The sequence below is a fragment of the Halorussus salinisoli genome, assembly GCA_005239435.1.
GTDB lineage: Archaea > Halobacteriota > Halobacteria > Halobacteriales > Haladaptataceae > Halorussus > Halorussus salinisoli.
Genome location: SZNP01000004.1, coordinates 634385 through 692055 on the forward strand (window position 1 = coordinate 634385; position 57671 = coordinate 692055).

Annotated in this window: 48 protein-coding genes and 4 pseudogenes (1 of these 52 cut by a window edge); 28 read left to right on the forward strand and 24 right to left on the reverse strand. The window is 58.6% G+C overall.

The window, feature by feature from the left end; all coding sequences use genetic code 11:
• Positions 1-11: 11 nt before the first annotated feature.
• Positions 12-257 (forward strand): annotated as a pseudogene (locus E2484_RS14240) (zinc ribbon domain-containing protein); the annotation flags it as partial.
• A 13-nt stretch (positions 258-270) separates the two neighbouring features.
• On the opposite strand, the gene E2484_RS14245 reads toward E2484_RS14240, so the two are convergent.
• The gene (locus tag E2484_RS14245) at positions 271-3054 is read right to left on the reverse strand and encodes a M14 family metallopeptidase (protein WP_137285854.1); all 2784 of its coding nucleotides are present in this window, start codon (positions 3052-3054) and stop codon (positions 271-273) included.
• A 515-nt stretch (positions 3055-3569) separates the two neighbouring features.
• Positions 3570-4307 (reverse strand): sulfite exporter TauE/SafE family protein, encoded by a 738-nt coding sequence (locus tag E2484_RS14250; protein WP_321112632.1) that lies wholly within the window; start codon positions 4305-4307, stop codon positions 3570-3572.
• Between the two features lie 392 nt (positions 4308-4699).
• On the opposite strand from E2484_RS14250, the gene E2484_RS14255 reads away from it, so the two are divergent.
• The 3 genes from E2484_RS14255 (at position 4700) to E2484_RS14265 (ending at position 8532) form a co-directional block, all read left to right on the forward strand.
• Positions 4700-6487: a bifunctional metallophosphatase/5'-nucleotidase gene (locus tag E2484_RS14255; protein ID WP_137285856.1), complete on the forward strand. Its 1788-nt coding sequence runs from the start codon at positions 4700-4702 to the stop codon at positions 6485-6487.
• A gap of 186 nt (positions 6488-6673) precedes the next feature.
• Positions 6674-7057 (forward strand): DUF302 domain-containing protein, encoded by a 384-nt coding sequence (locus E2484_RS14260; RefSeq protein WP_137285857.1) that lies wholly within the window; start codon positions 6674-6676, stop codon positions 7055-7057.
• 86 nt (positions 7058-7143) lie between these two features.
• The gene (locus E2484_RS14265; RefSeq protein ID WP_321112633.1) at positions 7144-8532 is read left to right on the forward strand and encodes a multicopper oxidase family protein; all 1389 of its coding nucleotides are present in this window, start codon (positions 7144-7146) and stop codon (positions 8530-8532) included.
• 25 nt (positions 8533-8557) lie between these two features.
• Here E2484_RS14265 and E2484_RS14270 read toward each other — a convergent pair whose 3' ends face one another.
• Positions 8558-10573: a copper-translocating P-type ATPase gene (locus E2484_RS14270; RefSeq protein WP_137285956.1), complete on the reverse strand. Its 2016-nt coding sequence runs from the start codon at positions 10571-10573 to the stop codon at positions 8558-8560.
• A 393-nt stretch (positions 10574-10966) separates the two neighbouring features.
• Complete coding sequence (locus tag E2484_RS14275; RefSeq protein WP_137285859.1) at positions 10967-11968, reverse strand: ion channel; 1002 nt, start codon at positions 11966-11968, stop codon at positions 10967-10969.
• Positions 11969-12211: 243 nt separating this feature from the next.
• Between E2484_RS14275 and E2484_RS14280 the strand changes: the two genes are divergently transcribed.
• Both E2484_RS14280 and E2484_RS14285 read left to right on the forward strand, forming a co-directional pair.
• Positions 12212-12502 carry a hypothetical protein gene (locus E2484_RS14280; protein WP_137285860.1) on the forward strand — a complete coding sequence of 97 codons (291 nt, stop codon included), beginning with the start codon at positions 12212-12214 and terminating at the stop codon, positions 12500-12502.
• A 486-nt stretch (positions 12503-12988) separates the two neighbouring features.
• Positions 12989-13447 carry an SHOCT domain-containing protein gene (locus E2484_RS14285; protein WP_137285861.1) on the forward strand — a complete coding sequence of 153 codons (459 nt, stop codon included), beginning with the start codon at positions 12989-12991 and terminating at the stop codon, positions 13445-13447.
• A 56-nt stretch (positions 13448-13503) separates the two neighbouring features.
• Here E2484_RS14285 and E2484_RS14290 read toward each other — a convergent pair whose 3' ends face one another.
• From E2484_RS14290 to E2484_RS14320, 7 genes are all read right to left on the reverse strand, one after another.
• Positions 13504-14394 (reverse strand): FRG domain-containing protein, encoded by an 891-nt coding sequence (locus E2484_RS14290; protein ID WP_137285862.1) that lies wholly within the window; start codon positions 14392-14394, stop codon positions 13504-13506.
• A gap of 341 nt (positions 14395-14735) precedes the next feature.
• Positions 14736-15194 (reverse strand): plastocyanin/azurin family copper-binding protein, encoded by a 459-nt coding sequence (locus tag E2484_RS14295; protein ID WP_321112635.1) that lies wholly within the window; start codon positions 15192-15194, stop codon positions 14736-14738.
• 257 nt (positions 15195-15451) lie between these two features.
• Entirely contained in the window at positions 15452-16501 is a 1050-nt protein-coding gene (locus tag E2484_RS14300; protein WP_137285864.1) for an NAD(P)/FAD-dependent oxidoreductase, read from the reverse strand.
• Positions 16489-16854: a cupredoxin domain-containing protein gene (locus E2484_RS14305; RefSeq protein WP_137285865.1), complete on the reverse strand. Its 366-nt coding sequence runs from the start codon at positions 16852-16854 to the stop codon at positions 16489-16491. Before E2484_RS14305 ends, E2484_RS14300 begins: the two co-directional genes overlap by 13 nt.
• 43 nt (positions 16855-16897) lie before the next feature.
• Complete coding sequence (locus E2484_RS14310) at positions 16898-17632, reverse strand: hypothetical protein (protein WP_137285866.1); 735 nt, start codon at positions 17630-17632, stop codon at positions 16898-16900.
• Positions 17632-18378, reverse strand: a complete 747-nt coding sequence (locus E2484_RS14315; RefSeq protein ID WP_137285867.1) for a hypothetical protein — start codon at positions 18376-18378, stop codon at positions 17632-17634. The genes E2484_RS14310 and E2484_RS14315 overlap by 1 nt, the downstream gene beginning before the upstream one ends.
• A complete protein-coding gene (locus E2484_RS14320; protein WP_137285868.1) occupies positions 18379-19197 on the reverse strand; it encodes an ABC transporter ATP-binding protein in 819 nt (272 codons plus the stop codon).
• Between the two features lie 391 nt (positions 19198-19588).
• Here E2484_RS14320 and E2484_RS14325 point away from each other — a divergent pair, with 391 nt between their 5' ends.
• The 3 genes and pseudogenes from E2484_RS14325 to E2484_RS14330 all read left to right on the forward strand — a co-directional run bounded on the left by E2484_RS14325 (position 19589) and on the right by E2484_RS14330 (position 21411).
• The gene (locus E2484_RS14325; RefSeq protein WP_137285869.1) at positions 19589-19861 is read left to right on the forward strand and encodes a hypothetical protein; all 273 of its coding nucleotides are present in this window, start codon (positions 19589-19591) and stop codon (positions 19859-19861) included.
• Positions 19862-20427: 566 nt separating this feature from the next.
• A pseudogene (locus E2484_RS26310) lies at positions 20428-20766 on the forward strand (DUF7282 domain-containing protein); the annotation flags it as partial.
• Between the two features lie 66 nt (positions 20767-20832).
• Positions 20833-21411, forward strand: a complete 579-nt coding sequence (locus tag E2484_RS14330) for a DUF7282 domain-containing protein (protein ID WP_137285870.1) — start codon at positions 20833-20835, stop codon at positions 21409-21411.
• Between the two features lie 141 nt (positions 21412-21552).
• Here the strand turns inward: E2484_RS14330 and E2484_RS14335 are convergent, their stop codons facing one another.
• Positions 21553-22494, reverse strand: coding sequence for a hypothetical protein (locus E2484_RS14335; RefSeq protein WP_137285871.1), 942 nt, complete (start codon positions 22492-22494; stop codon positions 21553-21555).
• Between the two features lie 266 nt (positions 22495-22760).
• On the opposite strand from E2484_RS14335, the gene E2484_RS14340 reads away from it, so the two are divergent.
• Positions 22761-24182 carry a DUF7282 domain-containing protein gene (locus E2484_RS14340; protein WP_137285872.1) on the forward strand — a complete coding sequence of 474 codons (1422 nt, stop codon included), beginning with the start codon at positions 22761-22763 and terminating at the stop codon, positions 24180-24182.
• A 2-nt stretch (positions 24183-24184) separates the two neighbouring features.
• On the opposite strand, the gene E2484_RS14345 is transcribed toward E2484_RS14340, so the two are convergent.
• The 3 genes and pseudogenes from E2484_RS14345 to E2484_RS14355 all read right to left on the reverse strand — a co-directional run.
• Positions 24185-24820 (reverse strand): hypothetical protein, encoded by a 636-nt coding sequence (locus tag E2484_RS14345; protein ID WP_137285873.1) that lies wholly within the window; start codon positions 24818-24820, stop codon positions 24185-24187.
• 342 nt (positions 24821-25162) lie between these two features.
• Positions 25163-26500: a PQQ-binding-like beta-propeller repeat protein gene (locus E2484_RS14350; RefSeq protein ID WP_137285874.1), complete on the reverse strand. Its 1338-nt coding sequence runs from the start codon at positions 26498-26500 to the stop codon at positions 25163-25165.
• Positions 26501-26588: 88 nt separating this feature from the next.
• A pseudogene (locus E2484_RS14355) lies at positions 26589-26810 on the reverse strand (heavy metal translocating P-type ATPase); the annotation flags it as partial.
• Between the two features lie 199 nt (positions 26811-27009).
• Between E2484_RS14355 and E2484_RS14360 the strand changes: the two are divergent.
• The 6 genes and pseudogenes from E2484_RS14360 to E2484_RS25675 form a co-directional block, all read left to right on the forward strand.
• Positions 27010-27375: an SHOCT domain-containing protein gene (locus E2484_RS14360; RefSeq protein WP_137285875.1), complete on the forward strand. Its 366-nt coding sequence runs from the start codon at positions 27010-27012 to the stop codon at positions 27373-27375.
• A gap of 18 nt (positions 27376-27393) precedes the next feature.
• The gene (locus E2484_RS14365) at positions 27394-28797 is read left to right on the forward strand and encodes a permease (RefSeq protein ID WP_137285876.1); all 1404 of its coding nucleotides are present in this window, start codon (positions 27394-27396) and stop codon (positions 28795-28797) included.
• A gap of 129 nt (positions 28798-28926) precedes the next feature.
• The gene (locus E2484_RS14370) at positions 28927-29520 is read left to right on the forward strand and encodes a helix-turn-helix transcriptional regulator (RefSeq protein WP_137285877.1); all 594 of its coding nucleotides are present in this window, start codon (positions 28927-28929) and stop codon (positions 29518-29520) included.
• A gap of 266 nt (positions 29521-29786) precedes the next feature.
• Positions 29787-30083 carry a hypothetical protein gene (locus tag E2484_RS14375; RefSeq protein ID WP_137285878.1) on the forward strand — a complete coding sequence of 99 codons (297 nt, stop codon included), beginning with the start codon at positions 29787-29789 and terminating at the stop codon, positions 30081-30083.
• A 58-nt stretch (positions 30084-30141) separates the two neighbouring features.
• Entirely contained in the window at positions 30142-30495 is a 354-nt protein-coding gene (locus E2484_RS14380; protein ID WP_137285879.1) for an SHOCT domain-containing protein, read from the forward strand.
• A 507-nt stretch (positions 30496-31002) separates the two neighbouring features.
• Positions 31003-31555 (forward strand): annotated as a pseudogene (locus E2484_RS25675) (IS5/IS1182 family transposase); the annotation flags it as partial.
• 46 nt (positions 31556-31601) lie between these two features.
• Here E2484_RS25675 and E2484_RS14385 read toward each other — a convergent pair.
• The gene (locus E2484_RS14385; RefSeq protein WP_137285880.1) at positions 31602-31829 is read right to left on the reverse strand and encodes a hypothetical protein; all 228 of its coding nucleotides are present in this window, start codon (positions 31827-31829) and stop codon (positions 31602-31604) included.
• 294 nt (positions 31830-32123) lie between these two features.
• Between E2484_RS14385 and E2484_RS26125 the strand changes: the two genes are divergently transcribed.
• The 9 genes from E2484_RS26125 to E2484_RS14425 all read left to right on the forward strand — a co-directional run bounded on the left by E2484_RS26125 (position 32124) and on the right by E2484_RS14425 (position 42156).
• On the forward strand, positions 32124-32321 hold the full coding sequence (locus E2484_RS26125) for a phage NrS-1 polymerase family protein (protein ID WP_394347920.1): 198 nt from the start codon (positions 32124-32126) through the stop codon (positions 32319-32321).
• Positions 32322-32399: 78 nt separating this feature from the next.
• Positions 32400-33098 (forward strand): FkbM family methyltransferase, encoded by a 699-nt coding sequence (locus tag E2484_RS14390; RefSeq protein WP_137285881.1) that lies wholly within the window; start codon positions 32400-32402, stop codon positions 33096-33098.
• A 521-nt stretch (positions 33099-33619) separates the two neighbouring features.
• Positions 33620-34012: a transcriptional regulator FilR1 domain-containing protein gene (locus tag E2484_RS14395; RefSeq protein WP_449272303.1), complete on the forward strand. Its 393-nt coding sequence runs from the start codon at positions 33620-33622 to the stop codon at positions 34010-34012.
• 209 nt (positions 34013-34221) lie between these two features.
• Positions 34222-34917, forward strand: a complete 696-nt coding sequence (locus E2484_RS14400) for a hypothetical protein (RefSeq protein WP_137285883.1) — start codon at positions 34222-34224, stop codon at positions 34915-34917.
• A gap of 519 nt (positions 34918-35436) precedes the next feature.
• Entirely contained in the window at positions 35437-37329 is a 1893-nt protein-coding gene (locus tag E2484_RS14405; RefSeq protein ID WP_137285884.1) for an ABC transporter substrate-binding protein, read from the forward strand.
• 12 nt (positions 37330-37341) lie between these two features.
• Complete coding sequence (locus tag E2484_RS14410; RefSeq protein ID WP_137285885.1) at positions 37342-38334, forward strand: ABC transporter permease; 993 nt, start codon at positions 37342-37344, stop codon at positions 38332-38334.
• Positions 38335-39252, forward strand: coding sequence for an ABC transporter permease (locus E2484_RS14415; protein WP_137285886.1), 918 nt, complete (start codon positions 38335-38337; stop codon positions 39250-39252). It begins immediately after the preceding gene.
• A gap of 1 nt (position 39253) precedes the next feature.
• Complete coding sequence (locus tag E2484_RS14420) at positions 39254-41305, forward strand: dipeptide ABC transporter ATP-binding protein (protein ID WP_137285887.1); 2052 nt, start codon at positions 39254-39256, stop codon at positions 41303-41305.
• Positions 41305-42156: an HpcH/HpaI aldolase/citrate lyase family protein gene (locus E2484_RS14425; RefSeq protein WP_137285888.1), complete on the forward strand. Its 852-nt coding sequence runs from the start codon at positions 41305-41307 to the stop codon at positions 42154-42156. Before E2484_RS14420 ends, E2484_RS14425 begins: the two co-directional genes overlap by 1 nt.
• 1 nt (position 42157) lies before the next feature.
• Here E2484_RS14425 and E2484_RS14430 read toward each other — a convergent pair whose 3' ends face one another.
• The 7 genes from E2484_RS14430 to E2484_RS14460 form a co-directional block, all read right to left on the reverse strand.
• Complete coding sequence (locus E2484_RS14430; RefSeq protein WP_137285889.1) at positions 42158-44278, reverse strand: acetate--CoA ligase family protein; 2121 nt, start codon at positions 44276-44278, stop codon at positions 42158-42160.
• A 1687-nt stretch (positions 44279-45965) separates the two neighbouring features.
• Positions 45966-46733, reverse strand: a complete 768-nt coding sequence (locus E2484_RS14435) for an IclR family transcriptional regulator (protein ID WP_137285890.1) — start codon at positions 46731-46733, stop codon at positions 45966-45968.
• Between the two features lie 870 nt (positions 46734-47603).
• Positions 47604-48578 (reverse strand): NADPH:quinone reductase, encoded by a 975-nt coding sequence (locus E2484_RS14440; protein WP_137285891.1) that lies wholly within the window; start codon positions 48576-48578, stop codon positions 47604-47606.
• A gap of 6 nt (positions 48579-48584) precedes the next feature.
• Positions 48585-49316, reverse strand: coding sequence for an aspartate/glutamate racemase family protein (locus E2484_RS14445; RefSeq protein WP_137285892.1), 732 nt, complete (start codon positions 49314-49316; stop codon positions 48585-48587).
• 114 nt (positions 49317-49430) lie between these two features.
• Positions 49431-50534 carry a mandelate racemase/muconate lactonizing enzyme family protein gene (locus E2484_RS14450; RefSeq protein ID WP_137285893.1) on the reverse strand — a complete coding sequence of 368 codons (1104 nt, stop codon included), beginning with the start codon at positions 50532-50534 and terminating at the stop codon, positions 49431-49433.
• Between the two features lie 35 nt (positions 50535-50569).
• Positions 50570-52042 (reverse strand): hypothetical protein, encoded by a 1473-nt coding sequence (locus E2484_RS14455; RefSeq protein ID WP_137285894.1) that lies wholly within the window; start codon positions 52040-52042, stop codon positions 50570-50572.
• Between the two features lie 636 nt (positions 52043-52678).
• On the reverse strand, positions 52679-53038 hold the full coding sequence (locus E2484_RS14460) for a nuclear transport factor 2 family protein (protein ID WP_137285895.1): 360 nt from the start codon (positions 53036-53038) through the stop codon (positions 52679-52681).
• A gap of 292 nt (positions 53039-53330) precedes the next feature.
• Between E2484_RS14460 and E2484_RS14465 the strand changes: the two genes are divergently transcribed.
• From E2484_RS14465 to E2484_RS14475, 3 genes are all read left to right on the forward strand, one after another.
• Positions 53331-54554, forward strand: a complete 1224-nt coding sequence (locus tag E2484_RS14465; RefSeq protein WP_137285896.1) for an MFS transporter — start codon at positions 53331-53333, stop codon at positions 54552-54554.
• 162 nt (positions 54555-54716) lie between these two features.
• Complete coding sequence (locus tag E2484_RS14470) at positions 54717-55919, forward strand: M24 family metallopeptidase (RefSeq protein ID WP_137285897.1); 1203 nt, start codon at positions 54717-54719, stop codon at positions 55917-55919.
• Positions 55920-55973: 54 nt separating this feature from the next.
• Entirely contained in the window at positions 55974-56606 is a 633-nt protein-coding gene (locus tag E2484_RS14475) for a cyclase family protein (protein ID WP_137285898.1), read from the forward strand.
• Positions 56607-56894: 288 nt separating this feature from the next.
• Here the strand turns inward: E2484_RS14475 and E2484_RS14480 are convergent, their stop codons facing one another.
• A protein-coding gene (locus tag E2484_RS14480; protein WP_170977365.1) for an ABC transporter permease crosses the window boundary here: on the reverse strand, positions 56895-57671 show its 3' portion. 114 nt of this gene lie beyond the right edge of the window; 777 of the gene's 891 nt are visible here — the last part of the coding sequence; its start codon lies beyond the right edge, outside the window — the gene reads right to left on this strand; it ends in the stop codon at positions 56895-56897.

Consider the following 57671-nt stretch of genomic DNA (forward strand, 5'->3'; position numbering starts at 1 on the left):
AACAAGGCCAGACAGACAAACCGTTGTGGGTTCGCGAACATTCGTGTCCGTCGTGTGGGTTCGAGGCGGACAGAGATGCGAATGCGTCGTGGAACATTCTGTCTCGCGGTCTCGAACAAGTAGGGACGGGCTGTCCCGAATCAACGCCTGTGGAGACTGCGCTCCCTACGGACACCGAATCGGTGTCTGCAAAGCGCGTCGTGGAAGCAGGAAGCCCCACCCTCACCGAGCGACCCGCGCAAGCGGTGAGCGAGTAGGGTGGGGAGGAAGTCACTCGCCGAACGTGGAGTCGAGTTCCCCGTCTACGTACCGGTTCTGCACGAATCCGAGTGCGTTCGTCAGCATGGTGTGCCCCAGGAACGTCGGGGTGTACTCGAGCAGTCCGAACGGATGGAGATTGGATTGATTACCTGGCGGGAGGAGGCCGCCAATCACGTGAATCCCTCCCCCGTTCGCGTCCGAAAGTGAGCCTGCGCCGACGTACGGCGATCGTTCGGCAAACGGCTGTTCGTACGTGATGCCGGCGATCGTCCCGTTTGCCTGCTCGAACGCATCGACATCGACGACGGTCATCGGCGCCTCGCCGGTGAAGGTGATCGGATAGCCAAGTGGCGCAGGCTTCCAGAGTTCCCGCTGAATTGGCCGGGTGTCCGCGAGCAACGGATGGTCCTCGTTGCGCTCCCCGAGGAACGCACTGAAGAGTGTGACCTCCGTGATATCATCACTACTGATTCTCGCAGCCAGTGCGTTCTCCATCACGCCGAGCAGGGCCACACCGCGGTCGGTGACGATGAGGTTTCCACCGGCCTCGACAAACCGGTCGAGTTCGTCGATATAGGCCTGATTGTCGATTCCCTCTGCGTGAGAGATGACGAGATTCTCGACGCGAAGGTTCTTTGCGCCTTTACGGAGCGCTCCGTTCGCGATGTCCGTAACGCTGACCCCCTGCATGAGGGTGGCGTCGTCGTTTCGGTTCTCGCTGGATCGACCCTGATCGTGGTTCGCCGTCTTGAGGGTCCCCGAGCGTGTCAGGTAGTCGCGGTAGTCCTCGAAGTACGTGAGTGGTGAGACTTCGTACGCCCGCTGCTGGTAGCCGAGTGCGTCAACGGGATCCGGGGTGGGAACCGCCTCGTCACCCTCGGTCAGCAACGTCGTGACGGTCACTGTCGCGGTCGTCGTCCCGCCGCCTTGTGTCTTGACCGTGACCGACCATTCACCGGCTGCCGGGTCTAACACGGTCCATTCAGCGGTCCGCTTGGCTTGATCGTGGATCCCGGCCGACGTTGAATTGAATGTCCGGACGACCTGTCCGCTTGGATTCCGGAGCTGGGCGAGTGCATCCCCCTCGGGGCTCACTGTCACGGAGAGCGATTGCGTGCCGTCCGATACGTCGAACGCGGTCGACTCCCACTGCGGGCCCGCGGTCACCGACTTCGTAACCTGTCGGCGGTCACTGCTAGCTGTCGATAGATCGCTTGACGACCGGGTGAGCGCGTCCGTGGTGACGTAGGCTGCTTTCGCGTCCGCCTCGATTGTTCCCTGGACGGATCGCACGGCGTGACGGGTAGTGGCGCGGATGACCTCCTGATAGCCGACGACCCAGAGGTTCGTGAGCCACGGCTCGTACGGGCGGCGATGGAGCACCCGGTTGTCCCAACCCATCTCATGGGCCATGATCTGCATGCCGAGCCCGCCCTGCTCCTCCGGGTGGCTCATCCACGAGATGAGGGTCCCAGTCGTCGTGTAGCCGATGGTGTCGAGGATTGTACCGTAAGAGTAGGCTACGTCAGGCACGGGGGCATCCGAGAACCCGTACCGCTGATTCAGCGCCGCGAAGTCGTCCTGGTGCTCCTTGAGGAGATCCCCCAGAGCAGCATCGACTCGGGTCTGAGTACGCTGGTTCCACTCGTAGAGGTCGTGGAACTGGTCGTGGCTGTACTGATCGTTGACGATGAGGCCGTTGATGAAGTCGGTCGACATGAACTTGCCGTGGAGGTCCGACCCCACACGCAGGTTTTTATAGTCCCGGAGATGGTCGACAATGGCAAGCGAGTCCGGGACGGTCTCCGTGTATTCGGAGGGCACATCAGCGTCGATACCGGGTTCGTCATCGACGAGATTTTGGCCGTTCGGTTCGGCGGGATGGTAGCCCGGGTTAATCCAGCCGACAGTCGGATATTGGCGGTTCGGGTCGACCCCCGTCGCGGTTTCCCGCTTGAAGGAGTTGTGCCCGAGGTCATCGATCAGGTCGTACTGCGGGTTACGCGAAACCCAGCCGTCCGGATTCGCGTAGAGGAAGACCAGGACCACATCGTCGAGTAACGCCTCGATTTCCGGCTCCCCACCGTCGAGGACCTGTTCGATGAACCGGGTCCCCGCTTCGGCACCGGACCGTTCGTCGCCGTGAATCGACAGGACGAACAGCGCCTTCTCTTTCTCACGGAATGCCTCCTCGTCGGTGATATCGTTCGTAACTTCGGCGACATAGACCTCCTTGGGATCGTCTTCACCGAGGAAGGCGTTGTAGTGGCCTGGACTCTCACCAACGCCGTAGAATCGCAGGCGATCCTCGTGACGGGATTCGAGGTGGTTCATCCCGTCGATCATCTGCTCGTAGTCGATGTAGCTGACTGCGTCGTGGGTGTCGGGGAACACGCCGTTCGGATAGTGGTTGAGCAGCCAGAATGGATTCGAGCCGGGTGAGAACTGAAGTTGGCTCACCTGCTCGTTGTCGGCCACCTCGGCAGTCTGGTCGCGGGTCAGCACGACGTACGCAGCAGGTTGTGGTTTGGTCGTGGTCACCGGATTGAGTCCAAGATCCGTGAGCGCGTCGAACCCACTCTCATCGTCGAGCGTGAGGAGCGTGGGAATCTCGAAATCCTCGTCAACGTGGTTGACGACGTAGCTGTAGACGTCGGTGAACTTGGACGAGGTGATGTCCGCGAGGGCGTTCCCCGGAAGTGTGAGTGCGCCGGCGGTCGCCGCCGACAATCGAACGAACGTTCGACGGGAAATCGGACTCTGCTCGAACTGGGGGTCAGAGGATTTCTGCATGGTCACTTCCCCTCCGTTCGTGTCGGTGCAACCGCGTTGTCATCGCCCCCTACCGTTTGGTCTATCTGATTCGCGATACTTTCGATTTTACTTTCGTTACTCTGTATTTGGAGTAACGACGTTTTCTCTGGTATCATCGAACGATCCGGTTTGTGTATAGTACGCGCATGTCTTGGTTAATTAGGTATTACAATGATTTCTATCCGGTGAAAGAACCGCAGGTATTATTCATTAGAAAATAGTATATGGTCGGTTAATAAACTCAGATGGAACAGTATTAAATAAGGGTCCTATCTAACTAAGGATAGATGGTAGAAGTTGAACAGATTTCATCGTTTTAACCATCGTCGGAATCGACGGGCGCTGCTACTGGCAGGTCGCCCCACCGGGCGTAACCCGCGACTGACGTGCCCGACTCATCGAACGTCACGCGAAAGTGTCCTTGGGGCACGAGGAAATGCATAACTTAGTCTCTTTGGAGAGTTCTACCTAAAGAGGTTGGAGAATGTCAAGCGCTATAGCTTCGGAACTGTTGTGAAGAGCAAGACAAACGCGTTCACCGTCAGAAGAGCAAGTACGAGCCAGCCGAACAGGCGTTCGGAGACGTGATCGAAAATCCAGACGCCAACCCACGCGCCGAGGAACACCATTGGAATCGCGACCGCCGCCTCGATCAGTAGCGGCGTCTCGACCGCGCCAGTGTACGTCAGGCTTCCCAATCGGTAGAGCATGAGCGTCCCGAAGAAGGCGGTGAACACCGCCTTCATTTCCTCGTCGCTCCAGAACCCGCCCGCAGCCATGAACGCGCCGTAGACGATCATCGGCGGCCCCGGCACTGCGACCGCCCCGCCGAAGATGCCAGCGAACAGCCCCGCTGTCGCACCGACGACTTTTCCGGGTCTGTACCCCTTTTCCTCTATCCAGTCGGTAACGACGTCACTCTGCCGCGTCGCACCGACGACAATGACTGCGAGCACTAGTACGACGCCGATGGCGGCGCGCATCTGAGTTTTATCGAACTGTTGGAAGACGTAGATTCCCAATGGCATCCCGACGGCGAGACCTGCCATCGGAACAATCCACTTTCGCCAATCGAAGGCGTCGCGAACACTCCACCACACTCGAGCGTTGCTGACGACCGCAGTTATTGTGAAGACGATCGAAGCGCTCCCTGGCGACCGGAACAGCGGCATCACGCCCATCGACACCTGAGCGAACCCGAAGCCTGCGATGCCGTGGACGACCGACGCCACGAAAATGACGAGTGACGTCAGGCCCGTGATAATCCATTCAATGGCCATCAGCAGTCCCTCGATAATGAAAATTCGATTCGTGGGCTACTCACCGCGTTCCCGTACAGGGAAGACATGGTCATCGATACGAAGGCGACGTTTTTGTGTGTTATTGCCAAAACCGAGATATATTCTGTTCCCCGCCAGTACGGTCTCCTGATAAATACCGCTTCTAAGCTATAACTGAACCACACCCCTCAAAGATCCCCTGCTACTCTTGAGTGAAGTGGGCACAACTGGTGTAAAGGATGCCGTTGATGGGTTATCCATGACGTCCCCTGATGACCGCCAGCTAATACATGGACAAACAGCTGGAAGTTCACCGAGAGTCGAATCCGTCCGTCTCCTTGACTATGAGTCTCAACACTGACTTTCTCGGGAAGTGGAGACGGCTCGATGGATCCACCTCCCCCGACCAGGAGCAGCAATCGGACCTCGTCTTCGCGCACGTCAGCGACCTCCACGGCCAACTCGTCCCGGGCCATCAGGTCTACTACGACAATCTGCACAACTCACCCGACCTCAACTTCGACGGCGACGACAAACGCATCGAACGCGGCGGTGGGGTTCCAGTCCTGACAGCGAAACTCGACCAGCTCCGGAACACCTCCGACGACGTGCTGACGCTGATGAGCGGGGACACCTTCCACGGGACGGCGGTCACGACTTACACCGATGGCCGAGCGATGCTCGACCCCATCAACAACCACCTCCGTCCGGACGTCTACGTTCCCGGTAACTGGGACTACTCGAACGAGGCTGTCGAGGACAGCAACTTCCGCGATTTAATGGCGGAACTCGAAGCGCCAGTCGTGGCTAACAACCTCTACGACTGGGAGACGAACGAGCGCCTCTACGACCCGTATGTCCTTCGAGAGGCAAGCGACCTCACGGTTGGCGTCGTCGGGATGACGAATGTCTACGTCGACCGGATGGCTCCGGCGTTCCACGAGGGGAAGTACCGATTCGGAAAGCACCCGGCGCTCCTCGCGGAATCAGCGGAGGCGGCCCGCAAGGAGGGTGCCGACGTGATCGTCGCCGTGACCGAAATCGGCCTCCCATGGATGGTGCAGGCCGCTAAAGACATCGAGAGTATCGACGTGATGTTCAGCGCTCACACCCACGAGTACACCCACGAACCGATCGTCGTCGAGGACACCGAGACGGTCGTCGTTGAGTCCGGGATGGGCGAGGCACTCGGTCGCGTCGACCTCCGGGTCCGGGACGGTGACGTTGAGTTCCGCCACCACCTCTACTGCCTCGTCGACGGACTCGACTACACGCCCGACCCCGACCCGGACGCCGAGAGGACCGTCGAGGCGATTCGCGAGCCCTTCTTCGGCGAGGACGTCCACCAAGAGCGCGGGGCAGGGACACTCGACCGATCGCTGGACACCGTGGTTGGCGAGACCGAGCAACCGCTCTACCGGCAAGCATTCCTCGAGAGCGCGTGGAACACGCTGTTCAACGATGCGCTCCGTGAGCACTTCGGCGCCGACCTTGCGGTCTCGCACGGGTTCCGATACGGAACCGCCGTCCCGCCAGGGGAGATTACCCTCGAGCAACTCTACACGTTCTTCCCGATGACCGCGCCCGTCGCCCGCGGCGAAGCCTTCGGCCAGCAGATTCGCAGCCACATGGAGGAGTTCCTCGTGGATAACTTCACGCCGTACGTCTACGACCAGGAGGACGGGCGACTCCGGAACTACTCCTCGAACGTCGAGGTGGTCGTCGACCCGACGGCTAAGCGCGGACGCCGACTGGTCGACCTGTGCGTCGACGGCGAGTCGATCAATTCCGAGGAGACGTATTCGGTGGCGACGTTCCGGCGTCCTGGCGACCCCGAGCGCGACCTCGGCGGCTGTGGCTTCCCGTTCCGTGATATCCGGGTCGAGGAGGACACGATTCCGGTCGACGTTATCGTCGATTTCCTCGACGAGCACTCGCCCGTGAGCTATGACGTACAGGGTCTAGTCCGAACCCCTGCGAACGGCGGTGATGTACAGAACACGCCCGCAGACGGACCATATCCATTCATCCAACCCGGCGTCGATTACGCAGACGGTGAGGAGTACACGGAGACGCGTCTCATACCAGCTAAGAACAGATTTCCGTCGGAGGCTTGGAATAGATATCGATAACGGCTCATCCCTTCTCAACACCGCCCCTATATTGTAAATACCATACAATTTTACGGTGGGGTATAGATGACTGTTTCTGAAGTAGTAATTATCGCATTATCGTCCAAATCGCTAGAAAAATGGGGATTTAGTGAGGTCCCTTGGTCGCCCCAAAGAGTAATCAATACAGGGCCGGTTGTGTACTGTATGGAATATACAATGCGGAAACGAATCGACGATGACTTCGAGTCAGTCGTCGAGAAGACGATGAGTGCGCTTGAAGACGAAGGCTTCGGCGTCCTCTGTGACATTGACGTGCAAGCGACGTTCGCGGAGAAACTCAACGAAGAGTTCCGGAAGTATCGCATACTCGGCGCCTGTAATCCCCAACTCGCCTTCGAGGGCCTCGAAGACGAAATCGAACTCGGTGCGCTCCTGCCGTGCAACGTCATCGTCTACGAGACCGACGACGGCGTCACCGTGAGCGCCGTCGATCCCGAACAGCTGGTCGGCATCACGGACAACCCCGAACTCGACTCGATCTCCGAAGAAGTTGCTGACCGGTTCGAGCGGGTACTCGACGAACTGTGAACGGACCGTCAACGTCTCGGCGTCGGTTCCTCCAGTTACTAGGCGGGGGAGGTGCGAGTGCACTTGCGGGATGCTCGGGGAGCGACGTGTTAAACTCTGCCGACGAATCGCAGCCTGCCACACCACGTCCGACCGTCTCAGCCCCTGCGGACACGTTAACCACGGTCACCGCAACGCCCGGCCAAATCCAGCCCGGTCCGAATACATCTGCTCAGAATTGGCTATACAATGGCGAGTTCCCTGGACCGGAACTCCGAGTCAAAGAAGGAGACGTACTCGAGACCACGGTCAGAAACGACGTTTCGGAGGGGACGACGATTCACTGGCACGGAGTTCCGGTGCCCAACGCAATGGATGGCGTCCCCGATGTCACCCAACAGCCGATAGCACCGGGTGAGACGTTTACGTACAAGTTCCGGGCGGAGCCCGCTGGGACGTACTTCTACCACAGTCACGTCGGACTCCAACTTGACCGCGGACTTCTCGCTCCGTTGGTCATCGAGGAACAGGACCCCCACGTCGAGTACGACCGGGAGTACACGGTCGTTGTTGACGACTACTTGGACCAGGAGCCACGACCGCTTTCGGAAGTCGACTCCGGGCAGGGTCCGATGGGCGGCGGACGGGGAGGTCGAGGCGGTCGCGGCGGCATGGGTAGTAACGGTCCCGGCGGCATGGGAAACATGGGCCAGATGGGCGACAGACGACCACCGTACGCTGGACTCCTCATCAACGGACGCTTGCCGGCCGACCCGCAGACGTTCACCGTCCGAGAGGGCGAGCGAGTGCGTCTCCGATTCGTGAACGCCGGGAGTGCGACGGCGTTCCGAGTTCGGACTGCCGGTCACGAAATGGCGGTCACCCACGCCGACGGACGGCCGGTCGAACCGGTGACGGTGGACTCGTTCGTCTTCGGGGCCGGCGAACGGTACGACGCAATCGTCGAAGCCGACAACCCCGGTACGTGGGAGATACGCGCCGACGCCGTCAACGGTGGAGAACCACCGGCACGCGCCCTTCTTCAATACCAAGGGAGTAATGGTTCTCCGTCTGGGCCGTCCTCGGGAGGACGCCGACTTGCATATGGGGACCTCCGTGCGCTCTCACCGCTGGACGGAATCGATGGTCGCCCGGACCGCCAGTTCGACCTGACGTTATCGGCGGGCCGCGGCGGTTCCTACGAGTGGTTGATCGACGGCCAGGCGTACCCCGACGCCGACCCGCTCCACGTGAGCGAGGGTGACCACGTCCGAGTCAGGATGGTGAACCATAGTCCGGTGATTCACCCGATGCACCTCCACGGTCACTTCTTCCAAGTCGGAAACGCCGTCAAAGACACCGTCATCGTCCCCGGCCATATGGGCGAGGTCACCTTCGACTTCGTCGCAGATAACCCCGGAAGCTGGCTGTTTCACTGTCACAATCTCTACCACCTCGAAGCAGGGATGGCTCGCGTCATCCAATACGTCGAATAAAAGGACAGGGACGTGTTTGTTCCCGTCAGTCTGCTGGTTGGGCCGTCTGCTGTGCTGTCACGCCCGGTAGACTTGGGAGGCTGAGGTCAACCCGGCGGAGGAACTGGGCGTTAATCGCGACGATCACCGTCGACAGCGACATCAAGAGCGCGCCGACCGCGGGCGAGAGCAGGATACCAATCGGAGCGAGAACCCCTGCTGCAAGCGGGAGTGCGAACACGTTGTAGCCCGCAGCCCACGCAAGATTCTCCTTCATCTTCCGGTAACTCGCCTTGCTCAGCTTCACAAGACGGACGACATCCAGCGGGTTATTCTGGACGAGGATAATATCCGCCGACTGGACGGCGACGTCCGTCCCGGACCCGATGGCGATACCGATGTCAGCACGTGTGAGTGCCGGCGCGTCGTTTACGCCATCGCCAACCATCGCCACGAGTTTGCCCTGCTCTTGGAGCTCGGTCACTTTCTTGTCTTTGTCTTCGGGGAGTACCTCGGCAAACACCGTGTCGATACCAAGGTCGTCGGCGACGGCGTTGGCGACATCCTCGGAGTCGCCAGTTAACATCGCCACTTCGATACCGAGTTCGTGGAGTGCGTCAACGACCTGGTAGCTCTCCTCGCGAACGACGTCTGCGAGCGCGAACGCGGCAACGGGAGTCCCATCGCGTAAGAGGTAGACGACCGTTTGGGCGTCCTCTCCGGCCCGTTCCGCGAACGCCGTCAGCGCTGACGGGACGTCCGTGTCGAGATGCGACAGGAGGTTTGGACCGCCGACGTGAATCGTAGCACCGTCGACGGTCGCACGTACTCCGCGGCCCTTGAGCGCCTCGAAGCCAGTAGCGGCTGGCGCATCTAGGTTCCGCTCGTTCGCGGCCTCGCGGACTGCCTGTGCAATCATGTGTTCCGAATCACCCTCGACGGCGGCGGCGAGCGACAGCGCCTCGTCCTCGTCGATGTCTTCGACAGTCTCCACGTCGACGATTCCCTGTTCGCCCTTCGTGAGTGTCCCTGTCTTGTCGAAGATAATCGTATCCAGTTCCCGGGCCTGTTCCATCGCAATTCGATCCCGAATCAGCATGCCGTTCTGTGCGGCCAGCGACGTGTTGATCGCGACGACGAGCGGAATAGCAAGTCCGAGCGCGTGCGGACAGGCGATTACGAGTACGGTCACAACTCGCTCGATGACCGTGGCGTTGAACGAGACGGCGATAGTCCACGCGATGCCGGTCACGATAGCCACCGCCAGCGCGATGTAGAACAGCCACCCTGCCGCACGGTCGGCAAGTTGTTGTGTCCGAGACTCGCTCTCCTGGGCCTCCTCGACGAGACGCATGATACCCGCGAGCGTCGTCTCGTCGCCTGTCGCAGCAATTCTCACCCGGAGGCTCCCATCACCGTTGATGGTCCCACCGATGACCTCGTCACCAGGTTCCTTCGACACCGGCTTCGACTCACCAGTAATCATCGACTCGTTCACGTCTGAGTCGCCCTCCTCAACGACGCCGTCAGCAGGTACGCTAGCCCCCGGACGGACGAGTACAAGGTCGCCTTCCCCCAGTTCATTCACCGGAACCTCCTCAGTCCCGCCGTCTTCGGTGATGCGCTCGGCGGTGTCAGGGAGGAGTTTGGCCAATTCGTCGAGAGCGCTAGAGGCCCTGCGGACCGAGCGCATCTCGATCCAGTGGCCCAGTAGCATGATGTCGATCAGCGTCACGAGCTCCCAGAAGAACGTTGATGCCGTCGGGAAGACGACGCTCGCGAGGCTGTAGACGAACGCGACGGTGATGGCCATCGAAATGAGTGTCATCATGCCCGGTGTGCGGTCCTCGAGTTCTGGAACCGCCATCCGAAGGAACGGCACCCCACCGTACGCAAAGACGATTATCGCGAAGACGGGATTGATCCACTCGCTGCCGGGGAATGCCGGGACCGAGAACCCGAGCCACTCCTGGAGCGTCTCGCTATAGAGCAGGACCGGAATGGAGAGGAGCGTCGAGACGAAGAAGCGCCGCCGGAACATCTGTTCGTGTCCCTCGTGCATGCCGCCCTCGCCGTGGCCGTCATGGCCATTTGCCTGTTCTCCGTGGTCGCCGTGCGTCCCGCTGGATTCGTATTGCTCGTCGACCTCTCGTTCGGCCTCGTCGGCGTCTTCAGCCTCGTCCTCGAGCATTGATTGTTCTACTCGCGATTCTTCGCGTTCGTCAACAGATGAACCGTAATCGTTCTTGCTGCCCTCGTGTCCATCGTGATTAGAATGCCGGTCAGACCGGGTTCCATCGCTGGATTTGTCGCTGTGATCGTCCATATGCTCCCTTCGTGTCCAATAGTATGATTCCTCGGGGGAAAGAGTGTGTGGCCAGCGTTAGGCCGGTAACGTACCATACGGGAGATTCTGACAAGGGTACAGTACGTTCAACCGCAAGCCGAGTCGACTTCATGTGTCTCTACTGGTGGGCCATTGACGTGCGTCAGATTCGACCAGTCCAAGCATCGTTCGGCGGCGCTTCTCTAGGTCCCCGAGAGCAGAAGTGAACTCATCGTCGGAGTTCGTCGGGATATCAGCGTCGCGAATCACCTCGAGGGCTGGCGGCGGTGGAGCGTGATTTGCAGGCTCGATGAATGTCCCGTGTAGTGCTTCGAGGTAGCTCTCGACACTCGAGCGTGCGTTCTCGATGATGGCGTCACTGGGCCGTTCCTGTGCAGGGATTCCGAATTCGAGTATCGTCAACGCGTCGTCGAGGACGGCAATGCTCGTGACCGGTGCCTGCTCGGGTTGCTCGCTGTGAAAATAGTGGAGAATTGGATACGCCTTGTGATTCGACGTGAGCGTGTTCAGTTGCGTAACGTACGTGTTCAGCAGTATATCGAGCCCCTGGAACTCCTGACCGTCCCACGCATTTCGCACGAACTCATCGCCCTGTATTCCGAGTCCGCTGATGCCGGTCGCGAACGAGCGTTTCTGGGTGACTGCCTCCAGTACGGATAGGATGTACGTAACACCGAGGGTAATGAAGAGCATTCCACTCCCTGTTACGAGGACAGTAGCGATCTGCCAGACGCCACCTCGCGGGGCAAAATCACCATTCCCGAGGGTGAACATTGCATACCCTGTGAAGTAAATCCGCTCGACCCAAGAGATGGAGCCTCCGTCGATGGTGTCGATGAGGATGTTTTCAGCGCCGGCAAAGACGAGGGTCCAGCCGGCCCAGAGGAGGCTAATCCACACCGTGAAACCGACGGTGAGAATGAGCGGTCCGGTGAGGGTGAGGACTTGCGAGTTTTCACCGCCGACCCATCGAACAGTTTGCCACGTTACCGCCATGAGACGAGACGTGAGGGGACCTGCGCCGCCCTCCACCCAAAGCGTTGTCCAGAGAAGGTCGACCACGATGCCGATGAGAAGCAGTACTCCAAGTACGAAATAACCGCTTGTCATGGTAGTTCCCCGTCACGGACAAACGCTCTGGTTGTCGCCCTATCACCAAACGCTTGATTCACGCGAAACGGACTCATTTTGTCTCAATCCTTCCAGTGTATCAGGGATTCTCCTTGACCCCGATCCTGCGTATTTACTCCAATACTGGTGGACACAGCAGTAATACCGACGAGAGCAGACGCAAAGAATGTACATGACGATACGGTCCGTAGGCCTATCACTCTGGAACCCGTATTCTGGACTATGAGCTCTCGAACGCCGGAAGAGTGTATCGAACTCGCACTTGACAAATCGGCGACCGAGTCCGAACGTGAAGATGCAATTCACGAACTCGAGATGGCCAACGAGTGTGACGAGCTCGATGCTCTCGTCCGGAGGGAGAGTTTGAGCGACGGGCTCCGCCAGCGCGCACTCCAGGCGTTGGCGACCCCACAGTGCGATACAATGCTCCGAAGACTTGCGGGGGAAGAGTCCTTGGAGCCCTCACTTCGCCAAGAAGCGGAGAAGATCCTTCACGAGCGAGACGATCATTAGTAGGAAACACAACGTCAGCTCTGGAATCTGGCAACTCTCTGCCCGTAGTCGAACAGCGTCAGCGCGACGATGTACAGCGGTTGGGTCGCGACGAGAATCCCCGAGTGTGGCAATAGCAATCGCTAACGTCTTCTACCAGTTCATCGTATCCGATTCCCGTCAACTGTCGTGTTACGGCCTATGTCCAGTTCGAGTCCCCCTGGACATAACCCCCCGTGCGACTACACGAACACGGCATGGCACTCAGCTACGCCAGCATTGTTAATGTACGTTATTGCCATAACCGACAAAAACTCAGACCGACAACGCAGCGTACGAGATGACGCTCGTTTAAGAGATGGTCATCAAGATAAGGATGCGACTCCCCGTTTTCCAAGTCGAACATCACGAGTACGTATCATTCTGTTCCGTGAGTCACGGGTATAATTTCAACATGCGCCTGAGAGCACCGTGGCCCTTTTGATAGTGGGGCTACAACTGTATTGTATGAATAGGGCAATACTAGGTGCTGGAAGAGGTCCTTGGATCGTTGGTCTGATAGTGTTTAGTGGTGGCCTCCTCGTTGCATCTCCGACCATCGCCTGGTACTGGCTCCCCCTGACGCTTCTCCTCGTGGCCGGTGTGGCATGGTTTCTCACAGACCGCGAATCAGAAAGTCAGACCGGAAATTACGAATCGAACCCGGATGCTTCGACTGATAGGGAAGCGGCGTTAGACACGCTCAAACAGCAGTATGCTGTAGGTGAAATCGGCGACGCAGAGTTCGAACGCCGATTAGAGACGCTACTGGAGAACGAGACAATCGCCGACGTCGAAACCCGAGTTGACGCCGATTCCGAAGCGGCGAACGAGACCGAACACGCCGAGCAGGAATCCAGGAAACAGACTCCCCATCACCGCCATAAGTGTTATCGCCGCGGGAAACACCATCACGGACGACACTGACGAGTCAGTTTCCAGACCTAACGGTAGTTCCGTCTACTTGCTTGTTCTCCGTGCAATCACTGCGAATCATTCGGCCTGTAGTACTCCTTTAGCCACGTCGCAATTCCGTCGAGATCGGGAAACAGCGTTCGGTGATTGATGTTCGCTTGGTCCAGTTTGTCGCGAAACTCCTGCTTTCGCTCGGCGGGAATGACGATTTTCCAGTAGAGGTTCGGGCGGTCTTCAAACCACGCGTCCATCGAGGTCCGGGGATTGGCCATACTCGAAAAGACCGCAGCCTGATTGACGATCCGCTGATCGATCGACGGTGGCTGGAAAAAGACGATATAATCCTCACCTTGCTGTTTGGAGAACTCCTTGAGGACGTCTCTGACATCGAGCATCGGAAGCGTCCGCCGGTCAACCAACGGACTGTTGTCCTCCCCCGTCCGCTCCATAACCAGCGTCATGAGGTCGTAGAGCATCGCCGCGTTGAACATGTCCGTTCCTAACTCTTCGAGGAACTGTTGGAAGTGGTCGGGGAGTCGCTCGTGAGCCGCCGCGTAATCGACTGCCCATACGACGCCATCGGCATCGGGCGAGCCGCCGGTCGCGAAGTACGCGGCGACAGTGGGGGAGTGCGTCCAGTCGAGGAGTCGTGTCGGGAGGCCGTGGTGTTGGGCGCGCGCCATGAGGTGGAATGGCGATTCGGGCTGGTCGATTTCTTGGCGCGCGTACTGTCGGAAGTTTCGGAGAAGATGGACCTCAAGGTCCCACTTTCCTGAATCGCCGACGAACCGTTGGAGTGATGTCTGGAGGCTGTGGTTCGTGTCGGTCATCCCGCGGAATACGTACGGCGACCGATGACGTCCAAGGTCCTCGTTCCACGAGTCCCGGTACAGGAGACGCTGGAGCGTCGCCCAATCATCGGCGACGAGTTCGTTGGCGGCCTCGTCCGTCTCAGTCATGAGCACCTAATCGCCGCCAAGGCGTATGTATGGTCGGTTTGGTCAGCCACGTGACCGGAACGACACACTCCGAACGCAGACAGGTTCTCGGTTCGGATGTAGCCCTTCTTCGCCGCATCGAGCCTGCGTCTGGCCCACCCGTTTCAGAGTCGTGGGGGCTCGTTTAGACGCCGGAGAGAACGACTCACTCCGGCAAACTAACCCACAGCAAAGCCGGAGCTGAGTAGTATGTCCTCTCGTCTCTCCCGTTTCACAGATTGCCTCGTACCATTGTTCTACCTCATCAATTCGACCAATCGCTTCTGATCAGTCAACGCTCCACTTCTCGTCCAACTGTAACCTCATTCGATTTGAAGGTCTCCTCGCATTGTATTTTGGTGTGGGTCGCAGACGTATTGAGCCATCTCACTGCTCGCCGTGATCTCCAGAATCTGGTCCTCGTCCGGTTCGGACACCACTTCGGTTGCAAGGTCATCTACGACATCGTCGTTTTCGTCGCGAATCTCGATGTTATGGCCGCCGCCATCGCCTTCCGTCCAGCCGATCGTGTAGTCTTCACCCTCTTGAAGGATTAGCGTTGGATTCTCTGCACCTTCGATCGATGATGGCGCAAGGCCTTCCCAGTGGCTGGTCTGCGCGCTGAACTCGATATCCGTTCCTGGATCGATGTCAACACCGCCACCATCGCCGCCATTACCGTCATCATCGGGACCACCACCGGGAGGGCCGCCGTCGCGAGGACCGCCGCGCATACAACCTGCTAATAGGGTGCTCATGGCCGTCGCTCCGGTCACTTGCATGATTCTACGCCGTGTGGTTGAATCGGCTCTTGACATTGTCTACACGTTTGTGAGTAGGATGAATAGACCTTCTCCAGTTCCCTCATTGTTGGGGTTGGATGAATGAATGCCGTAATCAGTGTGTAGTTCAACTGAGCGGCTGATTCGGAGCGAGTGAACAGAATCTACTTTCGTCCGCGTCTAAACAAGGCCGAGTCGTGGCAAAACCACAAAAATACGTATCGGCTCCCCAGTATCGTTTCGATAGCGGAGAATCGTCAATACACACTCTTCCAGTAGAACGGATAGCTCTTGGCGGCGACGGTTCGCAGGATTGCGGGTCCTCGACCATGATAGACCCTCCCGTTCACCGTGAGGAGCGCGTCACTCCTGCCGAGGTAGACGGCTCTCGGATGCCAACGAACGTTGTGTTCGAGTAAACGTTGGCCTCGAAGTCCTCGAAGAACGTTTTTTGCAGCTATTCTGGCTTCCAGTCCGGCTGAGTAGCCGTCTTTCACCTTTCCGGAGTAATCGACGACGTCACCCGCGGCGTACACGGCGTCGACGCCGAGACAACGCAGATGCGAGTCGACGCGAAGCCCGCGTTCGTTTTGCTGAAGCCCGAAGCTCTCGATTACCGGATTCGGTCGCACTCCTCCTGCCCAGACAGTCAGATCGCTCGGCTCGATGTCGTCATCGCCAAGTACGACCGCGTTTTCTGTCGCTTCGGTCACACGCGTCTCAGTCTCGAAACTGACTCCTTGCTGGCGTAACTCACGCTCGGCGATTCTACTCGCACGTGGCGGGAAGTCGGAGATTGGACGGCGACTGGACGTAATCATCGTGACTTTAGTATCATCGACGGACGAGAGCGTCGCAGTCGTCTCGACGCCGACCGGTCCTCCGCCGACGACAACCACGTCACAGATGTTGGGAGAGTTCACCTCGCTTCGTATCTCTCGGACGTCGGTCCGGATGTCGAAGACGTGCCCGCGGTCGTCGATATCGTACTTCGTCACGCCGCCCACCGTAATCAGGAGCGTATCGAAGTGTAGCGACCCGTTCCGAAGGTCGATTCGATTCTCGGTCGCATCTAGGCCCTTGACCAGTCCCTGAACGACGGTGACGTCTTTCTCTCTAAACATGCTTGGAAGGTCCAGACACGCGCGGTTGAACGGCGTTCCCGCTAGTACGTCGTAGAGGAGAAACGAGAAGACATGGTACTGGCGTTCGGAGACGAGAATGACGTCAGTCTCCGTCGCCCGCTCTAAGTACGCCGCAGCGATCAGCCCTGCTTCGCCACCGCCGATGATGACTACCCGCTCCATGGAGTAGGTGGACCTGTCTCGTTACTCGCAGGGAAGTGAGTCGGACAACGAGAGTCACCGACGAGCACGACGCCGCACACGTTTTCCCCGCGTGAACCACCGTAGTATTCGTAAATTCCCTCTTCGTCGAAGGTATAGACGGCACTATCACCGGGCTGGAACGTCTGCGTCCGGAACTGCCAGTCCACTGCGACGTCGTGGAACCGCACACTGCGTATCGCGTAGTCCGCCGTCCCGCCGTTCTGCCAGACGACCGTTGTTCCAGGCGATACCGCTTCCCGAACCGGCTCGAACCCGTCGTCGGTAATTTCGATCGTCGCCCGTACCATAAACGGACAGACGGTGTCCAGCATTATGGACGACATGGCCTGCGATTTTGTCGATTTTAATGAGAGATCACTCAACTGCTGTCGTCCGATAGAAGACGATTACTCCGATGAACAGGAGTCCCACGACGTACCCACCCGCGGCTACGAAGTCGTCGAAGCCCTGGCTGGAAGCGAACGCCGCGTCCATCAGTGCATTCGTTGCGAAGTGACCTGGCAACGCTTTGGTCCAAACTGGCGAGTCCGTCGCGAGCGGATTTTGGAACATGAGGATGTCCACCATCGGGGCGAAGAGCATGACGTAGACGCCGGGAAGTCGATCAAGGACGATGCCGACGATAACGCCCAGAATTCCGTAAGTGAGGCCAGCGAGAGCCGCAGCCACCGCGAACCCGAGAACAGACTCGGGATTGAGGGCGAGGAGCGAGACGGCCAGTGATGCTGCTGTGACGATACTGCTTCCGCCAGCGAGCAAACCGACTCGCGCCGCGACGAGCTCGCTGGCGCGGTAGCCCGCAAGCCGAAGCCGGTCGTCGGCCATCTGGGACATCTGCATGAGGAACAGGCCGACGATACCCGACAGTATCGCGACGGTGACCGGCGTCATGAACGCCGCTGCGAACGCCGACATCTCGATGGATACCGCCGTCCCGTCGAGCGTCACCGGAACGGACGTATCGGGGACCAGCCAGACGAACACGCCGATAATGTAGACCGGCAAGAACGCCAGTAGTGCCAGTAACACGGGGGTGCGGGCGAACTCTCGGACGCTCATGGACACTGCGGTCGTCGTGCGCCGTTGCATCAGGAACCACCTCCGTTTTCGACGGTATAGGAGTACGCTGCAATACTGAGTAGGCCGAAGAGTAGGACAAAGGCGAGTGATGGTAGCACGTGGTCATCCGCAAGTGTCCCATCGACAACCGCCTGTGTCACGAGTTCGTGGGGGTGGGAAAGCGGTGCGAAGCGAGTGACGCTCTCGTCGATGTCGAAGAGACTACTCGCAAAGACGTTGTCCATGTCTGCGAGGATGACCAGTACGAGCGATCCCTCGAGCTCTCGCGGCAGTATCGTCCCGACGAGCATGCCGAGGAGCCCGTAGAGTATCCCAGTCAAGGCGAGCGCGGCGAAAACGATTATCGGTGCGGCGACAGACTCGGCGGTTAGGGCGCTCAGCGTCACAGTCGAGACAGCGCTGATTGCGACACTGACGACGAGTACGGTCGTGAACCGCGAGACGATGAGTTCCATCGGACGGAAGCCGGCAATGGCGAGCCGCCGGTCTGCGTTTCTCGCACTAATCATCTGGAAGAGCCCGAGCACGCCCGCGAGCGCTCCCGTCGCGAAGACGGCACCAGTGATTCGTCCGGTCGTCACGAGCGACCCCGCCGCGTCGAAGATACCGATTTCGGGGAACTGGCTGAGACTCACGCCGTAAATCTGGACGGAGAGCGCGGGCAGTATCAGCAGGAGTGCGATGTTGAGCGGCTCGCGGAAGAACGACAGCGTGCTCGCACGGACGCCCGCGGAAACTCGACGCTGCACGCTCATCTACGCACCCTCCGTATTCACAGCGCGTTGACCATCGCCGGCCGTCCCACCTCTGTCGAAGAACGCCGCAGTTCGCTCGCAGGAAACACCATCGGCTGTCGGTTCCGGATTCGCAGTCTCGTCTTCGCCGACCTCCTGTCGGTGGAGGTGGCCCTCATGGAGTTCGTAGATGACGTCGAACCGGTCGCGCTCGTTGATGATGTGAGAGATAATGGCGACACCGACGCCCCGTTCCCGCAACTCCTCGGTCAGGTCCCAGAACGCGAGGAACGTCTCCCAGTCGAACCCGGTGTACGGTTCGTCCAGCAAGAGCAGGTCCGGTTGGTGCATCAGCGCCACCGAGAGGTTCACTTTCTGGCGGTTGCCGCCGCTCAGATGACGGATTTGCCGGTCGCGGAACTTCTCGAAATCGAGCACGTCGGTCAGCCAGTCGCGTGCGTCTTCGATTTCGTCGTCGCTCATCCCGTACGCCCGTCCGAACAGTTCGAACGTCTCGTCGACGGTCAGTCGGTCGTAGAGGCGTGGTTCTTGCGGGCACCAGCCGATGCTCCCGGTGCGGGCCACCTCGCCATCGTCGTAGTCGAGGACGCCGGCCAAAATCTGCATGAGCGTCGACTTGCCGCTTCCGTTCTCGCCGATTATTCCGACGATTTCGCCGCGTTTGACTTCGAGCGTAGCACTATCAAGAACGTCAACCGACTGCGTAAACGGGAGGAACGAGTCGTACGTTTTCGCCACGTTCGTTGCAGCGACGACGGTATCGCGGTCTTCTTGGCGATTCTCGTTTGGTCTATCTTCGTCGTGTCTCGCCGACGTCATAGTTAATCATACGGATACTTTTCTCAATGCAGTTTCCCTTAAGAGACCCGACCAATGAGCTGGCCGAATCTTTGTTTCTAAGGGAGTTGCCAGAATCTGCGTATGCGAGAGGGTATTTCTGCCAGAATTGCATTAATTCCACAGCACGAGGCGCTCCTCTTATAAATATTGGCAGGAATTAAGAGAATCCAATAACAGTGCCTATCGAGGGTACTGTTCCGTCTTTCGTCGTTGCGATGGTGCTGAATACCGCCAGGCCAGTTATGAACTCTGTAAATGATCCACGGCCATCTTCACTTTGGAATCTCATCCAGAGAACGCTTAGTATCTGAGAACGAGGCGGAGACCACCGGACCAAACGACTAAACTCGTGCTTCTCGTTTGTCTGGCCGTGTCAACGGAGTCAGACCGAGTCCGAGTGTGGCTCGTCGAGCGTGGGTACAACAACCGCGGCCTCATCATTCTCAAGTACGCAACTCCCGAAGGAGACCGGATTTTCCGGAAGGAGCTCGCATCGCAGGTGGTGGATATGGATACCGTGACCGCCGCAAAGGACGTTTCGCCCGACGATCTCGAAACCGTCGATGAGACGGACGAGCAGAAACGGTATGCGACTGAAGCTACGCGGATGGCGGAGGAACACGACCCTGACGACCGGATTTAGACGCTACTTTCGATGGCGCTCTGATACGCGTAGCTTACACTCTCTATGGCCCGGACTTTGTTGTGAATGGTGCAGTCAATACGATAGGAGACTGCGAAGACAGCTTGCATTCGAATCCGATGCCACACCGCCGTTCGGCGTGGACGACCGTCACTGAGGGATTCTGGGGCTACGACGGACGCGACGACATGGACCGTATTGACAGTCCGTCCCTCGTCGTCCACGGGCCTGCCGACGGAATCGTCCCCCTGGATGTAGCACGGAATACCGCTAGTCGAATTCCCAATAGCGTGTTCTGTCGGGTAGAGCGTACTGGCCACATCGCGATGATAGAACGGCCGACGGTATACAACGACTTGCTCCGAGCAGTCAGTACGACCGTCGAAGAGGGACAGCCACTAGCAGATTCGGTAATGGACGTTCTCGACACGGAAGTATCAATTTCCGAGTGAGATAGACTACCTTGCGTATCGTTTCTAACCTGTTAGTATGTAGGGCCATCAGAGACTATTTACTGACGGACGACGATGGCTTCGCTGGTATGGGGGATAATGGCACGATTAAACATGATCCGAGTATTTGCAATAGTTTTCTCGGTTCTACTCCTCGCAGGAGGTGCAACCATCGGTAGTGGCGATACAGCGAAATCAGACACTGAATCAGTTGTCGGACAACCAGCAGCCGAAGCAGCCGCCAAACAAGACAGTGATTCGCCCGCAGTAACTTTCGAAAACCAGACGACAGACGGGACCAGTGTAGTCGTTCGTTCTGTAACTATCCCAGACGGCGGATTCATCGCTATCCACAACGAGAGCGGGGCCGTTGTCGGCTATAGCGAGTACCTCAGTCCCGTGCGATACAAGAACGTCACAGTCTCCGTGACGGTTCGTACATCCGCTAGTTCGGCTCAGTTAGCCCAGATGCAGTCGTTGCTGAATCGGACACAGAGTCGCGAACGAACGATGTTCGCGATGATGAACCAGACGATGGGACCGGGCATGATGCGAAATCAGACGGTGAGACACGGACAGATGCACGACGTGGTGACGGAACCGGATCGCCACCGGCTCATGCATCAGATGAACCAATCGATGAGTCCACAGATGGTCGGGCTCATGCTGAACCAGACGCGAGACTTCCGACAGATGCACGCCCTGATGCCGACGCTGATGAGGGATGGAACTGTGAATCAGACGACGATGCAGGCGATGATTCAGTTGATGAATCAGACCGAGGAGCGAGAGACGCTCATGTTCCAGCAGATGATGAACCGGAGTCTCGGTCGGCAACAGATGCGGACGCTGATGCTGAATCAAACCCGCGACTTCGCCCGGATGCATCTCCTGATGGCACAGCTCCAAAGCCAGCAACTGACCGCACAGGGGCAGACTCTCACTGCGATGCTCCACAGAGACACCAACGGAAACGAGGAGTTCGACTTCCCGGAGGCCGACGACCCGTACACGGTCGATGACGAGCCAGTGGCCGACAGTACCCGAGTTGTCTTTCAGCAATCAGACCAAAACGAGACGGCAACCGAAGGAACGTAGCGTTTTTGCACACCCGTTAGAGCTGTAGAGCCGATCTCGACGACGATCGTACCCTTGATCAACTCCGAGAATATCAACCTACTGAGGGACAAGATAATACTATGTTACAGGTAATTTAAATATGTAGTGAGCATCCACGGACTACGTTTTGGCTTCTGGTTCGATTTTTGCCAGCCAAATTCCCTCCTCACCGCTCCAGCCGCCGACAACCAGCGCACCGTCCTCGAACCGGGACAACCCAACGGGAGTTCCTACGTTGATAGACACCGTGACCGTCTTCTGTACTTGTCCCCAGCGATCCACGATATGTATCGGTTTCTCGGGGTCCCGTCCCGAGTGATCCTGATTCTGCGGTTCGCCCGTGAGGGCAAACCCATTGCGATATGTGGTCAGGTCCACGATGTGCTGTAGGTCGTACGTGCGCCGCCAGACGAACTCGCCGTCGGCAGTGGTCCGAACGAGCATCCCTCGGCTGTGGACGTCCGGTATCGAACCCGTGCTGCCGCCGTAGAGGACACCGTTGGTCGAGGGAATCGCGACGTTAACGCCCTCTGAGCCGACCCCACCGTAGGTGTGACGCCAGGCAGGTGTGCCGTCAGGATCGATGGCACAGAGCCAGGCGTCATCGTCGCTTCCTCCAGCGAGGAGGAACCCCGCTTCCCGCGGGAAGAGGTCGCCGACGTAGTTTCCGTCGTAAGTTCGCTCCCAGCGGGTGTTTCCCTCGGCGTCGACTGCACGGACCCAGGCGCGTAAGTCGGCATCAACCCGGCGAGGGTCTCCACGATACCCGTATATCAGATAGCCATCGTCTGCGGGGTAGAGAGCGCGGATACCGTAAGGAGCCTCGGCACGCCACCGCCATTGCTCTTGGCCATCTTCGTCGAGGTGGAGGAGCCAAAGCCTCGGTGACTCGTCTGTCGTCCCCAGAACAGTATATCCATTGTTACTAGGGACGGCATCAACAGCTCTAGTGAAACCTGGCGTGTCGACGGTCTTCGTCCACTGGGCGGTACCGTCGGGACCGATTTCGGCGAGCCAAGCGGTTGCTGAGCGGTGACTTCCCGTTCGTCCGACCACTATCACGCCATCGTTTGCGTCCCCTATTGCTTGACACTGAAATTCGGCATCACCGAAGGTCTGCTTCCATGCGACTGCGTTAGAGCTAGATGCACCTTCAGAGCGAGAATGCGTGCCAGTCGTAATTCCGGGAACCGCTACGACAAAACCGGCGCATCGGAGGAGGTGTCGTCTGGAGGGCGGTGACATACTGGGCAGGTGACTACGATAAATCATAAACCTTCCGTCAGTATTTGGAAAACGTTTTGTCAACGCTTCCAGCACGTGAAGGTATGCGAGCCCTCCACGCAGTTCTCCTCTCAGCAGTCGTGATGTCCGCTATTGTTCCCGTCGGCATAGCTGCCCCGCGAGTTACTTCGAACGAAGCATCGCTGGAGCGCATCGGCGTCTGGCAAGCACCCACGAACGTAACTGACTTCGACGACGCCTCCGACGTCCGGACCGCAATTACCGATGGAACGTTGACCCGAGCAACCAGCGTCACCCACGACGATACCCTCGTGATGGGAATCCAGATGCGTGGTTTCACGGACATCGTCTCAGCTGCCAACGGGTCGAATGTAACGGAACAGTTCCAATCCGCGATGTCCACTCACGGCGATCTGCTAGTCGAACAAACGAACCCGCCACCCAGTCGCCAGGCGATGCAAGTGCACGTCCTCAACTGGACCGGCGTTACTGTCTTACCGGATGACGCGAACGACACCTACTACGTCGTGGTAGACCTCGACGAAGCCCGTATAACTCGCGGCGAAGACGGTGACAGGGAATCTCTTGATCATGGACCGTACGAGTTTATTGTCAGAGCAGAGCTCGCGGCTGATTCACCGCTGACCGAGGACCGGCAGTACGCCGTGGCACCGGTAGATTCGCGGAAGGCGTCTCTCGAAACGGCCCCAGACGGGAAGGTTCACGTCGAGGCTGGGTCGAATCTGACGGTATCCGGTACGACAAATGTCGGAACGAGCTGGCCGGTGACCGTTGTCCTTAGCGGAGACGACAACGCAGACACGTCTGCCAATGAGTCGTTCCAAGTAACTAGGGAGGCGACGGTCCAACCATCCGAGGAGAGAAATCGCCACTACAGAAGAACCTTCGACACCGCGTTCGATCGAGAGACTGTTCCGATAACGGCCGAAAACGTGACTGTCAATGTGCGATTTGCCGGTCGTTCATTACTCGATGAGCCGGTTCCCGTCGCACTCGCCGACCCTCGTGCCTCGGTCACGGTCGACGGAATCTATGAAGACGGCAACATCACAGCTCTCTCGGTGAATGCGTCTCTTTCGGTAGGCGGATTCCTTGTACTCCACGAGGAGTCGGCAGACGGTACGGTAGTGGGTCACACTAAGTATCTCGGTTCCGGTGAACACGCCGTGTCGGTGTACAGCAGCGAACCGATCGACGCTGACGAGGTGGTCGTCGTTGCCCACCGCGACAGCAATCACAACGAGTGGTTCGACGGTCCGAATCGCGATCGCGCCTACGCCGAGAAGGATCCTGACGAAGCAATTACCTTCGGCCAGACGAGGTCATCAATGCCAACTGAGACGACGACTGCGTCGACACCGACCGACGCCACCATCACGTCCTCGGCTGACGACACATCCAGTCGGGGCGCGACGCCCGGCTTCGGAGTGACCGCTACTACGTTCGCCGTTCTGATCGCTCTCGGCGTCCTGGGACGCCGCTGACATCACCCTTCTGTCTCTGATTCTATGTGGAGGGTCCGTTCCAGCATCTCCTCACCCCAATCTAGAATTATAGTCTCGTCACTCCCTGCGCTTCCGTAGAGTGAAACCGGTTCGATGTGGGTCTCGCGCCCACCGGCAGGCACGTCGAATCGGATTTCACTCTGGTCGCTGAGCTGGGTCGATCCGAGCTCCGCCACGAACGTCCCCGAGTTCTCACCCGAATTACGTACCGTGATGGCTGGCTCGATTGACGAATGCTGAGCGGCCTTGTTGGGGACTTCGAATGCCGAGACGGTTAATTCGGGAGGTGCAGCCAGTACGTCAAGCACGGCCTGCGGAAGTGTCCACGCAGCGTCCGGGGAAGACGTTCGGCCATCCCAGAGCAGTTGCCCAGCTGTTGCGGTCGCGAAGGTCGGAACCGCGAAGGCGACACTGACCGCGTTCTCTTCCGTTCGATTCCGGGTAAGGAATGTCTCATCGACGTCGTAACGGCTCGAATCGAGTGAGAGGGAGAGTGCACTCCGGACGGTTCGAGTTGGCTTCGCCACACCGTCGGTCAGCACGTCGACAATCACGTACTGGGTATCCGGACGACCGTAGACTTCCGGGTGAACTCCTGCTTTCAACCCGACGAACATCTGTCGGGGCTGAATCGAGTCTATCGTAATCGCTCCGCCTCCCACGATAGCTGAATCGCCTACGGAAAGCGCAGAAGGGGAACGAGTCGTCGTGTCGATATGCCGTTCGGAAGATGTACAGCCCGCGAGGGAGAGGGTGGAGAGCGTGGCTCCGAGTATCAGGGCAGAGCGCCGGGAATGTTCGGGCGGCATCGTAGCTGTTACTCGGTAACATTGACATAATATGTCTTGTGGTGTCGTCGGTTCCCTTGGTGTTCGACTTAATTCTGACACGAAGAATCCTACAGCAGTCGAGCCTCAGGCTATCTATACCTTCTCCCACAAAGTGCACTGAACCGTTTTCTACGGATCTAATGCGACGAGGTTTGACGCGCCATCTGCGAGGTAGACGGTCCCGTCGAGACCAGTTGCGTCGAACACCGTGTCCTTTCCGATAGCGGCAGTCGCTTGCCCTTCAGCATTCACGGCGTAGACCGTGAGAAACGGCTGGTCGGCGTGATCCGCAGTTATTGCCGAAGCGACGAGCACGTCCTGCGTCGCTGCCTCAGGCCACGCGTTGTTTGAAGGCGGGTCGAACGTCCAGCGCTCCTCGCCGGTGACGTCGTAGGCGGTGGCCGCGTCGGCCGCCGTGCCCGACCGGGTGTAGAGCGTGTTCCGATCCGGGTCGAGCAGGAGCCACTGACCGTAGTCGTCGTCGCGCCACGCGACGGTCCCGTCGGTCTCAACCGCCGCAACCGCGTCACCGCCGACGTACAGCCGGTCACCATCGAATAATAACTCTTCGACGGGGATGTCGCGTCGCCAGTCGCTACTCCCGTTCTGACCGACTCCGTGGAGCGTCACGTGCGACTCCTCTCCGGTCAGGTAGAACACCCGCCCAGCGGCGGCCTCGACGCGAGTGGCCGGACCGCGGTCGTACGTGAACTGGGTGTCTCCGTCCCAGTCAAGTCCCACGAGCCGGTTCTGAGCAGCGACGTAGACGCCGTCACGTCCCACGGCAACGTCTTGGACATCAACGAACTCGCGGGTCCAGCGCACCGTCCCGGTGGCCGCGTCGATACCGTACACGACTGTCGATAGCGGCGACTCGGGCGTCTGATGACTCACGGGTGTCGTTCCAGGCGGCGGAAAGAACTCGAGGCCGGTGGCGACGACGAGCCCGTCGGCAATGCCAGCGATCGCGAGTTCGCGCTCCCGCCGGAGCGACCAGCGACGCTCGCCGTCAGTCTGGTTCAGCGCGTGGACAGCGCTCCACTGCCGCTCCTCGGCGGGACCTGCAACTGCGTAAACAGTGTCGTCGGAGAGCGTGAGCCCCCATTGGCCGCGGGAGATGTTCTGATAGGCCGCGTGGGAGCCGCCGACTGCTTCGCCGTCGGATTCAGTCTGCCACAGCACCGATTGCTCGTCGGGATTGACGGCCGCGACCGCTGACGAGCCGTTGTCCTTGTTCAGGGTAGCGTAGAGGAGTTCGTCGGTCGTGTCCAGTCCCAGAACGTGCCAACCATCGAATGGCAGTGTCCAGGCCGGCGTCCACTCGGGCACGTCACCGGGCGTTTGTTTTTCGCCATCACCGACATCCGCCGGAGCACTGGAATTCGTCTCACGGAGTTCGCTGAGACAGCCAGCAGTCGCGGGGAGGAGGGACGCCCCTAACCGGAGGGCCTGTCTACGGGAAACCATGAGCGTCGTCTCGTACAGAACGGCAAAATGTCTTCTGGTAAATAAAAAGTCGATTTTCGATAACAAGCTCGTTGAAAGGGGCCATACCTTACCCGGACACCGACAGGTCGACGCCTCGAAGTCGTCGGGCGTTGATCGCGACGATAATCGTCGACAGCGACATGAACACTGCCCCGATAGCGGGTGAGAGGAGGATGACAAGCGGAGCGAGAACACCGGCGGCGAGCGGGAGCGCAACGACGTTGTAGCCCGTCGCCCAGACGAGGTACTCCTGCATCTTCCAGTAGCTCGCCTTCGAGAGCTTGACGAGGTTTCATCGATGGTTCAATCAAGGCCTCACAGGCGACGACGAGGAGTTCGTGTCGAAATAGCGTATCGCAGACACAGGCAGTTGCATTCGAAAATAAGGAATCGGCCTGTACTATCCCTCATACGTTAACTCTCCCGGTCCTCCTGGCGTCTGTTATCAAAGCACAACGGGATTAAAACGGGGTACCGAAGTATCTCATATGGCAACGAATACAGACCAAGGAATGCTTAGGGTCGTCCTCATCGTTCTGGGGGTTCTCATCCTGTTCCCCCTCCTGATGATGGTATTTGCGATACCGATGATGGGGATGATGGGCTGGTGGTGGGGAGGCGGCACGATCGAGAACGGCCTCTCACCGCTTTGGGGCATCGGAATGATGCTCGTCTGGCTCGCCATTCTAGTGGGTATCGGATACTTCCTTTACCGCGGACTCGTCGGTCGGATGGACACCGATTCCACCGGCGATCCCGCACTAGAAGAACTCCGAATAGCGTACGCTCGTGGAGAACTATCCGAGGACGAGTACCAAAAGCGGCGCGAACGGCTCCGAACCGAGGAACGGTAACGACAGGAGGGACTGAGCATGCCGCTGTCATTGGCACAAGGAGTGTTGGAATCGCTCCGCATCGGTGTTGGCTTCCTCTGGACCGCCGCGTGGGCGATTATCATGGGCCTCACGATTACGAGCCTCGTGCAGGTCTACGTCTCGAAGGAACGGATGGCGCGGGTTCTCGGCGACGACGACCTCGGTGCCCTCACGAAAGCGACGGTGTTCGGTGCCGCCAGTAGCGGCTGTAGCTTCGGGGCGGTCGCTATCGGAAAGGGCCTGTTCAAGAAAGGAGCGCACGCTGTGAACGTCCTCGCGTTCATGTTTGCGTCGACGAATCTCATCGTCGAACTCGGCCTGATGATTCTGATTCTGCTCGGCTGGGAGTTCCTCGTCGCCGAACTCCTTGGAGGGGTTATCCTCATCGCGGTGATGGCGCTCATCGTCCACGTAACCCTCCCCGAGAATTTGTTCGATCAGGTTCGTGACGAACTCAATCAGCGTGATCAAGACCACGGCGTTACAGAGGATCCCACCTGCGGGATGGAGGGCAAAGACGAGTACTCACTCGTGACTGACGGCGGTGAGACGCTGAAGTTCTGCTCGGCAGGTTGTATGGAAACGTACGAGCAGGAAGCGGCAAGTAGCGGGGGTTGGCGCGACGAACTCCTCTCGTGGGGTGGGTGGTATAAAGTCGGCAATCAGTACCACAAGGAGTGGTCGATGATTTGGAAAGACGTCATTGCGGGCTTCCTCGTCGCGGGCTTCGTCATCGTATTTGTCCCACAGTGGGTGTGGAACGTGCTGTTCCTGCAAGGCGACGGGCTACTCGTGAGCGCAGAGAACGCGATTATGGGTGTGACGATTGCCGTGATTAGCTTCGTCGGCAGCATGGGGAACGTCCCGTTCGCAGTGGCACTATGGGGCGGCGGGATCAGCTTTGCGGGCGTCATTGCGTTCGTCTACGCCGACCTGATCACGATTCCCGTCCTCAACGTTTATCGGAAATATTACGGCTGGAAGGTGATGCTGTACATCCTCGGCGTGTTCTTCGTCACGATGGCATTCACCGGGTTCCTCATGGAGGAGTTGTTCGACGTCCTTGGCATCGTTCCCGACCTCGCGGGCGGCCAGACTGCGACCGAACAGGAGTACTTTGAACTAAACTACACGTTCTACCTCAACATCATCGCGTTCGCACTCTCCGGGTTCCTCCTCTACGTCTACCGGCGCGGTCTCGGAGCGCCCGGCCAGTACCGCGACCCGGTCTGTGGGATGCGAACCGACGATAGCGGCCCGAGCGTTATCCATGACGGTGACACGTACTACTTCTGCTCGAAGGCCTGCAAGCGGTCGTTCGAAACGAATCCTCCTGCGTTCTCTCACAAACATCCCGAGATTTCAGAGGGAGGGGCTACCCAGAGTCATGACCACCACTAAACGACCCGTCACAGGGAAGGCTACCGACCGTCTTCACCGGGTTCCACCTCTGCTAATCCGAACTGGTACAAAGGCCGAGACCCAACGACGAGGTATGAGCAAACGACGCACCGAATCGGGGTGGAGAAGATGAATCAGCGGCGGGCAGACGCCGTAGTCGGATTCCTTGTCGCAGCCGTCTTGATTTTCGGCGGCGCGCTCAGCTGGCAGGCCTATCAGCAAACCCGCGCCCTCAACGGAATGATGGGGTCAATGATGGGAACGTCGATGGGGTCAGTTCACGGACCGAACCCGTTCTGGTACATCCTCGGGACGCTCCTCGTCTCGACTGTCATCGCCGGGATCTATCTCGCCGTCCGCGACGATATTTCCACCACCGATGGAGGAATCGAACCTCGGACGGACGCCCCAAATACGCTAGAGTCGGATAGTGTCGACCTATCGGATATGGATGCAGAACCGAGCGAGTCGGTAACCACTGAGGAAGATGCACAGACGCGTACGCTCGACATCCTCCCAGAGGATGAGCGCCGCGTCCTTGAACCGGTGCTTACCTCACCTGGCATCACTCAGATCGAACTGCGAGATCGCTCAGACTTCTCGAAGAGCAAAGTGAGCCAGACCGTGAGTGCGCTTGAGAAGCGCGGATTGCTGTACCGTGAACGCCAGGGACGGACGTATCGAATCTACCCGAGTGATGAGATACATCAGAATCACGTGTGAAGCTCGCTGTTAGCGTCTGATTGACGACTTTGGAATACCTCCGTCAATTACAGCGGTTGCGAGGCGAAAGCCCACGGCTTCAGCCGTGGGAGGAGGTCAAGAAAGGCGTGGTGATTCTGACTGCTTAAATTCGGTAGTCATGAACGGTCTCCTCGAATAGAAACGGTTAGAACGTTCTATATACGTTCTTGAACGTTCTCCTACGTGGATTCACACCCATCGTGATAACTTCTGAGCCCTCCTACGACTAACCGAGGAGAAGGACAATGACCAACTTCAAATTCGGCCGCTGGCTGCTCGTGGCGCTCGCAATCGTCGGACTTGCGTTCGCCGCGCCCGTGGTCAGCGCTCACGGTAACGAAACGACTGGTGACGATGCGCCTCCGTACGACGGGACCGCCGACGATTGGGCGGGCTGGATGGAAGCGCAGATGACTGAACACATGGGCCCCAGTGCTGTCGAGTGGATGGAGTCACACATGGATGTGACCGTCGACGAGATGGCTCAGGACATGGCTGACGACGACTACGACGGCGAAATGTATGGCCAGAACCACTGCTGATGGGTCCTGACCATTTCAATCGCTTTGACAGAACACCGCGACTTACCAATATACGACAATGACGCAACTCACCACACACATCGGACGCACAGTTCGTCGACTCGTGATACTTGCCGTTCCTCTATTCGTCGGGGCGGCTAGCACGGCTACCGCCCACGGTGGCGGGAGCTACGGCGGTGGCATGATGGGCGGCGGTTGGGGACTCTTCGGCGGAACGATGGGCCTCTGGGGGCTCCTCTGGATGGGGCTACTGCTTGCTATCCCGCTATACCTCGTGTACGCACTCGGGGGGCGTCAAGAAGATGGAACCGACGAACAGCCGCTGTCAGTTCTCCGTGAGCGCTATGCTCGGGGCGAACTCTCGGACGACGAATTTGATCGGCGGCGAGAACAGTTGGAACGTGCTGGATGATCCTCTGTGACTACCGCTTCGGAACCCGATATAATTGTGATATTTTTATAGAATAATTGATTGGATGAATAGAGGTATATATTTGGTGACTTCGACCAGTTGGTCAAGATGACGATGGGCGCACCAAGATGAAGGATTCGGCACCATTTGTAATCGTCCGGAGAACTACTTGAGAAGCGGGGTCAACAACTCCTTGTTCATAGACCACCTAAAGGGACTATGGCGATCTCGGATCACATGGAGGAAGTAGAACCGACAATACTCATTGCACTCGGATTTATCCTCTTTCTGATTCCTGAACCTGCGACTTCCACACTCGGTGTCGGCCTGATGTTACTCGGTATCGTGTGGTGGGTTCAGTGGACATAATCGATAACACAATCCATTCCTGAACACCTACGTAGAAAACCATCGGCTGGTAGATGGATTCACTGGGCCTTGTTTAGATGCTGTAGAGAACGGCTCACTCCGGTGAACTAACTGACCTCTGAGTCAGATCCGAGTAGTGTGCCCTCTCGTCTCCCGCGCTTCACAGACCGTCTCGTAACACTGGCGAAACGCGCTGTCTCTGGCAATCCTTCATCAGCGGTCAAGAAGGGTGACGGCGGCTACGCTGACTGGGTAATCGTTGTGATTCACGGTCTCCGCGAATACCTTGACCTTCCATATCGACGGCTCCTCGGTGTTCTTCAGGAGACGCGCAGTATCGTCGAGAGAATGAATCTTGAACCAAGTGAGCTGCCAGATTTCACGACCATCTTCGCGCGGAAGCAGCAGCTCAAGATGGCGGTCTGGCGACCTCTCTTGCGACTCTCCGCTGATTTTTAACGATGTCGAAGACGTGCAGGCTATCGATGCAACTGGCTTCGACCGCCAGTCGGTCAGCCATCATTACGCAAATCGAATAAATTACACCTTCAGATCGGTTAAGACCACAGCGTTGGTAGACTGCGAAACCAGTACCGTATTGGATATTCACTGTTCAATGCAGCAGCCACACGACACCCAAGTCGGGCGGCAGGTACTTACGCGAAACCACAATCGATTACAAACAGTTACGCCAGCAAGCAATGAGCAGGTTCGTTCTGTACCACGAGATCTTCGCCTCAACCGGAAGCTCGTCGGTATTCAGAGCCTCGGCAGTCGGTATTCAGAGCCTCGGCAATCTCTTCGGCCGCGACGCTTCCCTGTCGCTCGGCCTGTGCCACCAGCTCGACAAACGTACCCGTCGGGACGGCCACGTTATCCCCAGCCATCTTGATGTAGAACTTCGTCGCCCTGTCGATGGCCTTGCTCGTGGTGTTCTTGCCCGTCGCCTTGAGGAGGGCGTTCATTCGTCGTTCGTGTGCGCCGGTCATCCGGAGGCGCCTATTTTTGCACACATCCGCTAGGAACCTAGTTTTGGAGTGACTGAACCGAAGTGAGCAAATAAAAGAGGTGGGAACAGGCGCTGATTGGGACAGTCGGGCAGGTTGCGGCGAGACGAGCGTGGTTCATTTTGCACACGGAGGTGGCGAGTTATGTATGCAATTCCGGGGATTCGTTTCTGCGCTCTTGCAACCCCATCCCGTGTTCTCCATTGGTGGGACGGACTCAACGACGGCAAGCCCTCAGCCTCGGAAGCGGATATGGCCTTCATTGAGCAACTATACTTCTGGTGTCAGGGTGACCAGCAATTGATGGATGAGTGTTTCCGAGCCTTTGGCCGGATGCGAGACAAGTGGGACGAGGTGCATTACGCGAATGAAGACACTTATCGCGAAAGGCATATCCGAAAGGCCTGTAGGAGAGGTAATGATACCTTCGACGGTAGGTATATACAATAATGATCAAAATAGTAATTATCACCTTTTAGCCGTGGTATCCCTCGAAACGTATTTACAGCATCTGCTGGTGGTAGAGGTATGATTGACCTGCGTGAGTCATTGAAGCCATATTATTACTTTCTAACAGACGAGTATAGAAGTTGGGAAGAAGTTGATATTTTGGGGGAAGAAATGTATTTCCCACCTGACTTTAATAAGAATAGTTGGAACATAGAGACAGAAAAGCCGGTGATGTCTCATCTTATACAACACATAAAAATTGGGGATGTATTTTGGGATGTGGGCGCAAATATTGGATTGTATAGCGTACTCGTGTCAAAACATCTTAATAATGACTGTACTATTGTTTCTTTTGAGCCCTATCTACCCATCGCAAAAAGGTTGGAGAGAGTATTAAAAAGGAATAATATAGAATCGTATATAATTAGAAGGCCACTTGGAACAGGGGATACAAATTCGGCCAATCTTGCAGGAGAGTTTCAAAAAGTTGAAACAAAAACGGCTAGCGGATTAGTTGCAAAAGGGGCTCCTAGTCCAGACGTAATCAAGATCGATGTAGAAGGTATGGAGTATTCTGCTTTGCAAGGTATGGAAGCACTTTTGGAAAATAATATTGTAAGTCACCTATACATTGAATTGCACCCAGATGTGATAGAAAAGAAGGGGCATAGCGTTAACAAAGTAACAAAATATGTGGAGGGTTTTGGCTATAATCCGGAGATATTGACTGAGCGTGGAGAAAATGGCAAACAACCGTTTGCATATTTTAGATGCTGAATTTTATATTTAATTCTCGATTATAAACTTGTTCTTAGCCACAGTGAAGCCAATTTCTTTGACGGGACAACGTACTGGGAAATAACCATTCAATTAGGACCCTCAAGCAAGCAATGATGCTTTCGAGGGGGGATACGTTGAGTTAGGGTGGGTACAGAAGGTCCACGAGGTATTTTCCATATACACTCTTGGGTAGGCGATTATTGGCGAAGTCGGTCTCGTTCAGTCCGAGAAGCCAACCTCCACCAACTCGTCTGCCTCCCTGTTCTCGGTTAACCGTTGACCGTGGGGTTCGTGAACTCGAAGCGTTGGGCCTGCTCACGTATACCGATAATGGGTATGAGCCGACTGTCTGTGGCCATCTTGCAGCTGAGGAATACCGCCGGTTTGAATACCGACTGGCACTGCTGTTTAACCTTCAACCGTTTCTCTAATGATTCCCGCTTTCGGAGTTCGATTTGTCGCTTGAATGGTTGGCTGGTGCAGAGTTGCTGCTTCCGAAGTCAAGTGATCCGTATGCGATGATCAACCGACACGTGCAACTAGTGAAGCAAGCACAATCCGGGAAGGCAATCCTTCCGCTTGTTGGTCTGCATGCTCATGAGGCAGGATACGAGAGCATTGTGGAGAACGGAGCAGAGATGGAATTAATCGTCTCTCCCGAGGTGGCTGAGACGCTCCAGAACGAAGCTGAATATGCTGAATTGACTGAGGAGATGGCGGCAACGGGTCGCTTGCACATGTTCAAGTACGAGGGAGAACTGCCGTATGCGATTGTGGTGCTTGATGAGACGGTGCAGATTGACGTTGATGAAGCGGGCGAACCCGGGCACTTTTGGAAACGGACGCTGAAGAGGTTCGAGACTGGGCACTGCAGAAGATTAAGACATATAAACAACAATCCACAGAAATAACTCTGCAGGAAGACCGTCGGCTTGAGCAAGGAGAGGATTGAAACACGTCTTGAATCTCGGTTTTCCTAGTCAGTCACCTTGTTTGTCCATCATTATGTCATGCGCATAGAAAGCCTTATATCGGGGAACGCAGGGGTTGACAGCGTCATCAGCCAATGATGTCTTAGCCGCGTTCATCCTTGAGTCTCCGTGGCATCAAGGGGAGAGTTATGAGAGAAACGATCCAAAACGTGGGCTTGCGCATCGTCGTGAGTGTTCTTGTGGTGACAATGCTGATTTCCAGTATTGGGACTGTCTATGCAGACGATAAGTGGCCGAGCAAGTGCGGTAAGAACACGCCCATCCTAAAGACGGGGACCTACAGTGGTTCACTGTCACCCGGTGATCAAGATGCGTTCCGCATTGCGCTTGATAAAGGAGATTATGCAAGTATTCATCTGCTCTACTCGCCGCCGGGAATGGACGCTCAAACGACAGGGCTACAAACGACAGTAGCACCTGCGAGAGTCTCTCCGCTGTATGTCCATTGGGAGGGAAATACCGAGGTCTCATTCACGTCGAAAAATGGTGGGGAGCTTCATGACCCTCCACGTGTGAATACAAACTATAGACATGGCTTCAGACTTTCTATGACGGATTTAGAATTCAGAGCGTATTCTGAAGAGCAAGGACCGGTGTGCATCCTATTTGAATCAGAAGAAAACACTGCCGGAGAATGGCGCATGGCTCTGGCTACGAATGACGTGAAACCACCGAAGCTAGATGCCGAGGCGATCACGGCCCAGCAAGAACTAGAACAACGAGTTGACCGACTAGAGAACCGTATTGCCGAACTTGAACAGCGCGTTTCGACACTCGAGGCCGAACTCGAAGCACCGAATAACTCGACGACTGCGACGGGGTAGGCCAAACACTATCTGTCCCCCTTTCTATCCTTAAGTGATAGCTCATCTCGTAGCACAACCGACTCGTATGCCGGAGATGCGCTCCCCCCTGAGAGTTTTTGGGCAATTCCTGACAGGAACGGTCTTATACCAGTACCAACGGGTTGGTAGCCCTCCCAGTGGGTGACGTGAAGAGAGATGTGACAGTAGTCTTACGGCAGTATGTGAGGCAATACCAATCGACGTGATTTTTGAAGATTCTTGGGACAGGAACCGTCGCCACCGGGGTGACCGCAGTTGAACTTCCCACCCCGGCGGATCTCGACTTAGAAATACACAGCGGTGAAGCTCTAACCGTGAAGTACCGCAGGGACAAGCCCCGAGGCACTCGCCTTGCTCATCTGTAGATAGGCCCGTTCTGTATTCAGCACAAGCGCAGTCCGAAAGTATAATAATTTTAATGGTAAGTATTCTTGGAGTGGTATTTGAAAGTGTTCCAAATCGTTAAGACGGGGCGAGAGGTCCTTGGGAACGGGTAGCATGAATGGGGGAAACAAAGTCAGCAGACGTCGAGTTCTGACGGCAGCCAGCATTGCGGGGGCGATAGGACTGACCGGAATTAGTACAGGTGCCGCCAGGAGTTCGTTGGACCGCATCGAAATGCAAGAGGACGACGGAACCGTGGAAACGCAGTACTGGAACGATTGGCCGATAGAGACCAAGAATAACGACAACGTCCCGTACGAGTATGAGGCCGTCGAGGGGGCTGAGGTAGCTCCCATAGTCGTGAACTTCGCCAGTGACGAGGAACCCTGGATGCGCGAGCACGCGTTGATGGTGCAACGGGCGTTAAACGACCTCGGTGTGCGGGTGGAGTTAGATGACGTGCCGACGAACGTAATGTACGACGAGTACTGGCCAGCAGACACAGGCCACATCGTACCAGTGACGATGAATACGCACGGGCCGGACCCCCAACGCGGGCTCGACCCGAATCCGTTCCTAATGCGGATGCATCCCGAAACGGGCGGGAACTACTACAACTACTGGAACGAGGAGATTACAGAACTTCTTGATGAACAGAAGACCGAAGTCGAAGACACGGAGCGCCGGGCGGAACTCGCCAAGGAGATACAGCAGAAGGCCAGCGAGGACGCCTATCTCCTGGCTATCGGCTTCACGGACGTCATCACGGCGGCGAACACGAACAAGTGGAACGGATACGTTCCGACGCCGGGCAACGGGACGACCCGCGACTCATTTATTTGGACGCAGGTCAACCTCCAGCCCCAGTCTGACGACACAACGTGGGTAAAGGGCATCACCGCCTCGATGGGCGGGCTCAACATCGCGTGGGCAGCGGGCGGTCCTGAGGCGAAACGATTGACCAACCTCTACGACGGCTTGTTCGACGCGTCGCCGCAACTGGAGATCGTTCCCGGACTCGCAACCAATGCCGATGTTGTCGATCCGCAGACCATCGAGATGGACCTCCGCGAGGGCGTGAACTGGCACGATGGCGAATCGTTCGGCCCCGACGACGTGAAGTTCAGCGTCGAACTGTTCGAGGAGTTCAACGCTCCCGAGATGCAGCCGTTCATCGACCCCATCGATAGTGTGGAGGTGCTTTCCAGCAACGGCGGTGGCCGCGTCCGGTTCAATCTCTCGGAACCCGACGCCGCGTTCCTGACTCAACGCGTCGTGCGGAGCGTCATCTTGCCCAAACACCGCTGGGAGGATGTCGACAATCCGGCACGACACAACCCGGACCAGCCGGTCGGGACCGGACCGTTCCGGTTCGTCGACTGGGAGCAGGGAACCCGCTTCGAAGTCGAGAAGTGGGACCAACACTGGATGTGGGACGAGGAGGTTCGCCAGGAGTTACTAGGCGACCACTTCGTTTCCGGCTCGGGCATCGACGGCATTGTCTGGGCGAACGTCGGAAACGTGGACGCGCTCATCGGCGCGCTCAGACAGGGCGACATCGACGCCATTGGGACGACGCTGGCGAACTCGCAAGCCGAACGGGCGGCCAGAACCGACGGCATCGAGAAGCAAGTCTCGAAGAACTTCGCTCCGCTCGACGTTCACCTTAGTCACATCTGTCCGCTTCTGCGGGACAAGACGTTCCGCAAGGCGCTCTCGCATACGACTGACAAACAGGGATTCGTGGACAGTGTCCTCGAAGGGCGCGCAACGATCTCCAAGGGTCAGAACCTCATCTCGCCATTGCTTGAGCAGTGGCACAATCCCGACGTCGAGCCGTACGAATACAACCCCGAGAGGGGACAGCAACTCCTCCAGCAAGCGGGCTACACTATGGAGGGTGAAATTCTCGTCTGGCCGGAGGGCGAAGCGTGGGACGCCTTCGTCACACGGGTCGAGGACGGTCACGCCGACAGGAACGACCTTGACCAGCCAGACTTCTCATAACCTACCTTCTCCATTATGAGCTTTCGACGCTTCCTGTTGAAACGTATCGCTATCTCGATAGTGCTGACGTTGGTCTCGGTTTCGGTCATCTTCCTCGTGCTTCGATTGCTGCCGGGTGACCCGTTCAGCTCGCTCATCGCCTCGGGTGGTCTGTCGCTCGAACAGGTCGAAGAGTTACGTGCCCAGTATGGGTTGGACGAGCCGATACACGTCCAGTACGTGAAATACCTCCAGAGCCTGCTCACCCTGCAGTTCGGATACTCCCTCGCACAGACCCGTCCAGTCACTGAGATTCTCTTCCCGCGACTGCTCAACACGCTCATCTTGCTCGTTCCGGCGCTCGTCACGACGGCCGTCGTGAGCTCGCTGCTCGGGATGTACGCGGGGTGGAATCGCGGCTCGCTGTTCGAGAAGTGGAGCATTGTGACGACGACGTTCTTCCGCTCGACACCCGTGTTCATCACCGGTATCTTCTTCCTGATGATATTCGCCTACTGGCTGGGCTGGTTCCCCTCGTTCGGGATGCGGAGCGCCATCGCAAACCCCGAAGGGCCGGTCGAGAAGTACGTCTCGATGGACTTCGCCGAACATTACTTCCTCCCCTTCATCACTGCGACCCTCTACTACAGCGGCGACTTTCTGCTGTTGGCTCGCAACAGCGTCGTCGAACGGTCGGGGTCGGAGTTCCTTGAACTCCACCGCGCGAAGGGCCTTTCGGACATGGAACAACTCGCGCGTGCAGGCCGGAACTCGATGTTACCGCTCGTAACCTACTTCGCGCTCCGTATGGGCATGCTGTTTCAGGGAGTCATCACGCTGGAGGTTGTCTTCGCGTGGCCGGGCATCGGGCGCGCTCTCGTGCAGGCGATCAATCAAAAGGACTACCCGACGATTCAGGCGGCGGTGTTCATCATGGCCGTCGCAGTCATCGCAATGAACCTGTTCGCGGACGTGCTGTACGCGAAACTCGACCCGACCGTCAGCGCTGGGGAGGGAGAGATGTAGATGTCTACTAGCACTGCCAAAGTGATCGGCAACAAGCTCCAAGACGGGTACGAGCGGAGCCGCCAAGTCCTCGACGTCGTTCTGCGGGACGACTGGGCGAAGATCGGGTTCGGAATCATCGTGGTGTTCTGCTTCCTCGGGCTGTTCGGCCCGGCACTCGCCCCTTACGACCCCATCGAGCACACGATGCGCAACGAGGACCAGGAGGTGATGCGGCTCTCCGAACCAACAGCGAACGCGCCCCTCGGGACGACTACGTTCGGCAAGGACATACTGAGCCAGTTCCTCGCGGGCGCTCGACCCACGTTCATCGTCGGTTTCTTCGGCGGGGTCGGGACCGGCATCATCGGATTCCTCGTCGGACTCACCAGTGGCTACTTTGGCGGCCGCGTAGACGAGGTGCTGATGCGACTGACGGATCTAACCTTCGCCCTTCCATTCCTGCCAATGGCGCTGCTCATCCTCACGTTCGTGACGCCGACCGTGTTCCTCATCGTCGGGGTCATTGTACTCTTCTTCTGGAAGATGCCAGCCCGCGTCATCCGCTCGGAAGTGCTCACCGTCCGCCAACGGACGTTCGTCAAATCCGCCCGTGCGAGCGGGGCGGGCCACCTGCGGACGATGTTCCTGCACGTCGCGCCGAACGTCCTGCCTGTCGGGTTCCTGTACACTGCCTACGCCGTCTCGTGGTCCATCGCGGGACAGGCCTCGCTGGCCTTCCTTGGGTTCGGCGATCCCACAACCACGAGCTGGGGTCGGATGCTCCGGCAGGTCTTCGAGTCCGGAAGTATCCGCGAGGCGTGGTGGTGGGTGCTGCCGCCAGCAATCGGTATCGCCGCAATAACTACTTCGGTCTTCCTCGTCGGACGCTCGTTCGAGGAGGTCGTCAACCCCGAGATTCGGACTGAGAGGGAGTAATATGCCACTACTAGAAGTAGAAGACCTGAAGATAACGTACAGCACGGCCGAAAAGGATGTTCACGCGGTCAACGGCGTCTCATTCGACGTCGAGCCCGGAGAGAACTATGGCCTCGTCGGGGAGTCAGGTTGTGGCAAATCGACCATCGCCCACTCGGTTCTCGGTCTCCTCGACGACAACGCGAACGTCGAACGCGGCGCTGTCCGCTTCGACGGGCGAGACCTCCTCGATCTCAGCGAACGCGAGTGGCAGGACGTTCGCTGGGAACGGATCGCCTACATCCCACAGAGTGCGATGGACTCGTTGGACCCCGTGATGACCGTGGGCTCACAGATAGTTCAGGCTATCCGAAAGCACCGGAGCGTAACGAAGTCCGAGGCCCGCGAGCGAGTCGCGGAGGTCTTCGAAATCGTCGGTCTCGATCCAGACCGGACGGGCGACTACCCACACCAGTTCTCTGGCGGTATGCGCCAGCGCGTCACCATCGCGATGGCGCTCGTCCTCGACCCCGACCTAATCATCGCTGACGAACCGACGACCGGACTGGACGTCATTGTGCAGGACAAGATAATCGGTAAACTGCTCGACATCCAGGAGGAAATCGACAGTTCGCTCCTGCTCATCACCCACGACATCGGCGTCGTGGCCGAGACGTGCGACGACGTGTCGGTCCTTTACGGCGGGAAGGTGATGGAACAGGGCCGGACGTACGACGTGTTCCGTACGCCGACGAACCCCTACACCATGGGACTTCGAAACTCGTTCCCGGATATCGACGACCTCGACAGCCACGCCCTCTCGATTCCAGGGTCGCTTCCGGAACTCGATACCGACCCTGACGAGTGTGTGTTCCGGAACCGGTGTCCGTTCGCTACCGAGGAATGTGCCAAGGCCCACCCGCCACTCGTAGAAGTGGACGACCAGCACTCGGCGTGCTACTACGCCGACGCCGCGCCGGAACTCCGGGACGACGCTTCGGACCCCGAGACGTGGGGACTGCCGATTGACCTCAATCGTGGGGACCGGGACCTCGGCGAGATTGTACTGGAGACCGACGATCTCTCGAAATGGTTCGAGCAAACCCAATCGATGCTTCAGCAACTGCTCGCCAAGGAGCCCGACTATGTCAAGGCCGTTCAAGACGTATCTATCGACGTTCGTGAGGGCGAAATCGTCGGAGTCGCCGGGGAGTCAGGATGTGGTAAGTCGACGCTCGGCGAGGTCATCTCCCTGCTCCAGCGTCGGACTGGCGGCGACATCACCTTCCGGGGCAAATCGGTGGACGAGTACCTCGACGGGGACATGAAGACGTTCCGCTCGAAGGTACAGTTCATCTTTCAGGACCCGTTCGACTCGCTGAATCCCCGACAGCGCGTCAGGAGTATCGTTGGAGAGCCGCTGAAGATACAGCGGCGTTCGGCGGACGAAATCGAACGCCGGACGGTCGAGATTCTCTCGGACGTGGGGCTCGAACCGCCCGAGAGATTTCTTGACAAGTTTCCCCACCAGCTCTCGGGCGGAGAGCGCCAGCGGGTCGCTATCGCTCGGGCACTCGTCCTCGACCCGGAACTGCTCATCTGCGACGAACCAGCGTCGATGCTCGACGTGTCGTTGAAGGCCAGCATTCTCAACATCCTTCGAGAGTTCGCCGACGAACGCGGGATGGGGGTCGTCTACATCTCCCACGATCTCGCCAGCCTCACCCAGATAACCGACCGTCTTGCAATCATGTACCTTGGCCGAGTGGTCGAGTTCGGCGATACCAGCGACGTGATTCGGAACGCGAAACACCCCTACGCCGCGTCGCTCCTCTCGGCCTCTCCGAAGGCCGATCCGGGGATCGACCGCGAACGGGTCTTCCTCCCGGGCGAGCCGCCGAATCCGATCGACCTCCCGAAGGGGTGTAACTTTGCCCCGCGCTGTCCGAAAGCCCGCGAGGAGTGTCGGCAGTCCGACCCCGCTGACGACGAGTTCGCCGACGGCGACCACCGCGCAGCCTGCTACTTCCCGGTGGAGAACGTTGACGAGGAACTGCTGGAGGAGTATAACTGATGGCTCACAGACGACGGCGCTCGGCACTGTTCACGCCCGCAGACGACGTAGCGATGATGCAGAAGGCCGCGACCACGGCGGCCGACGGCCTCGTGTTCGACCTCGAAGACGCAGTGCCGGAGGACGCGAAGGGAGACGCTCGTGCGAATCTCGAACGCGTCGTCAACGAGACGGACTTCGGCAACAAGGAGGTCGCAACCCGCATCAACGGGGTCCGGAGCGACCACTGGAAGACGGACATCGAATCGGCCGTCGAAGCCAAGGTGGATGCGGTCTGCGTCCCGATGGTCGAACACATGACCGAGGTCCACCGGGTCCACGACGAGCTCGCGGCCCTCAGTGACGACCCGCCGGTCGTCCGCCTCGGCGTCGAATCGCCCGAGGGCGTGTTCGGCGGGGCCGACATCGCCCGCGCGGGCGACGAAACGGGGGCGGTCAGTCTCTCGTACGGGATTGCCGACTACTGCCGGGCGATCGGGGCACCGTCCATCACTGACCGGGTGCGCTCCCAACTAGAGTTTCTCGTGAGTAGCTACGCCGCACTCGGCGGTCTCGAAGCGTTTGCGTCGGTCTATCTCGATTTGGAAGACGAGCAAGGGCTCCGCCGGGCCGCCGAGAGTGCCCGCGAAGTCGGGTTCGGCGGGATGGCCGCCATCCATCCAAAACAGCTCTCGGTCATCAACGAGGCCTTTACCCCGAGCGAGGACGAGGTCGAGCGCGCGCGGCGACTCGTCACAGCGTTCGACGACGCGGAGAAAGACTCGCTGCTCGTCGAGGGCGTCTTCCTCGACACAGCGACCGCGGAGCGGTATCGCGAGTTGGTCGAGCAATACGAGCGAGCTTCGGAGTGAGCTACTTCGTCCGGAGCAGCGCATCCACAGCCACTGCACCTTCCTCGGTGACAATGATCGGATTCAAATCCAGTTCCGCGACGTCCTCAACCTCTACAGCGAGATCGCCGACCCGGACCAGCAAGTCGGCGAGTTCAGTGGCGGGAATCGGCGAACCGTCGCGACGCTCAGATAGCAACGACCCCAGTTGCGTGGACGCGATGGCGTCTTCTGCGTCGAGATCAGAAAGTGGTGGGACCCGGACCGCTTGGTCCTCCAGTAGTTCGACCAGTACTCCGCCGGGACCGACCGTCACGAGCGGTCCGAACAGTTCATCGGTCGAAACGCCGACCAGCGCCTCGACGCCGTCCTCGACCATCGGTTGGACGAGGACACCTTCGATGCTCGCCTCGTCGACGCGTTCGCACGCGTTCGAGACGATTTCTCGATAGGCGTCGGCGGCCGCTTCCCGGGTCTCGATGCCGACCCGGACGGCATCCGCGTCGGAACGGTGCGGGAGTGCGGACGAGTCCACCTTGAGAACGACCGGGAAGCCGAGGTCGGTGGCTGCGTCGGCGGCGGCTTCGGGGTCTGTGACGAGACGGGTCTCGACAGTCGGCACGTCGTAGGCGTCCAGCAATTTTTCCGACTCGGACCACGTGAGCACCGTGTCCTCGGAGAGATCGAATTCGGCCTCGCTCACCCGGTCTTCGAGCGCCCGACGGCGAGGACGGTCGGCGAGATGCTCCTGGGTCTGGCCGAACTCCACGAGTGAGGCGACCGCATCCATACACCGTGCCGGATCGTAGTAGACGGGTACCTCCTCGCGCAACCGCTCGAAGGGAAGCCGCTCGGGGCTGGAGTCGTGGGGCTCCTTCCGACCGGTCCAAAGGACGAACACGGGGTCGTCGGCCCGGTCCGCGATCTGTAGCAGGTCGTCGGCGACCCGTTCGGCGCGCTCGTCGACGGCAGACAGACCGAGGGCGAACACGTACGCGTCGAAGGCGTCGTCGGCGAACAGGGTGTCGGTGATCGCTGGAAGCACCTCCGCACCGTACCCCCGAATGTCGGCGGGGTTGTGCATCTCACCGAAGGTAAGGAGGTCGTCCATCTCCAGCAGGTCGCGTTCGGTACTTCCCGTGATGTCCGGCAGTTCGAGGTCGTGCTCAGCGGCCATATCTGCGAGTAAACTGGCGAGGCCACCACTGGTTGAAGCGATACAGACGTTCGATCCCGATGGCGGGTCGAAGTTCGCGTGAGCGTTCGCTCGGCTCAGTAGGTCGGGAATGTCGGGGACTCGCTGCACGCCTGACTGCGCGAAGGCACCGTCCCACGCAGCGTCGCTCCCGGTCACGGACCCGGTGTGCGAGAGCGTCGCCGCCTCTGCGGTCTCCGAGCGACCGACTTTGACGGCGAGCACGGGCGTCCCCGACCGGGTCGCGTCGTCAGCGACGGACACGAACCGGCGAGGGTTGGAGATTCCCTCGATATAGGTACAGATTGCTTCGGTCGACGACTGGTCGGCTAGGTACGAGACGTAGTCGGAGACCGAAAGATCAATTTCGTTGCCGGTAGAGACGATGTGCGAAAACGAGATGTCCTCGTCGGTCGCCCGCTCGAAGAATGTAGTAAACGCGAGCGCACCGGACTGGCTGACGAGACCGATAGAACCGGATTCGGGCTTCCGCGAGCAGGTACTGGTCAGCACCACGCCGTCTCTGGCGTTCGCTACCCCGATGCAGTTCGGGCCTGTTACGCGAATGTCGTACTGCCCGATTACGTCCGCAAGTTTGGCCGCAAGTTTTTCGCCGGTCTCGTCCGCCTCGCTGAACCCGGCAGTGATGACGAGCGCCGCCGGAACGCCGCGTTTGCCTGCGGTATGTACCACATCTATTACGTACTCGCGGGGAACGCTGACGACGACGAGGTCGGGGTCGTCCGGTACCTCTTCGAGCGAGTTGTAACAAGTTCGATTCCAGACCTCCTCTCGGCCGGGGTTCACCGGGTAAAGTGTCCCATCAAATCCATAGTTGAGCAGATTGCTCACGAGGTTCGATGAGTAAAACGAGTCCGGACTCGCTCCGACCACCGCTATCGTCTCGGGACTGAACAGTGATCCGAGAGCCGCACTCTCTTTTGTCATACGGTAACTTATCTTTCGTAGTTCTCGGTAATGAGTGGTTCGCCAGTACTTATCGACGCCGTCCGGAAGCATTATTCATGGAATAAGAAAAATAGTAATATAAATATGTTAAAGTTATATTGAACAAATAGATAAGCAATCTTGGATAAGTATATAACTCACCGTTCTGTGGTAACTACTGGTAAAATTAGGGCTGACAAGTAGCCTTTCGCTTCTACGGGTCTCCAATGGACCCTGGGAACAGTTTGATCTCAGTTATCCGATTTTTGTTCAAATGAATTTCGTCTTTTAATTCTTTAGTATGTTTCTTGCAGAGGTACCGCTTACTTGTCTTCCCGTGCGGGTATTCAATGATAAGCTTGTACGTCGCGTTTCTAGTGCACTCAGGCTTCATTTCGCAATTGGCCATAAGAGAGAGATTCAGTCACAATACTCTTAGTTCTAGCGTAGAATGAGCTATCGATTGGTTCCAGCAGCGACTCGAGCGCCGAGCCACTCCTCAAGCGTTCTTTGCACTGGCGTGCGCTCAGTATCGCATGCCCCTCACGCCCGACCAAGTGAACATAAGTAATTGTACTCCATGTATTAACAATTGGTAGATACGTCCGGCCAAGCTTCCGACCGCGGCGGACGGCCAGTTCCTCGATTCACGTAGGAATATCGAAAGGGAACACCGGATCAAATATCTATAACCAGACTTCTTCACGACAGGGTGACATCGTAGAGTCGTTATTCACTGTGCCAGAACGTGACCGAGAGTACTTTACTAACTCTATCAATCCGAGAAATCTTGTCCGGTGAAGTTCTTGAAGCAAGCACAAAGGATATCCCTTACGTCTAACCAAATCCACTATGGTAAAAATTTATAATTGATTCTAAAGAAATGCGAAAATTATTCTTAAGAATTAAATAAAAGCGCTTCGCTCTCCCCCCGAGGTTGGTCAAGAGGATCAATATTTCTAGTCCTCAGATTTAAAATTTTTCTTTTAGATAATTTTAACTCGTTCTTCTAAAATTAGGATCTATTTCCCACTATCCCATATAATTCAATTTTTTATGTCTACATCCCCGTAGAAGGTCGTGTTCTTTTCCTAAAGTAGTGCCCTTCAAACGTAAGGTTCCTTGTCGAATTCAAAGCTGTGAGGAATCTAAATGGTGGCATGGTGCTCTACTTTGCTGGCGTTACAATCCTGAGATTGTAACGCTAGGTCTGTTTCCTCGTAATCAATATTCTCTATCGTATGATTACGATTTATCGCGGCTGTCTGCGAAAAGCATCTCCTTCGGGAGTTGCCAGCTACTCTGGCGATAGAAGTAATCGGATTCCCCCCTCAAGAAATATAATCTACGCATATCTTTCTCCATATTCCAGCATTCCAACTTACTGCGTATTGTTACAGTCATACTATTGTAACACAGTAGTCGTCGATATCGATATTAGCGAGACTCCATGACGAATGATATCGAGGAACGTATATAAAATTGTTTCCATCAGAGAAATTCCGAATCAAGAGCAGCTGGAGGATGCAGACGGACATTGATTCGCTCAACGAACATCAGAACGAGACTTTCTGGCGCTTTACAGAGGGGCATGCCGGTGAGCAAGTGGCTGGTCTCGTTGTGATTTTACCGAGGCGGTAAGAGCTCTGAACGACGATAGAGAGAGGATCACGGTTAAATCGCGTCTCTACAGGTAAGCGATGTTTAGTTCCAGTTCGTTGACTGTCCCGCGAAGGAGGTCCGGGATCTCCTGTTGCTTCTCATCGCCAGCCAGTCTGTGAGTCGGACCGGAAATACTGATTGCGCCGAGAACGCGGTCGCTTGCGCTCATCACCGGGACACCGAACGCCCAGAGCCGCTCCGTGTTCTCCTCCTTGGCGATGCTGTAGCCTCTCTCTCGTGTTTCCTGTAGTTCGTCGAAGAGGCTGTCTTGAGTCGTGATCGTGTTCTCGGTCATCTTCGGGAGACCACGACGCTCGACGATCTCCGTAACCCTGCTCTCGGGCAAGAAGGTGAGGATGGCCTTTCCGGCGGCGGTCGAGTGCATGTGAATGCGTTTCCCGGGACGAGAGTCCGTTTGGACCGCGTGCTCCCCGGACTCCCGGTAGAGATAGACCCCCATCCCGTGTTCCTCGACGATGAATTGGACGCGCTCTTCCGTCTTCTCGGCGAGCTCCTCCACAGAGCCCTCGATGAGTTCGTACTCCTTCTTGCGCGTTCTCGTGTACTCTCCGAGGTCGAGAAAGCGGTGGCTAACGTAGTAGATATCCCCTCGCTTGGTGAGATACTCCAGTTGTTCAAGCGTGCTGAGATATCGATGGACGGTACTTTTCGCCATGTTCAGGTGGTTGGCAATTTCGGTCAAACGGGCGCCGTCCAGGTCGCGAATCGCCTCTATGACCACGAAGGTCGTTTCGACCGATTTAATCGGTCTGGGGCCTGTCGGTTTGGTCATCACCTCTAGGACAATCTACCAGAAGCTATTTAATGTTTCCGCAGATGGAACGACAGAGTCTCCTAATTCGAGGAACGGTTAGCCAAATTTGATTTCGCGAGACCGAAGCGTCCGAACAATTTCATGCGTTTAACTCTCGAAGGCTCCAAACGGTTTATTTCCATTTTTTCTTTCTCAAATTTCCCGTCGACGCTGAGCCTCAATGTGTTCCTTCGAGACCATGGACGAATCGGTCATAAAGGCCCACAATGCAGAAACATTAATTTACAGTGAAGAAATTCCTGTCACATCGTATCGCGTATTACTTGGCTGCTACGGGCAAACTGGAACAGCTGTTATAAAGTACCGCCATGACGAACAATACACGTTACCAATACTCAATAATTTTTGAAGCAATCTCCGGCCGATACCCTCCGATGACCGGCGATGTCGGTGGTATTGACGACAATAGGATCTGTACTCGAGAGACAACGATTCCGGAGACCACCGCTACGAACGCAGGTGGTTGATTGTACTAAGCGCGTTCGAGATGAGAAAATCGCGTAAAGACGGCCACCTCGAAATCGGAGTTCACGGATTATAACGGAAAACATCACCAGACCCACTATTTAAAGTCCCGAGTCGTGGGACATCATAACAGTAGGGGAAGTAGCCCAGAGCGATTCCTAGAGTGACGTTCCGTACTGACGGGAAGGGCAGAGAAATCGAGAGACGATTAGGAAATCTTCGGGTACCTACCGTTCTAACGCGGTCAAGCACGCTCACGCTCCTCTGATTAGTTGGATTGAACAATAGCTCCGAGAATAGGCGACTTCCCTGCAGAGGGAATACGAGTCGTCTCGGGCCGAATTGCTAGCATCGAACCGCCGATTACCGGACAGTCACCGCGGCCTTTCCGACGATGTTCTCGCCCATCACGTCGTGATGGGCGGTCGCTGCGTCTTCCAAGTCGTACGTTCGGCTGACGGTGATAGAGAGCGTTCCGTCGGCCAGCAACCGAGCGAGTTTCCGGAGCACGAACGAAAGCGTCGGCAGGTCATCGCGCACTAACAGCGGTGTCATACTTAGCATATGCACCTGCAGGTGTTTCCCTCTGGCCTGGGGGCCGTCTATCGAGGAACCGTCGCCATCTATCACGATTACGTCGGCACCGAAGCCAGCGACGTCAACGTCCATTTGGGCGTTTTCGGCGTATCGCGGATCGAGGATAACGTCAACGCCGCCGGGACAAGCACGCCCGACGGCGTCTGTGACATCGTCGGTGTAGTCGAACACGTCGTCAGCACCGAACTCCTTCGCCGCGCTCACCCGGTCGGGCGAGCCCGCGGTCGCAAGGACCGAGGCGCCGGACGCCTTCGCGAGCTGGACACCGACGTGACCGACGCCGCCGGCACCGCCGTGGATCAAGCAGGCGTCGACCGGGCCGAGGTCCGTCCGTTCAATCAGTCCGAGCCACGCGGTCGTCCCGACGATGCCGGCCGCGCCGCCTTCCTCGAACGAAACTGACGGCGGGAGCGCCGCCACCATGTTCGTCGGGACGGTAACGTACTCCGCGAACGACCCTTGCCGAAACCCCGCGGAGTAGAATCCGGTTCCGAACACACGATCCCCGACCTCGTACTCCTTGACGCTGTCACCGGCGGCCTCGACAACGCCGGCGAAGTCCGAACCCGTCGTCTTCGGCGTTCGGTCGTGACCGCGGGCCCGGTACTTCGCGTCGACGGGATTGACGCCGGCGGTGTGAACAGCGACGAGAAGTTCGTACGGCCCTGGCACGGGACGCGGGACGTCCTCAAGTCGAAGCGCGTCGGGCGGTCCCGACTCGTGGTAGCGAACAGCGCGCATGTGTGCTCAGTACCGCCGTGCTCGGACCGTCTGCCAGGCCATGTCCGCCAACGTCAATTGGTCGAACACCGGCAGGTCCAGTTCTCGCTGGACTGCCTCCGCGTAGGGGTGGAGGTTCGTACACTCGAAGAGGACGGTCCCGACGTCCTCCTCCGCCTGCATCGCCTCGATGGTCGCAAGCAGCTCCTCCTCCATCACGTCCAGATCGAGGGTGTTCTCGGTCTGGTCGATGAACACCGCGTTGAAGTACTCGCGATCGCCGAGTCCCTCGACGGTCAGCCTGTCGCGGTAGTCGGTTATCACCGGGTGGTCGAGACTCCAGAGGCTTTCCTCGTTCGAGACGATGACTCCGATCTTCTCGTCGGGAGCGATCACGGACTCCGCGATCGGTATCTGGAGAAGCGGACTCGTGAAGACGGGAACCTCGTCCACCCGTTCAGAGAGGTGTTCCTGAATCCGCAGGAGGTAGCCACAGCCGGTGACGATGCCCGCGGCGCCCTGTTCGACCAAGTCCTCGGCGGCGGCGACGAACGGGCCGAGTATCTCCTCGGGGTCGTCGGCTGTCACCACTTCCCTGGCCGAGGCCCCCTCGACGGTTCGGAACTGCACCGGGTAGCCGTATGTCCGGGCGTTCCCGCAGTCACCCGGCGGGCGGGGGGTCGTCGTGTCGAGCATGAGTACGCCGAGGAAGCCTCCGTACGTACGGTAGCCTCCCTCGTACACGCCATCGCGTGACATAATGGCCACTCAACGTATCGGAGCATAAAGGTTGCCCAGCGTTCGCTGGCCGCTCAGAAGCCGTCACGTCGATGGGAAACGGATGGCCGGACGACGAACCAGGACGGGCGAGGCTCAGTCGACCTGGTACCGTTCGACCTTCTTAGAATCGATTTCCACGCCCAACCCGTTGCCGCTCGGGACGTACGTGTACCCATCCTCGATCCTGATCGGCTCTTTGAGGATTGTATCGTCGAGCAGACTGGGGCCCTTCACGTCTGAGGGGTACGTGGCGTGCGGTTGGCACGCAGCGAAGTGGGCGCCGGCGGCGGTGCCGACGCCCATCTCGACCATGCTCCCAATCGCGAGCGGCATATTGGCGGTCCGCGCCAACGACGCAATCCGTCTCGCGGGGAAAAGACCACCCGCCTTCATGAGCTTGATGTTGACGATGTCGGCCGCCCGCCGGCGGACGACCTGGAGCGCATCCTGCGGGGAGAACACGCTCTCGTCGGCGAGGACCGGCGACGAGAGTGCTCTCGTCACTTCGTGCATCCCAGGCACGTCGTCTCGCGGGACGGGTTGCTCGACGAGAAGGATGTCGCCGTAATCTTCGATGGCCTCGAACTGTTTGACCGCGACGTCGGCGGTGTACCCCTCGTTGCCGTCCAATCGGATCGACGCCCGGTCGCCGACCGCGTCCATAACGGCCTTCACTCGCTCCAAATCCCGCTCCGGGTCGCCGCCGACCTTTATTTTCATGGACCCGAAGCCGTCGTCGTCGACGTAGCGTTCAGCGTCGGCGACGGCGCGCTCGGTCTCCTTGATTCCGATCGACTGTCCGACCGTGATACGGTCGCGAACGGCCCCTCCGAGGAGCGTCGAGACAGACACGCCGAGCGCCTTGCCGACCGCGTCATGACAGGCGATATCGACCGCCGTCTTCGCCAGCGGATTCCCTGCAATCTCGTCCATCGCCTCGTGGACGGCGTGCAGGTTCGACGGGTCGACGCCCAACAGCTTGGGGGCGAGGTGCGATTCGATTACCGGAACTATCGTCTCCTGGGTCTCACCGGTGAAGAAGGGCATCGGGCTGGCCTCCCCGAGCCCAGTGACGCCCGCGTCAGTCTCGATCTCGACGAGCACATGGTCGGCTGCGGGAACGCCGCCGCTGGCCACGTCGAAGTCGACGGCGAACGGAACGCTAACCGGTATCGCTCGAACGGTGTCGATTTTCATGGCGAAACGGGTTGGTGTGAGATGTGAATCGGGGTTCAGTCGGCCGCGACAGGGTCCTCGATGGCGCCGGCGTGCTTCGCGAATATCTCCAGCGTCTTCACGACTGCCTTGACGGCGTAGCGCATCTTCTCCTCGTGAAGGTCGCCCGACTCGTCGATGGTACCGAGCCCAGGGCTGAGGAAGATGTTCCCGTCGTAGAGGATCGTCGGAATCACGCCCATTCGCTTGAGTGCGTTCTTGAACGGCGCATCCGAGTAGAAGTCCTCGATGCTGAATATCGGGATGCCGGTTCCGTCGTCCCAGGTGTGCTGGTAGTTGACCTCGACCGCGCCGCTGTTGTACGACTTGGTTATCTCTATGCCGTCCATGAGTTCCGAGGGCAGCGACTCGAACGCCTCGACAGTGATGTCGTACGTCTTGTCGACGGGGTCGGTCACGACCTCCGGATTGTCCCGCAGCGCCTTCAGCGCGGCAATTTGGCCGGTGAGAGCCTCCTTTCCGGGATCGAGCGTGACGTAGGCCGACTTGCCGTAGGACTTCGTCGTGCCGGCGCGCTCGCCGTGCATCCCCATCGCCCGGCGAATCTGGACCATCTCCTCCTCCTTGCCGACGATGAGGCCGCTGGTCGGGGCCCCCGCGGCCTTGTCCATCGAGTAGGTCATGACCGTCGAGTTAATCTCTCGCGGGTCGGTCCCGACGAACGGAATCCCCCAGGCGTTGTCCGTAATGTAAGGGACGTTGTACGAGTCAGCCAGTTCCCCGATTTTCTTCGCGAGCATCGGGTTTCCGTCGCCGTCCGTATCGCCGTATCCGTAGCCGGGCGTGTCGTAGCCGAGCGAGGCGAATCCAGTGAGGTTCGACGCGTGGCGCTCGGCGTGCTCCTTGATGACCTCCATCGACGCCTCCGCGTCGACGTCCATCAACAGCGGCGTTGGGTGATTCTTGATGCCGTGAACGTTGTACTCGGCGCCCTCGAGTGGAACGAGCACGACGTCGAGGTTCTCCAGGCGCTTCCCGTAGAAGCCGAACTCGCCGGCGGTGACGCCGCGGTCGGCCAGGAGGTCCTTGTACTTCGGCGGGAACGGCCGCCCGTAGCCGGCCTGGTGGTGAACGTGGCGCTCGTAGGGGGCGATGTACCGCGAGCGGTACTTGTCGCCTCGCCCTGTGAATGGAGGCGTGTTGAACACGTCGTGGCAGAGGTACAGCGCCGCCTCGCAGGTGTTGACCGGGGCCGCGTCGTACTCGTCCCCGTACACCTCCTTGACGAGCATCCGAATCTCGTAGGACAGCTCCGAGTTGGAGACGACCTCGCGTCCCATCTCGTGCATGTACTCGGCGACGTCGTCGCGCAGCAGGCCCGGCATCCCGGAGACGGCACCGGTCGCGCCCATCTCGCCGCGATACTCCTCGGGAATTCCGATCTCGTCAGCCGCCTGTTCACACTCCTCGTAAATCTGCGGGAGTTTCTCCTGTATCTCCGTATAGAGCTCTATCTTTGTCTTTGCCATCTGCTAACACCCATCGTAGATATTGAACTACATCCGCTCTCGTCTTATAGGTATGGGGATAACGGAGGGTCCAATTCCGAAAAGTTCCACCTGTCACGGACGTCGATTATTGACCTCCTCCACGGCATAAACGCCGTGAAACCCACCATGGGATTTCGGCGGGCACCCACCTTCGAGGTTCCACCCCGCACTCGGAGGGAACCGGCGACACGCCGGAGACGGGCTCCTGTTCTCCCTCGGAGGGCTGTGGCGCGGTCACTGACGTCGTTCGAAAATCTTCGATTTTCGTGATGACGAGAGCGCGTCGCTCTCTCGAACCACCCCCATCGACAGCCATGTCATCGCCGTGTGAACAACCGCTTGTTCACCTCCCCCTTGTTGTTCGGGGACGGCATCTCACGGCTGTCGTAGCAACTGAAAATAATGTGCGCCACCAACTAACCGATTGCGGTGGGAAATCCACTCAGCCACGAAACTCGTTGACTGGGTCACCGTGCCTCTCGCTTGACCGCCGCCTTCTGGCGGCGGTAAGCGCTATCAGTCTGTATCATCTGACCGCCGCGCACGGCTTACGACGTCGCCGTAGCGGTGCTGCAATTCCAGGTCCGTGTGGTTCGACGACGCGCCCTCGTCGGGTCAGAAGACGGACCGGGTGTACACCGAGAGTTCCTCGACGGTGGCCGAGTCCGACTCGAACTCGAAGATGCCGACGTAGCCCCCGTCGAACGACCCGCCGTCGACGTACTCGCCGGTCACGACGCCCTCGCAGACCCAGACGTCCCCGTCGCGCACCTCCCGGACGACATCATGGACGGTGTCGGTGACGGACCGATTCTCCGTGTAGTACTCAAGCATCTCGTCGACACCGTGCATCTCGCCGTGAGCCGTGACGTAAGTGACATCGTCGGCCACGACCGACGCCATCCGGTCGAAGTCCTCGTCATCGATCGATTCGTAGTACGTTTCGATGGCCGCCCGACGGTTAGCTACCGACATACCTGCTGATTCCGTCGCAGAACGACAAATAACTGCGGGTCCCCTCGTCCAAGTTTTCCAATTGACGAACCGACAGGTCCGCGAGAAGACCGAGCGGGAAAAGCTTGAATGGGTAGGTCACGTTCACCCGTCCATGTCGGGGTCGCTCATCGCGAGGTCGCAGGAACTCGACCGTCACCGAAGTCGAAGCCGACGCACCCGAATTCCGATTCCGGTCTCAGCGGCGTGCGCAATCGTCCTTGCGGCATCCAGCGCGACCCCGAATCGAAGCCCACCTACCTGAAGTTCCGCCATGAGTAGTGAATTGGACTCCGCAACGGACTCGACGAGGCCGTTCCACGAGCGACTGCACTCCCTCTGGGCGGAGAACCGGATTCGAATCCTCGTGACCGTCTCGCTCAGTTGGATGCTCACGCTCGGCGTCAGGCTCTCAATCCCGGTCCTGATGCCGTGGATACAGCGCGACTTCTCGGTCGGCCTGACAGGAGTCGGCGGCATCCTGTCGCTGGTGTGGGCCGTCTACGCCGTCTCGCAGTTCCCCGGCGGCATCCTCGCCGACCGCTTCGGGGAGCGAGTGGTACTCGCCGGGAGCACGTTCCTGTCGGCGCTCGCCCTGACGCTCATCGCGGTCTCAACGGGATTCTGGGTGTTCATCGGGTGCGTCGTGCTGTTCGGGATAGCGTCGGGCTTGTTCGCCACGACCAGATTCACCGTTCTGTCCGACGTGTTCCCCGACAACGAAGGCACGGTCATCGGCCTCAGCGCGGCCGCCGGAAACGTGGGGACGACCCTACTGCCGATAATAGCCGGCCAGGTGGCGCTCCTAATCGGCTGGCGGTACAGCTTCGTCGCGATGGCCCCCGGGCTGCTGATCGCTGCGGCCGGTCTCCGGACTAGCGTTCCGACCCGCACCTCCACGCCAGCCAGCGGCGGCGACGGCCTGAACGCGATGACGGTCCTCCGGGCCGTCCGGAACCCGGCATCGCTTCTCGGCGCGAGCGCGATGTTCTTCATGTCGTTCGTGTACCAGGCCTTCACCGGCTTCTACCCCACCTACCTCGTGCAGGTGAAGGGGTTCGACGAGGGAACCGCGGCGCTACTGTACGGAGCGTTCTTCGCAGCGGGCATCTTCCTCCAGCCGGTCGGCGGCCTCCTCGGCGACCGGTACGGAAAGCGTCGGACGATACTCGTCAGCGCGGCGCTGACTGGCCTCGTCCTCGCGCTCGTTCCGGCCACCGGCGGAATCGGTCCGATTCTCGCCCTCTCTGCGCTGGCGAGCGTGCAGCTGTGCTTCTGGCCGAGCGCGCAGGCGTACGTCATCGACACCCTTCCGGAGCGGCTTCAGGGAGGCGGGTTCGGCCTGCTCCGGACAGCGTACCTCGCGTTGGCCGCCAGCGGACCGCTAGTCGTCGGCGCACTCGCCAGCGCTGCCGGGTTCACCGTCGCGTTTTACGTCCTCTCGTTTGCGGCGGGCGTCGCGGTGCTTATCGGACTGCTTCTCACACGGTTCGGATAGACGTCTCGAACGAATGCCGGCGAGAGGGCTTCACCTCGATACCGAAAGCGGTCCGCTCTCTAAACTACACGTATTAGTTTGGCGTGTGGTACTACCGCAATCAGTCGCCTGAAGTTACAGGTCTGACAAGATATATTACCCTACTGCCCGATTATTGCCGTGATGCAGCAGAGAGAGTCCAGTTACCAATTCGAACCAGTCTATCCGTCCCACGACGCGATGCGCGCCGTGGACCTGAAACGCCTCCGCGAGAAACGCCAGGGTCGTTTCAGGGACGTGATGAACCGCGAGGACCTCGACGGCCTTCTCCTGACGGCCACCGAGAACGCCCGTTACGTATCCGATGTCCGACCGGTCCACAGCGTCTACTTCACCGGTTCCTATCAGGCGCTCCTGACCGAGGAGTCGCTGGTCGTCCTCGCACCGGCGGGGGACGTCCCTCGCATCGACGCCCAGATGCCGTGGGTCGACGAGGCCGTCTCCACGAGCGGCGACGCCGCGGACCTGTACGCCGACCTCGTGACTCGGTACAGTGTCGAGAACCTGGGGGTCGACAGCCTGGACTTCACTATCGCCGACCGCATGCCCGACCTGACTCCCGTCGGCGACAGCCTCGCTCGGGAGCGCGGCGTGAAGTTCCCCGAGGAGGTCGCCATCCTCGACGACGCGGGCGCGCTCTGCGAGGTCGCCGTCCTCAAGGCACTCGACGCCGTCGAACAGGGGGCCAGGGAGTACGAAGTCGCGGCGGCCGCCGAACACGCCGCGAAGCGAGAGGGCGCGCAGGGCGTCTCTTGGAACCCGGCGACGTTCTCGGGGACGAACACCGGGCTTTTCCTCCGGTACGACTCCGAGAAGCGTATTCGGTACGGCGATTTCGTTGTTCTCGGGTACGCCTTCGTCTACGAGGGGTACAACATGGACATCACGGTCACAACCGTCGCCGGCGAACCCGACCGGGAACAGCGAGAGGTGTACTCGGCGGTCTGGGACGCCCGCGAGGCGGCGATCAACGCCGTCGAACCCGGCGCGACCGCGCGGGAGGTGCGGGACGCCGCCCACGCCGTAATCGACGACCGCGGGTTCGGGGACCACTCGTTCGTCGATTACCAACCCATCTTCCACGGCCTCGGGATGAACGTCTACGAACCGCCGTTCGCGCCCGAGGCCGGCGAAGACGAGCCGAACGACGAGCTCGAGACCGGCCACGTCCTCGTCCCGGAGCCCGGTATCTACTTCCCCGAGGAGCCGTCCCGCGGCGGCGTCCGCATCGGGGAACCGGTGCTGGTCACCGACGAGGGCAGCGAGCGACTCGCACAGGTCGTTCCCGACCGCCACGAGGGCTTGTACATCGGCGAGGGTCGGTAGCGCGCCCGTCCGGGTCGGGCAAATCTTTTTCACCGGATTCGGTGTAGAGGGAACATGGTCATCGACCTGACCCTACCGTTAGAGGACGACATGCCGCTGTTCCCCGGGCTTCCGACGTTCGATTCCGAGGCGAACGTCTCGGAGGAGACCGGCGCGCTGACCCACCGTCTCCACATGTCGAGCCATCAGGGGACGCACGTCGACGCGCCTCGCCACTACGACGAGGACGGGAAGACGCTGGACGAAGTCGGCCTCGAGACCCTTCGGGGTGAGGCGACTATCGTCGACCTTCGCGAGCACCGCGGGGACCCCATTTCTGCCGAGGTCCTCGAGACGGCCGACGCCGACGTGAGTGCGGGCGACTTCCTCGTGTTGATAACCGGGGACGTCGACGAACGGTTCTACGACGAGGACTTCTTCACCGAAGCGTCGGCGCTCACCGCCGACGCCGCCGAGTGGCTCGTCGACAAGGAGGTGTCGGTGGTCGCCAACGACTTCCTCTCGGAGGGCATCCACGATCCCGAGCGGCCGGTTCACAATACGGTCCTGGGCGCGGGGATCCCGTTCGTGGAGTACATCGCCAACACGGATGCAATCGCCGACCGCGACACCGTAGACATCGTCTGCGCGCCCCTTCACCTAAAAGGGTTCGAGGCCGCACCCGCGAGGGTGTTCGTCTCCGAGTGAACTACCCCACCCTACTCGCTCGCTTTCGCTCGTTTCTTGAGGGCGGGGCTTCCTGCTGCGCTACTCGGTCGCTCCGCTTCCTGCGTTGCTCCTTGAGGAAGGGGGCTTACCGCCTGCAATTAGCTAATCGTCGCTCCGCTATCGGTTCCACTCCGTTACGCTTCGGACTCCGACAATTCCCGGCGTCCAGTGTGAGAATCCCCTCGCAAGGCCACATGAGCGGAGGGCAGCGAGTTACTGGTGGAACCCACACGACGGCCGTTCTGGGTGTGGGCTGACGACAGTAGCCTACAGTTCCCGACTCGTCTCTCTGGGGTCGAGTGCGTCCCGTAGTCCCGCGCCGAGCAGATTGAAACCGAGCACCGTGAGTGCGAGCGCGATGCTGGGCCACAGCAACATCCACGGCGTCTGGAAGATGTGGATGCGGGCGATCGCGATCATTCGTCCCCACTCCGGTTTCGGGGGCTGGGCACCGAGACCGAGGAATGACAGCGCCGCGCCGGTCATGATCGCGAACCCGATCCGGATGAATATCTCCACGAGCAGTGCCGAGGTGATGTTCGGCAGGATGATTCCGCCCCAGATGTACGGCCGCGACTCGTTTCTGGCGACGGCGGCCGTGATGTACTCCTGATCTTTCACGTCCAGGGTAGCGCTTCTCGCCACCCGGGCAATCTTCGGGACGGTCGAAATCCCGATGGCGAGCGCGGCGTTCGTCGCGGTCGCCGAGAGCGTGACCAGAATGAGGAGTGCGAGGAGGAGCGCCGGGATGCTCAGCATCATGTCCATCACCCGCATGACGAATTCATCGACGTATCCGCCCTCGTATCCGGAACTGATGCCGATCGGAATGCCGATGCTCGCCCCGATCACAGTCGCCAGAATACCGATGTAGAGACTGGTCCGCCCGCCGTAGAGGACGCGCGAGAAGAGGTCCCGACCGAGGTGGTCGGTGCCTAGGAGATACGTAGACCCTGGCCCGACGAACCGGTCAATCAGGTGTTGTTCCGCAAACCCGTGCGGTGCGATGAATGGTGCGAAGACGAGCCCGACGAAGACGGGCGT

Coding starts and splice junctions, on each gene's coding strand:
- E2484_RS14245 (WP_137285854.1), bottom strand. CDS start 3,054: ATGCAGAAATCCTCTGACCCCCAGTTCGAGCAGAGTCCGATTTCCCGT.
- E2484_RS14255 (WP_137285856.1), top strand. CDS start 4,700: ATGAGTCTCAACACTGACTTTCTCGGGAAGTGGAGACGGCTCGATGGA.
- E2484_RS14260 (WP_137285857.1), top strand. CDS start 6,674: ATGGAATATACAATGCGGAAACGAATCGACGATGACTTCGAGTCAGTC.
- E2484_RS14270 (WP_137285956.1), bottom strand. CDS start 10,573: ATGCACGAGGGACACGAACAGATGTTCCGGCGGCGCTTCTTCGTCTCG.
- E2484_RS14275 (WP_137285859.1), bottom strand. CDS start 11,968: ATGACAAGCGGTTATTTCGTACTTGGAGTACTGCTTCTCATCGGCATC.
- E2484_RS14280 (WP_137285860.1), top strand. CDS start 12,212: ATGAGCTCTCGAACGCCGGAAGAGTGTATCGAACTCGCACTTGACAAA.
- E2484_RS14285 (WP_137285861.1), top strand. CDS start 12,989: ATGAATAGGGCAATACTAGGTGCTGGAAGAGGTCCTTGGATCGTTGGT.
- E2484_RS14290 (WP_137285862.1), bottom strand. CDS start 14,394: ATGACTGAGACGGACGAGGCCGCCAACGAACTCGTCGCCGATGATTGG.
- E2484_RS14295 (WP_321112635.1), bottom strand. CDS start 15,194: ATGCAAGTGACCGGAGCGACGGCCATGAGCACCCTATTAGCAGGTTGT.
- E2484_RS14300 (WP_137285864.1), bottom strand. CDS start 16,501: ATGGAGCGGGTAGTCATCATCGGCGGTGGCGAAGCAGGGCTGATCGCT.
- E2484_RS14305 (WP_137285865.1), bottom strand. CDS start 16,854: ATGCTGGACACCGTCTGTCCGTTTATGGTACGGGCGACGATCGAAATT.
- E2484_RS14310 (WP_137285866.1), bottom strand. CDS start 17,632: ATGCAACGGCGCACGACGACCGCAGTGTCCATGAGCGTCCGAGAGTTC.
- E2484_RS14315 (WP_137285867.1), bottom strand. CDS start 18,378: ATGAGCGTGCAGCGTCGAGTTTCCGCGGGCGTCCGTGCGAGCACGCTG.
- E2484_RS14320 (WP_137285868.1), bottom strand. CDS start 19,197: ATGACGTCGGCGAGACACGACGAAGATAGACCAAACGAGAATCGCCAA.
- E2484_RS14330 (WP_137285870.1), top strand. CDS start 20,833: ATGATGAACCAGACGATGGGACCGGGCATGATGCGAAATCAGACGGTG.
- E2484_RS14340 (WP_137285872.1), top strand. CDS start 22,761: ATGCGAGCCCTCCACGCAGTTCTCCTCTCAGCAGTCGTGATGTCCGCT.
- E2484_RS14345 (WP_137285873.1), bottom strand. CDS start 24,820: ATGTTCGTCGGGTTGAAAGCAGGAGTTCACCCGGAAGTCTACGGTCGT.
- E2484_RS14350 (WP_137285874.1), bottom strand. CDS start 26,500: ATGGTTTCCCGTAGACAGGCCCTCCGGTTAGGGGCGTCCCTCCTCCCC.
- E2484_RS14360 (WP_137285875.1), top strand. CDS start 27,010: ATGGCAACGAATACAGACCAAGGAATGCTTAGGGTCGTCCTCATCGTT.
- E2484_RS14365 (WP_137285876.1), top strand. CDS start 27,394: ATGCCGCTGTCATTGGCACAAGGAGTGTTGGAATCGCTCCGCATCGGT.
- E2484_RS14370 (WP_137285877.1), top strand. CDS start 28,927: ATGAATCAGCGGCGGGCAGACGCCGTAGTCGGATTCCTTGTCGCAGCC.
- E2484_RS14375 (WP_137285878.1), top strand. CDS start 29,787: ATGACCAACTTCAAATTCGGCCGCTGGCTGCTCGTGGCGCTCGCAATC.
- E2484_RS14380 (WP_137285879.1), top strand. CDS start 30,142: ATGACGCAACTCACCACACACATCGGACGCACAGTTCGTCGACTCGTG.
- E2484_RS14385 (WP_137285880.1), bottom strand. CDS start 31,829: ATGAACGCCCTCCTCAAGGCGACGGGCAAGAACACCACGAGCAAGGCC.
- E2484_RS26125 (WP_394347920.1), top strand. CDS start 32,124: ATGGCCTTCATTGAGCAACTATACTTCTGGTGTCAGGGTGACCAGCAA.
- E2484_RS14390 (WP_137285881.1), top strand. CDS start 32,400: ATGATTGACCTGCGTGAGTCATTGAAGCCATATTATTACTTTCTAACA.
- E2484_RS14395 (WP_449272303.1), top strand. CDS start 33,620: ATGATCAACCGACACGTGCAACTAGTGAAGCAAGCACAATCCGGGAAG.
- E2484_RS14400 (WP_137285883.1), top strand. CDS start 34,222: ATGAGAGAAACGATCCAAAACGTGGGCTTGCGCATCGTCGTGAGTGTT.
- E2484_RS14405 (WP_137285884.1), top strand. CDS start 35,437: ATGAATGGGGGAAACAAAGTCAGCAGACGTCGAGTTCTGACGGCAGCC.
- E2484_RS14415 (WP_137285886.1), top strand. CDS start 38,335: ATGTCTACTAGCACTGCCAAAGTGATCGGCAACAAGCTCCAAGACGGG.
- E2484_RS14420 (WP_137285887.1), top strand. CDS start 39,254: ATGCCACTACTAGAAGTAGAAGACCTGAAGATAACGTACAGCACGGCC.
- E2484_RS14425 (WP_137285888.1), top strand. CDS start 41,305: ATGGCTCACAGACGACGGCGCTCGGCACTGTTCACGCCCGCAGACGAC.
- E2484_RS14430 (WP_137285889.1), bottom strand. CDS start 44,278: ATGACAAAAGAGAGTGCGGCTCTCGGATCACTGTTCAGTCCCGAGACG.
- E2484_RS14435 (WP_137285890.1), bottom strand. CDS start 46,733: ATGACCAAACCGACAGGCCCCAGACCGATTAAATCGGTCGAAACGACC.
- E2484_RS14440 (WP_137285891.1), bottom strand. CDS start 48,578: ATGCGCGCTGTTCGCTACCACGAGTCGGGACCGCCCGACGCGCTTCGA.
- E2484_RS14445 (WP_137285892.1), bottom strand. CDS start 49,316: ATGTCACGCGATGGCGTGTACGAGGGAGGCTACCGTACGTACGGAGGC.
- E2484_RS14450 (WP_137285893.1), bottom strand. CDS start 50,534: ATGAAAATCGACACCGTTCGAGCGATACCGGTTAGCGTTCCGTTCGCC.
- E2484_RS14455 (WP_137285894.1), bottom strand. CDS start 52,042: ATGGCAAAGACAAAGATAGAGCTCTATACGGAGATACAGGAGAAACTC.
- E2484_RS14460 (WP_137285895.1), bottom strand. CDS start 53,038: ATGTCGGTAGCTAACCGTCGGGCGGCCATCGAAACGTACTACGAATCG.
- E2484_RS14465 (WP_137285896.1), top strand. CDS start 53,331: ATGAGTAGTGAATTGGACTCCGCAACGGACTCGACGAGGCCGTTCCAC.
- E2484_RS14470 (WP_137285897.1), top strand. CDS start 54,717: ATGCAGCAGAGAGAGTCCAGTTACCAATTCGAACCAGTCTATCCGTCC.
- E2484_RS14475 (WP_137285898.1), top strand. CDS start 55,974: ATGGTCATCGACCTGACCCTACCGTTAGAGGACGACATGCCGCTGTTC.